This window comes from Enterobacter sp. BWH64 (assembly GCF_001037645.1).
GTDB lineage: Bacteria > Pseudomonadota > Gammaproteobacteria > Enterobacterales > Enterobacteriaceae > Enterobacter > Enterobacter hormaechei_C.
Map to the genome: position 1 here is coordinate 1,146,646 of NZ_KQ089922.1, position 56,363 is coordinate 1,203,008.

The following is a 56,363-nucleotide window of genomic DNA, read 5'->3' on the forward strand; positions in this document are numbered from 1 at the left end:
CGGATTGTGCGTTTTGCCGGGTGGCGGCTGCGCCTGACCCGGCCTACGGATTGTGCGTTTTGCCGGGTGGCGGCTGCGCCTGACCCGGCCTACGGATTGTGCGTTTCGCCGGGTGGCGGCTACGCCTGACCCGGCCTACGGATTGTGCGTTTCGCCGGGTGGCGGCTGCGGAATTGGGTTTTGTAGGCCCGGTAAGCGCAGCGCCACCGGGCGATCTTACAGAGGCAGGCGCATGGCGCAGCGGGAACCATACGCTAAACCGTGCGCCGTCTCTTCCTCGCGTTTCTGGCGCAGTTCTGGCGTCAGCGTCGTCATCATTTCAAACCCTAATCGCCTGTAGAAGGGCGCATTCCACGGGACATCACGAAACGTCGTTAACGTCAGCGAGTTCAGCCCCAGACTGCGGGCATGCGCGGCGGCACGGGCGATTAACTGGCGTCCAAGACCTCGTCCCTGCCAGTCCAGGTGAACCGACAGTTCCACAATAAACAGCGACGATGGATGAGCTTCGGCGAGAATAAAACCCACGGGCCTGTCGTCAGCCAGCGCCAGCCAGCTTAATCCGCGTCCGGCGTAACCGAGGTGATCTTCAACAGAAATAACCTCATTGTCTGCCAGCCAGGCCAGCTCAGGAACGTCGCGAAACCGCTGCCCCGCCGCGCGTTCAATGGCGGGCAGGGCAGCGACGTTGTCGAGGCGCGTCGGGCGAAGAGTGAACGCCGTCATCAGCCAGCGCTGCTCACAATTTTAATCTCCACCATGCCGATCCCCAGCTTGCGCGGAGCGTGACCGAGAATATTCCCTTCGTTAGTGGACTGCGGATCGGGTGGCACAATGACCAGCGTATTGCTGCGCGTTGGGTTATCGAAGTGCAGCGTGCTGGTGGTGACGTCATTGCTCAGCGTCAGCGTCTGTTCTTCATCACCGACGCGCACCGGTATAGGACGGTTTGCGTTGGGACCAAATGCCCTGGCGGTGATCACCAGATCGAATTTCTCCGGTAGAGGATGGGTATACTCAATTTTCACCTCATCGCCCAACTGCGCGTTAGACCAGCGCCCCCAGGATTCCGGCCGTGAAATACCGCTGAACTGCTTCACCTCTTCCGGCGCGCCGGCAACATTAAAGATGAAGCTGTCTGCTTTATAACGAATGTCGTTGTCGACGATTTTCAGCAGGTCTACGTTGCGCTGATAGCGTGCGGTATCAATAACCGTATCTTTAAACTCGGTTTTTCCCTGCCACTGCGGTTTGTCAACGTGTTGCACGGTCTGCTCGCCGCCGAGTTGCCCCTGAGAGACGCACCAGTCGGTGGACAGCGACAGCTGTTGCGACCAGAGCTGGCCCATTTTGTAGCATTTGTCGACCCAGACGAAATTATCGCGCGGGGCAAATTCCGCCAGCTGGAAGCGCAGTGGCGCGGAGTATTCGCTTTCCGGCAGCGGCTCGACGCGGTTATCCGACACGCGCAGCAGCAGCGGCAGGCGGAAATGGCTGCCGGAGAACGCGATCATTTTTTTATCCTGATCGATGGTGAAGTCTTTCATCTCTTTCGGGAAGTTCCACAGACGAATGATATCCGGCTTCCAGGCGAGGATTTTTTCCTTCATGTTGAGGAAGATTTCCGACAGGGACTGGCCCGACAGCGTACTGCGGCCCAGGCCAATGAAGTTATCGCCACCCAGAATATCCAGCACGGTAGCGCCGTTATCCATCGAGTTACGTTTAGCGGCAATGATCTCCTGCTGCGGTTTATCGCCGCGCAGCACAAAGAACAGGTTGCTGCGATCCAGCTTATTCAGTTCATCCCAGGCGCTGTTTTTCATCGCCAGATGGTCAGATGAGACGACGATGACCGTATTTTTGAAATACGGCGACGCTTTGATTTTCTCGATTAACGCCGCGATATGCTCCTGGCTACAGGTCACGGCGCTGAACGACTTGTTGTTTTTACCGTCAATGTCATAGCCCTGACGTTTACAGGTGCGTGAGACGAAACCATCCGGATGATGCGTGTCAACGGTCAACGCAAACAGCGAGAAGCGTTTACCGGCGCGGGAAAGCTCCTCGAATTTCTTCCAGGTTTCATCAAGAACGGTATCGTCGTAAAAGCCCCAGTCGTTGCGGTAGGCCGGATCGGCCACCGTGGTTTTCAGCTCTTCGGAACCATACAAGTGATCGAAACCGTGGGATTTCAGGAACACATCTTTCCCGGCAAAGCGCAGGTTAGCGCCCTGCATAAAGTAGTTTTCATAGCCCGAGTTTTTCAGGATATCGCCGAGGCAAATGTTCTGCGGGAAGAAGCTCGACATCGAGGCGGAGGCGTTGCCTTCAAACGGGGCAAACAGCGGAATGCCGCACTGGGAGGCCACCATCCCTGCGATGGTGTAATCCGTGCCAGGGAGCTGCATGGTGTGGCTGAAGTCGAGGCCCTGGTTTTTCAGTGCGCCAAGCTCTGGCGTCAGGTTCGGGAAAGCATCGTTATCAAAATAGGTGCGTTCCAGACTTTCGCCGTAGATATAGACCAGGTTGAGTCTGGGATTGTCGATCTTCTTCGAGGGTTCTTTGTAATAGGCCGCAAAGTCCGGATCGCCATCGCGCGACTGGGATTTTACCAGCTCGGTAATTTGATGGAATGCCGGGCTGGCATCCACGGAGGCCAGCGCCAGGCACAGCGCCAGCAGGCTGTAGCCATGATGATGCGGACGGTGACGGCGACGGCGCAGAACCCAGGCCAGCGCGGCGAAGATGCCCACCAGGGCGACCACCAGCCCCAGACCCGGAAGGATGTACTTACCCACACCAGCGCCGGTCAGGCTGTTGGTCAACGTGTAGAGCACCGCGTCGTTAATACCGTCGCCGGTAAAGTAATCGCTGGCATATAACGTAATGTTTAAAACAATAAAAATGCCGAGCACCACCAGGGTGGCCACAAACCACCAGGTGTGACGACCGGCTTTCCAGGCATAAACGCCGATGGAAGCCAGGAAAAGGACAAGGGACATTAACTCTGACAACAGCAGATCCTCATCATGCCGGACGATTAGCCGGCTAATTGCTTATTTTTTGGGTAATACAATGTAATTGCGATGTCGCTTAGCTGCAATTTTAGTGTCACGAAAGTGTGCTGTTGTTAGGATTTGGTTTATAAAATCGGATTTTTGAATACAGTCGCATCGTGGCACACGGAGGCTGAGGTGGTGGCAGGGGGTAAAAAAACGCACTTCACGCCGCGGTGTAAGACTAACGTAATAAACCCGGCGTGTTGTGGCAGAAAATGGGAGGCGATCAGGAGAGGAAATTAACGCCTTGTTTCAGCACCAGATCGCAGGCTTTCGTTTTCACCTGTTTCGCCAGAGATGAATTTCCAAGGGTGCTGAGGTTCAGCTGCTGGCCATTTTGCGCGTTCAGCAGACCCTGAATACCGTCCATATAGTTGGTGTCCGCTTTCTGCTCCTGGGTGTCCAGACCCAGTTTACCAAGCACCTGGTTTTTGATGTTTTCGGTATCGGTAACGGAAGCCAGTTTCTGCTTCGCGCAGTATTCCAGAATGCCCGCCGCGTTGTTCATCGTTCCGGCGCTCAGGCTTTGGGAGCTGTTACTCAGCAGGCCGGTGAGGGACGAGGCTGACAGCCCGCCCTGGGAAGTGCCGCTCTCTTTGGTTAACTCACTTGCTGCGCTGGAGAGCGACTCCTGCCATGATGCGGCCTGCGCTGCGCCAGTCACCAGCAGGGCGCCAGTAAGGATGCTGATAAGAAACTGTTTTTTCATAATGATTTACTCAACAAGGTCCGTTTTGGGCCAAAAGTGGGTTCAGTATATACCTCTGCTCTTCCGGTGCTCCCTGGAAATATCTTAATACTCTTTGCCGGTGACGCGGCTGCGATAGCTGTCCCAGTCGAAGATGACGTACAGGCTGTTACCCAGCTTCATGCGATCCATCACCCGCTCGCCAAGAAGTCGGGTCATCTCGTCGATATTGTGGTTCGTCAGCATACCGGTCGGGCGTTTTGACGACGAACGGCGATCGACAATCTGATTGATGATCACTTTTTCGTAGCGGGACTCCGTCTGGACGCCGATCTCGTCGATGACCAGCAAATCCACGTTACTCAAATCATTCAGCAGCTGTTCTTCGCTGGTTTCGCGGTTACTGAAGGTGTCCTTCATGGCGGACATAATATCGGCCACGGTGATAATCAGCACTGACTTCCCGCGCAGCAGCAGCTCGTTGCAGATAGCGGCCGCAAGGTGATTTTTCCCCGTGCCGGGTTTTCCGCTAAAGATGAAGCTGGCAATGTTGCCGTCAAATTCATCCACGTACTGGCGCGCCTGGTTGAGGGCGTTCATCTGCCCCTGTGACTCGACCTTATAATTCTCGAAGGAACAGTTCTGGTGCAGAGGGCGAATGCCCGAGCGGTTAAAGGTGCGCTGCATTTTCATCGCGCGGTTTTCGCGGGCGAGGGCAGCCGCGCGAATTTTACCTTGCTCTTTTTGCCATCCCAGCAGCTCTTCACCGGTGGTGAAGGCGGGCTTCACGTTGGCGGGCATCATCTTCTGCAAACGTTTCATCAGGTCGCCGACGTTTTTCATTTCGCACCTCGGAATCCATCAGGGATTTTTTTGTCCGGTTCTGAAAAGGCATTGATATCACGTTTTGGCTGGCCATTGTTGCTGGCGCGGTTGATTTGCAGACTGCGCGCGAACTTTTGCTGCCACTGAACATGGTGGAAGACTTTTCCTTCAGCCTGCCAGTAAGCGGTAAAGGCCGCCAGCTCTTCTGGCGTCGCGGGCTGCGCGAGGGCTATTCCCCATAAGGCCGCCTGCCGCTGAAAATCGGCGTCCGGCTGCCAACCGGCGTACATGGGAAATTTCCCCATTGGAACGGCCACCGGGGCGCTGGCGGGTTCGTCAAAAAACTGATTATCCAGCATGACATCGCTCGCCGGACGCGACAGCTTCGCTTCAATTTCCAGAAGCTGCGCCAGACGTTCCGGCGTGACCGCATAAAACGCCGGGGCGTTGTCGGCAAATACCGCGAGCGTGCCGCCTTCGGCGTGCGTCAACACACCGCGAGGATCGCGCATAAAGGCATCAATGCCAGCAATGCTGGTAGTCAGGATTCTGGAGGACATAACACTTTCTCAACTGATTACTACGGACGTGATTGAGGGTTATGGTAGCACAGAGAGAGGGGGAGGAAAGGAGAGGATTTCCCCGGCGGCGTTACGCTTACCGGGGCTAAAATCACAGGCGGCAGTTTACGCGATGATGTTCAGCGTCACGTCGATATTGCCGCGCGTCGCGTTAGAGTACGGACAGACGATATGCGCTGCATCCACCAGTTTTTTGGCTTCCGCTGCGTCCATCCCTTCAACGTGGATGTTCAGCTTCGCTTCGATACCAAAACCGGTTGGCAGCGGGCCAATCCCCACTTCGCCTTCAATAAAGGCGTCTTTTGGCAGAGCGAATTTGTCGCGTGCCGCAACGAACTTCATTGCGCCCAGGAAGCAGGCGGAGTAGCCCGCAGCGAACAGCTGTTCAGGGTTGGTTACTTCACCCCCCATGCCGCCCATCTCTTTTGGCACACCCAGTTTGACATCCAGAACGCCATCGGAAGACGTTGCGCGGCCATCACGGCCTCCGGTTGCTTTGGCTTTGGCAGTGTAGACAACTTTTTCTAAAGACATGGCAGGTTCCTCATCTTACGTTTATATGCACTATTAAATAGCGCGCGATGTATTAAGTTAGAATCAGACGCGTAAAGTATAGCCTTACGCGCGATGAAGCTGTTGGCGCAAAAGTTCGAGCTGTTGCTTGAGCGCCAGCATGGTGTCGGTATCACACTGCGCTGCACAGCCCACGGCGTGGGGTATCGTCACGGCCTGCTGTTGCAGCGCCCGACCCGCGTCGCTCAGGGTGACGGCGACCTGACGCTCATCCTGACGGGAACGCTGGCGGAAGATTAATCCTGCGCTTTCCAGGCGTTTCAGCAGGGGAGTCAGCGTGGCGGAATCCAGGAACAGCCGCTCGCCAATGTCTGACACCGTGATATCATCCTGCTCCCACAGCACCAGCATCACAAGGTATTGCGGGTAGGTCAGGTTAAGCGGCGCCAGCAGTTGCCGGTACAGCTTGTTAAGCGCCAGATTTGCCGAATAGAGGGCAAAACAGAGCTGGTTATCCAGCAGAAGCGCGTTGGTGGTGTCGTTCGTTTTTGCGTCCATGAAATGAATATAGATAGCGCACGATACAATTGCAAGCGATTTTATTATACGCGTGGACGTTTGCGGTAAAGCCATAATCCGGGGATCGACAGGCCGATGGAGAGCGCGCCCACAATCGACGAGGCTTTAAGGAAATTGCTCAGAAGCAGGATCATCTGCGGTTCGCTGTAGCCAAAGTGGCTGATTTTGACGGCGGAGATCATCGCCGTATAGGCTGAAATGCCCGGGAACATAGGAATGACTGCCGCCACGGTGAACACTTTCGGGTGCGCCAGATACCAGCGGGACCACTGAATACCGATGCTGCCGACCAGCATGGAGGCGATAAACGTCGACCATTCGATATTAAAGCCCGAGGTCATCATGATCATACGTGAGCCGTGGCCAATGGCACCCAGCAGCGCACACCAGGGTAATGCACGCTGTGGGACGTTAAACACCATCGCAAAGCCAACGGCGGGAAGGGCTGCCAGGAGCATGTCCTGCGCCAGTGCGAGCAGAAAATCCATCACGCCCATCCGCGTAACCCCCAGAGTGTCATGGCCATTACCACCCCGATACAGGTCGCCAGCGTCAGCAGGCTGGCTATCGCCCAGCGCGCCAGACCGGTGTTGATGTGGCCTTTGAACATATCAGCGACGGCGTTGATTAAGGGAAAACCCGGCACCAGCAGCAATACGCTGGCGGCCATCGCAACAGTAGGCGTGCTGGCGAAGTAAGGCTGGCGCAAAAGCAGGCCGGATACGGTTGTCGCCACGAACGCCGTGATGCAGAAGTTAATTTGCGGATGCAGTTGCCTGTGCGTCAACAACTGGCGGACATACATCGCGATGCTGCTGGCAAAGAAGGTCACGACAGCGCCGTCCCAGCCGCCCGCGTTGAGCTTGCAGAAGCAGGCGCAGGAGAGTCCCACCATCAGCACAACCAGCCAGCGTGGATACCGGAGAGGTTTGATCTGGTTGAAGCGTTTCTCTATCTCCCTCAGATCGAGCAGCTTGTGTTCAGCAAGGATCACGATGTGCTGCACTTCCGTCACGACGTGCATGTTAATGCCGCGGTCATGATTTTTACGGGTGGAGGTCAGGCACTGTCCGTCTTTAATGGTGGTCAGCACAATGGCATTTGACGAGATGGAGCTCTCAACGCTGTCCATCCCCAGCGCCAGCCCAAGGCGTGTGGAAAGTTCTTCCACGAGGGCGCTTTCTGCCCCGTGTTGTAAGAGAAAAAGCCCGCACTGAATACATAGCCGCGTGGTAGCACGTTGCGTAGACCGATCTGCCTGCATGAAACGCCCTGAAGAGAAGAGAGATTGCTTACTTTTAACACAAAGGGCAGGGCCCTTTGCGCTGGGCCAGATCAACATTTGTGCAATCAGTCGCGTGAGCAGGGAGAGAAAACCGCACTTTCTATTTATTTAATGAATATAAAAATAGAGATTTATAAAGACAATATATTAAGTATTTCTAATTTCATATTTTCAATCTTTTCACGCAATCTTAATTAAAGTTTTGTGGTCTTTATGCGATATTAAGCCAGTATTGGGCGTTTCTTAACCCATGTGACATTTCTTCTGATTTGCGAGTATTAAGCCGTTTTGTACTGAGGGATGCAAGCGTGTTTAAACTTGTAGGGTTAGTTCGTTCTTAAATAATGAATTCATGACAGGGAGGGTCTATGTTGCCATTGAATGGTAAACACGGAGTGGTGATTAGTAGAGTGCCGGTTATGCAAAATGGGCTAGGTGGCGTCATGACGCGTCATTTTCCTGATATTGAAATAACGTACTGCCGTTCGATGCAGGAGTTGACGCTACTACAATTGCGTCGCGCTGGGGTCGTTATTGCCGATATTTCAGGTGAGTATCGTAATCCTCGCGGCACGCTTGAGCAGTATTATGGATTAATGAATCAGTATCGGGACATTCACTGGATATTCCTTGTCTCGCGTCCCCTTTATCCACTTGCAGTAGAGCTTCTTATGCGTCCGGAAAGCACGCTGCTTTCGGATATGGAACCGATCGAAGGCGTTATTAACGCTATTCGCGCGGGCAGTGAACGTGCCGAGCGAATAAGCCAGACGTTGTTAATACCGGAAACGTCCGATATTGAAGAAGAGAGTGAGCAAATGATTGCGCTCACCCACTCTGAACGCAAGGTGTTGCGTTTATTAGGTAAAGGTTGGGGAATCAACCAAATAGCCACGCTGCTGAATAAAAGTAATAAAACGATCAGTGCACAGAAAAACAGTGCAATGCGCCGCTTATCACTTCGCAGTAATGCCGATATGTACGCGTGGATAAGCAGTACCCAGGGAATGCGAGAACTCAGTTTAATGTCGGCTTATGGAGAGTTTGAGGAATGGAAAAGACCACTGCAACAAGACATATCGCCGTCATCGAAAGCTGCTCAATGAGCGCTGTAGGGCTGAAGCATCTCTTTGCGATGCCCGCCCTGAGCCATTACCAGGTGCACCTGTTTAGCAGATTCGCCAGCTTTAAAGCGGCGCTCTCGGATATCTCATTCTATGCGGTTATCTATTCACTGTCCGATGAGCGTAAAGAGCGGAGAAACTGTCTGGCCTGTTTACGGGATCTCACCTTCACCCACAGCGAAGTCCAGCGTATCGTGCTCGCCTCTGACGAAATGGAGGCGAGGCTGGTCAGCCATCTTTCGCCTTCTCGCTTGCATGGGATAATCAGTAAATCGGTTCCGCTAAAGCAGCTAATGGAGGGGCTGGAGACATTACTCAGCGAAACGCATCAGGTGAATGACAACATGTACAATCACTGGTGTGTGAGCCAGAATCGTATGTTAAGCCCAACCGAAAGGGCAATACTGCGTTATATGTCATCGGGATTTTCAATCCCTGAAATTGCGGCGCAGCTTGAACGCAATATTAAAACCATCCGGGCGCATAAGTTTAACGCAATGGTAAAGCTGGGCGTCAATTCTGACGTGGGATTACTGGATGCGGCGGATATCCTGGCGCATCTCCCTGCCCGGGAAGTGCGTCGTTCAGCTCTCACCGTTCCTTCATTCTCTCAGCGTTAAGTGGTGCGCCAGAGTTCTTCTGGCGCAACGTTTAAATGCAGACATCGACCCATTTTGCTGCGGTCAGCTCCGCCATTCTGTCGGGCGATATACGCACCGCACTGTGGATGGCACCCGCTGCGGGTAACACTTCCGCGTACTGTTTTAATGTGATGTCACAGTAAACAGAGAGCGGATTTTCCAGTCCGAAAGGGCAGACGCCGCCAACAGGATGACCCGTCAGGGTGACTACCTCATCGCTGCTGAGCATGCGGGCTTTTGCGCCGAATGTCTCTTTAAGCTTTTTGTTATCCAGACGCGCATCACCTTTTGCAACCACCAGAATCACGTCATTTTTAATTTTCAGTGACAGCGTTTTGGCAATTTGGCCGGGTTCAACGTTGTGCGCGGCAGCAGCAAGGGCAACAGTCGCTGTGCTTTGGTTAAGCTCAATGATCTCTATATCCGGAGCGTGTTCGGCAAAAAACTGTTGTACAGACTGCAAACTCATTGATTCCTCCTGACAAATATCCTGCGTAATCTGTCATAAGAATTTAGTCGCTGTAAATATCCCTTAAGTAACAAATATCCGTCAGGGGCGATTTCTGGATCGCCTTCACATTCACAGAAACCGGTTACAGTAACCGGTTGCAGAGCGTGATGCAGAGATTAATACTAAGTGTGTAACTTCCCCTGTATCTAATAATAAGAGCTAATTATGAAACCATTCCGTTTGAGCAGTACCGCAGGTACACGATCCGGCAAGGTTGTGACGCTGATGTATGGAACAACGTGTGACGTGAGAGCGTCCAAAACGAACGTCTGACAGGAGATCTGCTATGTCTGCCAACCACGCTGCATTTAATCTGATTTTCCGCTTCGTTGAAAATTATGTCAGCCCTATTGCCGGGCGCATCTCTTCCCAGCGTCACGTTATGGCTATTCGTGACGGGTTTATCTCAGCGATGCCGTTTATGATTGTAGGCTCGTTTTTATTAGTGTTCGCTTACCCGCCTTTTTCGCCTGATACCACCTGGGGTTTTGCTCGCGCCTGGCTGGATATGGCGAAGCAGTTTGAAGGTCAAATTCTGACGCCGTTTGATATGACAATGGGGGTGATGTCCCTTTATATCTGTGCGGCTATTGCCTACAACCTGGGCAAACATTACGTTAAAACCCATCAGCTGGATCCGTTCATGTGCGCGATGCTGTCGCTGATGGCGTTCCTGCTGGTCGCCTCCCCTAAAACCAAAGGCGCTTTACCGGTGGATAGCCTGGGAGGGACCGGTATTTTCACCGCGATTCTGGTGGCGATCTATTGCGTTGAGATGATGCGTTTCCTGAAAGCACACAATATCGGGATCCGCCTTCCAGACCAGGTTCCACCGATGATCAAAAACTCGTTTGACCTGCTGATCCCGGTGCTGGTAGTGGTGCTCACGCTATACCCGCTGAGCCTGCTGATCCAGTCGCAGTTCGGTATGCTGATCCCACAGGCCATCATGTCGATATTCAAACCGCTGGTCTCTGCGGCTGACTCGCTGCCTGCGATCCTGCTGGCGGTGCTGATTGGCCACCTGCTGTGGTTTGCCGGGATCCACGGCGCGGCGATTGTCTCCGGGATGCTGCAAATGTTCTGGCTGACAAACCTGGGGGCGAACCAGACCGCGCTGGCGGCGAGCCAGCCTTTGCCACACATCTTTATGGAAGCCTTCTGGACGTTCTTTATCGTTATCGGCGGATCGGGGGCGACGATGGGGCTGGTGTTCTGCTATCTGCGTAGCCGCTCCGCGCACCTGCGCTCCATTGGACGTCTGAGCGTGGTACCAAGCATTTTCAATATCAATGAACCGGTGATTTTCGGTACGCCGATTGTGATGAACCCGGTGTTCTTTATTCCTTTCCTGCTGGCGCCGATGGTTAATGCCGTGCTGGCATGGGCAGCGATGAAGTTTGATCTGATTGGCCGCGTGATTTCCGTTGTGCCGTGGACGGCACCGGCTCCGGTTGGTGCCGCCTGGGCGCTGGGCTGGGATTTCCGTGCAGCCATTCTGGTGCTGGTTTTGGCCTGCGTTTCCGCCATTATCTATTTCCCGTTCTTCAAGGTGTACGAGAAACAGTTGCTTCAGCAGGAAGCGGAAGAAGCACAGCGTAATGGAGAAGAGGAAAATCAGCAGGTCGCTTAGGTAAAAGCAAAACGGCAACGCAGGTTGCCGTTTTTAGTGTTTGTTCCCTCTCTCTGCGGGTTTCAGGCCGGGCCAGACTACTTAAGCGTGCAATCGCCACACTGCTGGACGTCCGGCAAACGGTAGCGCTGACAGCAGGTACGACGTACCAGAAGTCCCTCACGCGGAACCACGGTGCGGTAAAGAGGGTTATCCCGTCCATCCGACAGCTGTCTGGCAAAGAAACAGCTCTGACGCAGTGCATCCACTTTCTCGTCGCCGAGCAGCGGCTTCATCTCCGTTAAATACCAGTGGATAAGATACCCGGTATTACTCCAGATCAGTTTGCCGTTAATCTCTCCCGTCGCTTCCAGCGCATCAATGACCGGAACCAGCGCTCTTGTAATCAGCCGTTCCATACGCGCCTGCGCTGACAGGTGTCTCGCGCTCGGATCTTCATGTACATCAATCCAGAAACAGGCAGCACGCCCGGTTTCATGAAACTCAACATGGAAATGTTCCGACGAGAGATCGAGCATCGTTTCCTGGGTCAACAGGGCCAGCATGACAGGCGGCACCATCAGCCCGATATACCACTGTGCCCAGAGGGATAACAGCGGTTTGTTTTCCCGCGTCAGGGTAGGTTGGTTACGATAAATATGGTCGGAATAGGTTGCCAGCAGTGACCGCAGCTCCGCAGGGCGTTGCCACTCAGTCAGCGTCAGAGCATGATGCGGCGGTGCTTCATCCAGTTTGATGAAATCCAGCAGATGGGCGCGCGTTACGGCAATTTTTTCCCGAATGGCATCCGCAAGCGTCGTTTCCCCGGCGGAGAGTGGAGCTCGCCAGAGCAGGGGCTCAACGATGTGTGCGGTACGAGTCGCCATAGTGTGGATTACAAATCTAAATGATAATGATTGCCAATCCTAACTATAGATAAAACCGAGCGCAAGCGTTTTATCCTGGCGCTGTGAAGGCGGTTTCAGGCGGTATGAAGCTCTTCGCTCAGCAGAATGCTGTTACGTCCCATATGCTTGGCTTCATAGAGGGCTTTATCGGCTTTCGCCAGCGCGCCCTCAACGTCGTCACCTTCGAACATGGCGATGCCGATGCTGATGGTCACGTTAGTGGCGACGCTTTCGTTAAACATATGGGGGATTTTAAGATCGTAAACCTTCTGACGTATGCGTTCAGCCGTCTGTCGCGCTTGCTCCAGCGGGATGTTACTCAACAGCACCATAAATTCTTCCCCGCCAAACCGGGCGACAACATCGCGTGAGCGCACGGCGTCGCGTATCGCAGCCGAGAGACCCTGATCAAGGCCTGATCGCCCATCATATGGCCATAATGGTCGTTGTAGGCTTTGAAGTGGTCGATATCCATTAGCAGCACGAAGTGCTCGCCAGCGTCAGGCTTGGGAAGATTCTCCAGCCGGCTTTGCAGCCCGCGACGGTTATATAGGCCGGTGAGCGGGTCCATCATGCTGAGATCGGTCAGGGTTTCGCGCTCCTCCAGCAGTTCGGAAAGCAGCTCCTGGGCGAAACGGTCATTGCGCCGCTGAAGAACATGATGGATACCAATAGCGACCACCGGCAGCGCGAAAAAATAGGCCATTCTCAGCCAGTTTTCGGACGGACTAAGCCACAGGCAGGATATAAAAGCGGGAAATGAATGTAACGTAAAGGCTTTAATATTACTCGCGAACGCCAGAGACCCTATAAAAAGCACTGTTAATAGCGCCATCATTAAATAGGTCGCGTGATCGTGCGTGATTAACAGAAATTTAGAGACGATCTGCCAGGCCCATAAAAGACCAAAAATAGCTGAAACAACAGGGATATTTATTTTTCGCGTGCTGTTTTTCCAGTGCCAGATAAGTAAGCCTGTGCTGATAGTCATTACGGCAAAGAGCGGGACTGATAACACACGCACGGAATAGAGAGGGTTTGTTACCGAGAACAATGCTGATGCGGCGTTCAGAAATAAAAACAAACGTAAAGATAGCTGATATTTCTTGTTGACTAAAGACAGCCAGGATTGTGATGTCATATGCGTGCGTTTTTATCAAAACTCAATTAAAACAATGAGCAAGGTGTTGTTGTGTAATATTGGGCGCTACAAAAATGAATTTTTATTATCAGAAAAACTTTATCGGAAGTTAACAGGTGGGCAATTTATCACCTTACACATTCTCTGTCATTATGGGAAAGCAATTGCTGGCGCAATTTCTACGTCGCATGCTGACAAGTGATAATTACTATCATATGACACTGGTTATCATTATCAGTGCGAGAGGTGAAACCATGTTGAGCAAAGCGCTGGGAAGTGGGTGGGGAATATTACTGCCTGGTTCCATTATCGGTGGGCTAATGTTTGCCGATCTCCCCATTGATGTCTGGAAAGCAATGATTGTTTCAGGCTTGCTGGTGACATCCGCGATGATCTGGCACAAACAGTTACGGCATTACGTGCTGCTGCCATCATGCGTTGCGCTAATCAGTGGACTGCTGGTGATTCTGATGAGTTTGAAATAAAAGGGAAAAACAGGAGGCACTGCTGAGGGGATGTAAGATAATTGGTGCGAGGGGGGGGACTTGAACCCCCACGTCCGTAAGGACACTAACACCTGAAGCTAGCGCGTCTACCAATTCCGCCACCTTCGCACAGTCATCTTACTGGTTTGATATCGCCTCGTTGGTGCGAGGGGGGGGACTCGAACCCCCACATCCTAAGGACACTAACACCTGAAGCTAGCGCGTCTACCAATTCCGCCACCTTCGCCCAGTGCGAGCAATATCAACGTGATTTATGGTGCGAGGGGGGGGACTTGAACCCCCACGTCCGTAAGGACACTAACACCTGAAGCTAGCGCGTCTACCAATTCCGCCACCTTCGCATACCATCGACACTGTAAAAGTATCGTAACCACGGAGGCGCATTCTAGATGTTTTCAGCTTTACGTCAACAGAAAATTGCGCACGTTGTTTTGATTGCTGCAAAAATGGGCGATGGCAGCGTCGGCCATCGCCGGACCGGGGGTTTACTTTTTCGCCTGGCGCGTCATCACGGTGCGATAGACCTTAAAGCGGCCCGTCTGGGCGATCACTTCGTGGAAGCCAAAGGTTTCATCCAGCACTTTCGGGTACGCGAGGAAGGCGTTCGCTACGATACGCAGCTCACCGCCGCTGTTGAGGTGACGGGTTGCGCCACGGATCAGCGTTTGCGCCGCTTCAAGGCTGGTCTCCATTCCGTCGTGGAACGGCGGGTTAGAGATGATCATGTCAAAGCGACCGGTCACGTCGGAGAAAACGTTGCTGGCAAACACGTCACCTTCTATGCCATTCGCAGCAAGCGTGGCGCGGCTGGCTTCTACTGCCGGGGCGCTCACGTCACACAGGGTTAAACGCACTTTTGGTGAGTGGCTGGCGAGAACCGTTGACAGCACGCCCGCGCCACAGCCGACGTCCAGCACCTTGCCCTTGGTGTGAGGCGTCAGGGTGGACAGCAGCAGCTTGCTGCCCGTATCGAGCGCATCACGACTGAACACGCCCGGCAGGGTTTTAATGGTCAGGCCGTCAAGCTGGTACTCGTCCCAGAAGGCGTCGGCATCGAAGGTGGTCTGTTTTTCCAGACGACCATGGTACAGTCCGCAGCGACGGGCGCTGTCGATTTTCGTCAGCGGCGCCCAGGCTTCGAGCATCTGCTCTGCGCTACGCACCCCGCTGCGGTTCTCACCGACAACAAAAATATCGCAGCCGACCGGCAGCAGAGAAAGCAGGTTCATCAGCTGGAACTGGGCTTCCGGCTTGTTTTTCGGCCAGTAGTAAATGAGCGTATCGCAGTCAGCAATATCGCTCTGCTCCGCCGCCAGGCTAAAGCGCGCGCGCTCGCCCATCTGGCGGCTCAGCACCTGCCAGTGGTGATAGTACTGGGTGTGGGCACGGCTTTCAGCACAGTCGAAACGCGCGGGCAGGTCATCCTGCATATCTCCGGCAAACAGAATACGGCTTTCTTCGAAATCATCACTGTGACGCAGCAAGACTTCACTTGCCGGGGTAAATGCAGACATGAATTGTTCCTCAATAAACTCAGGCGGGGATTATAGTAGGTAGATGGCGCAGTTTCGACACATTTGCTATATTTGCGCGCCTGAGAGACAGGAGTTTTCGCTATGATATCCCGACGAGACTGGCAGTTGCAGCAGCTGGGCATTACCCAGTGGGCTTTGCGTCGCCCGACGGCGTTGCGGGGCGAAATAGCCATCTCCATACCTGCGCATGTCCGCCTGGTGATGGTGGCAGAAGCGCCGCCTGCCCTGAACGAGCCCCTGATTGAGGATGTCCTTCGCACCCTGAAGGTGACCCGCGATCAGGTATTACAGCTGGCGCCTGAAAGCGTCGCGATGCTTCCCCCTGACAGCCGCTGTAACAGCTGGCGAATCGGGGCGGTGGACGAGCTACCTCTTGAAGGAAGCCAGATCAGTTCGCCAGCGCTGGACGAACTGAAAGCCAACCCAAAAGCGCGTAGCGCGCTATGGCAACAAATTTGCGAATATGAACACGATTTCTTCCCTCACGACGGCTGACCTGACCACCGCGTTCGCGATTGAAACCCGCGCCCATGCCTTTCCGTGGAGCGAAAAGACGTTTGCCAGCAATCAGGGCGAACGCTATTTAAATCTCCGCCTGGACGTTGACGGTGCGATGGCTGCGTTCGCCATCACGCAGGTCGTTCTGGACGAGGCGACGCTGTTTAATATTGCGGTCGATCCCGCTTACCAGCGCCGCGGGCTGGGCAGGGAACTGCTTGAGCACCTCATTCGTGAGCTGGAAACCCGTGACGTTTTCACCCTGTGGCTGGAGGTGCGCGCGTCCAATGTCGCCGCCATCGCGCTCTATGAAAGCTTAGGCTTCAACGAGGCGACTATCCGCCGTAACTACTACCCCACCGCAGAGGGACGTGAAGACGCCATTATCATGGCTCTGCCGATTGGATAACGAAAATAAGGTTGTAACGATGAAATGGGACTGGATTTTCTTTGATGCCGACGAAACGCTGTTTACGTTTGACTCGTTCGGCGGCCTACAGCGGATGTTTCTCGACTATAGCGTGACGTTCACCGCGGAAGATTTTCAGGACTATCAGGCGGTGAACAAACCGCTGTGGGTGGATTACCAGAACGGAGCCATCACCGCGTTACAGCTTCAGCATCAGCGTTTTGACGTGTGGGCTGAACGGTTAAACGTCAGTCCTGGGGCGCTGAACGAGGCCTTCCTGAATGCGATGGCGGATATCTGCGCGCCGCTGCCCGGCGCCGTTTCTCTGCTGGATTCGCTGAAAGGGAAGGTGAAGCTTGGGATCATTACCAACGGCTTTACCGCGCTTCAGCAGATCCGCCTTGAACGCACCGGCCTGCGCGATCATTTCGACGCGCTGGTGATCTCCGAAGAGGTGGGCGTACCGAAGCCGGATCCGCGTATTTTCGATTATGCGCTGGCGCAAGCGGGCAATCCTGACCGCGATCGCGTGCTGATGGTGGGGGATACGGCAGAATCTGATATTCTGGGAGGTATGAGATCGGGCCTGTCGACCGTCTGGCTGAATGCGCATGGTCGCACGCTGCCGGAAGGCATCGAGCCGACCTGGACCGTTACGTCATTGAACGAACTGGAGCAGCTCCTGTGTAAACAATGATTGCCTGCCCCCTGTTGATGGGTAAAATAGCCGCATTTTTCGTATTCCATGATGCGCGGCCTGCTGCCGCGCTTACCTAAGAAGAATTGATTATGACGTTGTCTCCTTATCTGCAAGAGGTGGCCAAACGCCGCACTTTTGCCATTATCTCGCACCCGGATGCCGGTAAAACGACCATCACCGAGAAGGTGTTGCTGTTCGGACAGGCGATCCAGACCGCGGGTACCGTTAAAGGCCGTGGCTCCAGCCAGCATGCTAAATCCGACTGGATGGAGATGGAAAAGCAGCGTGGTATTTCGATTACCACCTCCGTGATGCAGTTCCCGTATCACGACTGCCTGGTGAACCTGCTGGACACCCCGGGGCACGAAGACTTCTCCGAAGATACCTACCGTACGCTGACGGCGGTGGACTGCTGCCTGATGGTGATCGACGCCGCGAAAGGTGTTGAAGATCGTACCCGCAAGCTGATGGAAGTCACCCGTCTGCGCGATACGCCGATCCTCACCTTTATGAACAAACTCGACCGTGACATCCGTGATCCGATGGAGCTGATGGATGAAGTGGAAAACGAGCTGAAGATTGCCTGCGCGCCAATCACCTGGCCGATTGGCTGCGGCAAGCTGTTCAAAGGGGTTTACCACCTCTATAAAGACGAAACCTACCTGTACCAGACCGGTAAGGGCCACACCATTCAGGAAGTCCGCATTGTGAAAGGTCTGGACAACCCGGAGCTGGACGCCGCTGTCGGTGAAGAGCTGGCCGCCCAGCTGCGCGATGAGCTGGAGCTGGTTAAAGGCGCGTCGCATGAGTTCGACAGAGAGCTGTTCCTGAGCGGTGAAATTACCCCGGTCTTCTTCGGTACCGCACTCGGCAACTTCGGCGTTGACCATATGCTCGACGGTCTGGTTGAGTGGGCCCCGCAGCCGATGCCGCGTAAAACCGACACCCGCGAAGTAGAAGCGAAGGAAGAGAAGTTCTCCGGCTTCGTCTTTAAAATTCAGGCCAACATGGACCCGAAACACCGCGACCGCGTCGCCTTTATGCGCGTGGTTTCCGGTAAGTACGAAAAGGGCATGAAGCTGCGTCAGGTCCGTATCGGTAAAGACGTAGTGATATCCGACGCGCTGACCTTCATGGCGGGTGACCGTTCGCATGTAGAAGAAGCCTATCCGGGTGACATCATTGGTTTACACAACCACGGTACCATTCAGATTGGCGATACCTTCACGCAAGGCGAAATGATGAAGTTCACCGGTATCCCTAACTTCGCGCCAGAACTGTTCCGCCGCATTCGCCTGCGCGATCCGCTGAAGCAGAAGCAGCTGCTGAAAGGCCTGGTCCAGCTTTCCGAAGAGGGCGCGGTACAGGTGTTCCGCCCAATCGCCAACAACGATCTGATCGTGGGCGCGGTGGGTGTGCTCCAGTTCGACGTGGTGGTTGCCCGTCTTAAGAGCGAGTACAACGTGGAAGCGATTTACGAATCGGTGAACGTGGCGACGGCGCGCTGGGTTGAGTGTTCTGACGTGAAGAAATTCGAAGAATTTAAACGTAAGAACGAAGTTCAGCTGGCGCTGGACGGTGGCGATAACCTGACCTATATCGCCCCAACCATGGTAAACCTGAACCTGACGCAGGAACGTTATCCTGATGTTCAGTTCCGCAAAACGCGCGAGCATTAATTTCCTTTCAGAGCACGGCAGCCGCCGTGCTCTTCTTTAATTCCTGTGATATTAAACCCTTGCGGAATGTTCTTAATTCACCGCAATTTTTCGCTATTCGTTCGTTTTTTCCCCAATTCTGAATGCACCCCTCTGATTGTGATCTATATTTAACTCAGTGTTTAGCACCGGGCGTGGATGAATTAACTGTTCAATGCATGTCCATTGGTTCTCCATTTTGCCCCGGTGTTAATTCGCAATATATAAAACCAAGATTAGGGAAGTATGTCGCCCAAATAATGGGCAAAACACAGGAATAAATCGATGAATATGACAAGACTGAAGATTTCTAAAACTCTGCTGGCTGTAACATTGGGTAGTGTCCTGGTAAGCGGTTCTGCTCTGGCGGAAACCAGCACCATGGATAAAGCGCAAAATTCCGCCAATACCGCAGGGGAAAAAATCGATAGCTCTATGAATAAAGTCGGTAATTTCATGGATGACAGCTCAATCACAGCAAAAGTGAAAGCCGCACTGGTGGATCACGAATCCATCAAGAGCACCGATATTTCTGTTAAAACCGACAACAAGGTTGTCACCCTGAGCGGTTTCGTTGAAAGCCAGACCCAGGCCGAAGAAGCCGTTAAAGTGGCGAAAGGCGTTGAGGGCGTAAGCTCCGTCAGCGACAAATTGCACGTACGTGACAGCAAAGAATCGTCGGTGAAGGGCTATGCCGGAGATGCAGCAACTACCAGCGAAATCAAAGCTAAACTGTTAGCTGACGACATCGTGCCATCCCGTATGGTGAAAGTTGAAACCACCGATGGTGTGGTCCAGCTGTCCGGTACGGTTGAGAATCAGGCACAAAGCGATCGTGCCGAGTCAATTGCGAAAGCTATTGATGGTGTGAAAAGCGTCAAAAACGATCTGAAAACGAAGTAAAGCAGTACCATTCGCCCGTCAGGCTGAAAACCGCGGGCGAAATAAAAACGATTCTGGAAAAGCCGGTGAGTGACCTGAGCGCTCACGTTTAGCGGCCGACATTAACTATGGTAAAGGAGAGGCTTATGTTTCGTTGGGGCATTATATTTCTGGTTATCGCGTTAATTGCCGCCGCATTGGGCTTTGGTGGACTGGCGGGTACCGCGGCATGGGCAGCGAAAATTGTCTTCGTCGTCGGTATTATTCTGTTCCTGGTCAGCCTGTTTACGGGTCGACGTCGCCCGTAGCAAACGCAATATTTACTAAACAAACTCAAGCCAGTCCTCGTGACTGGCTTTTTCTCGTTTGAGAACCACCGGGGAAGTGCGTTACTGTGTCTTATCAAAATAATGAAAACAGGAAGGCAGAGGTGGGGCAACGAATTCCCGTTACGCTCGGCAATATTGCGCCGCTGACGTTAAAACCGTTTCATGCAGGCCAGCTTGCGCTGGTCTGTGAAGGGGGAGGGCAGCGCGGTATTTTCACTGCTGGCGTGCTCGACGAATTTATGCGCGCGCAATTCAACCCGTTCGATCTCTATTTCGGCACCTCTGCCGGGGCGCAGAACCTCTCCGCCTATGTCTGCAACCAGCCCGGCTATGCGCGCAAAGTGATTATGCGCTACACCACCTCCAAAGAATTCTTCAATCCGGTACGCTTCGTACGCGGCGGGAACCTGATCGATCTCGACTGGTTACTGGATGCTACCTCCAGCCAGATGCCGCTGGCCATGGATACCGCGTCACGTCTATTCGATACCGGCAAAGAGTTCTGGATGTGCGCCAGTCGTGGCGATGACTATTCACCGGGTTACTTTTCGCCACAGAAAGAGAACTGGCTGGATATCATCCGCGCATCCAGCGCGATCCCGGGATTCTACCGCACCGGCACTCTGCTGGAGGGAATAAGCTATCTTGACGGCGGTATCAGCGACGCGGTGCCGGTACAGGAGGCGGCGCGGCGCGGGGCAAAAACCATTGTGGTGATCCGCACGGTGCCTTCGCAGATGTATTACACCCCACAGTGGTTTAAGCGGATGGAACGCTGGCTGGGCGACAGCAGCCTGCAACCGCTGGTGAATATCGCGAAGCAGCATGAAACCACCTACGGCGCGATGCAGCGTTTTATTGAAAAACCACCGGGCAAGCTGCGCATCTTTGAAATTTATCCGCCTAAGCCGCTGTTGAGCATGGCGCTGGGCAGTCGGCTGCCTGCGTTGCGTATGGATTACAAAACGGGGCGGCTGTGCGGGCGTTACTTCCTGGCGACCGTCGGGAAAATGCTGGCGGAGCAACCGCCTCTTCATCGGCATAAAAGCATCATTTTGCCGCCTGCCGTTGTGGCCAATGACGCGGTGGCGATGCCGCTGGTGGACGCGCCGCAGGCCAACGATGGCTTACTCGATAACGAGGATCTGGCGTGACGCACTGCTTTATCGATACCCATTGCCACTTTGATTTCCCGCCGTTTAGCGGGGAGGAAACATCAAGTATTGCGCGCGCGGCTGAGGCCGGTGTGAGAGCCATTATTGTGCCCGCTATTGAAGCGGCGAGATTCGACAAAGTTCTGGCGCTTGCCCGGGAGCACGATGCGCTGTATGCCGCGCTGGGTCTGCATCCGATCGTTATTGAGCACCATCTTGATGACCATCTCGACAGGCTGGATGCCACGCTGCAAAATGCGGATACGAAGCTGGTTGCCATCGGAGAGATCGGCCTCGATCTCTATCGTGAAGATCCGCAGTTTGAGCGCCAGCAGACGATCCTGGATGCGCAGCTCCGGCTGGCAAAGCGCCACGATCTGCCGGTGATCCTCCACTCCAGACGTACCCATGACAAACTGGCGATGCACCTGAAGCGTATCGACGTGCCGCGCAGGGGCGTGGTCCATGGTTTCGCTGGAAGCCTTCAGCAGGCGCAGCGTTTTATTGAGCTGGGCTATAAGATTGGCGTCGGTGGCACCATTACCTATCCGCGTGCCAGCAAAACCCGTGATGTGATGGCGCAGCTCCCGCTGACCTCGCTCCTGCTGGAAACGGATGCGCCTGACATGCCGCTGAATGGTTTTCAGGGCCAGCCCAACCGCCCGGAGCAGGCGGCGCGCGTTTTTGATGTGCTGTGTGAGCTGCGTCAGGAGCCTGAAGATGTGATTGCCAGCGCGCTGCTGGAAAACACCCGCGCGGTCTTCGGCATCACGCTATAAATAAAGAGCCGGGCGGATCACCGTGATTTGCTGCCGTTCCAGGGCCTGCGCCAGCGGCTCGATGTCCTCCGGCGTGGCGCTCCGCCATCGCGCCGCCTCCCCGTAAACCCCATGAGCATGAAACGCGTTGATCCGCACAGGAACGTTCCCCAACGCGTGGATAAAAGCGGTCAGCGATGGCAGATGGTGCAGATAATCACACCGAGCGGGGATCACCAGCAGGCGCAGCTCCGTCAGGCGATGACGATCGGCCAGCCAGCGGATGCTCTGCTTGATCTGCGTGTTTTCGCGCCCGGTCAGAAAACGGTGATGTTCATTGCCCCAGGCTTTCAGATCCACCATCGCGCCGTCAAACACCGGTAACAGCTTTTGCCAGCCGGTTTCGCTTAACAGGCCGTTGCTGTCCACCAGGCACGTCAGATGGCGCAGGGACGGATCGGCTTTGATCGCGGTGAACAGCGCAACCAAAAACGGCAGCTGCGTGGTGGCCTCACCCCCGCTGACGGTCACGCCCTCAATAAACGGCGCGGACGTGCGAACCCGGGAGAGGATCTCCTCGACGCTATAGCGCTGCGCCATCGGCGTCGCCTGCTGCTGACACAGGTGCAGACAGGTGTCGCACTGCTGACAGTGACTCTCCTGCCACCAGACGCGCCCGGCCTGAATTGCCAGCGCATCATGAGGACAGTGGGGAACACAGTCGCCGCAGTCGTTGCAGCGCCCTATCGTCCACGGGTTGTGGCAGGTTTTGCAGCGCAGGTTACAGCCCTGGAGGAACAACGCCAGGCGGCTGCCCGGCCCGTCCACGCAGGAGAAGGGTATGACCTGACTAACTAAAGCGCATCTGCTGTTCATGACTTATCACGCGCGGCTGACGTTCCAGAATACGGGTATTGCGCGCGGCCTCCTCGCCGAGCCAGGTGGTGTTGGTGCGCGAGCCGGCCTCCCGGTATTTCTCCAGATCGGAGAGCCGCACCATATACCCGGTGACGCGCACCAGGTCGTTTCCGGCTACATTCGCGGTGAACTCACGCATACCGGCGTTGAACGCCCCCAGGCACAGCTGCACCACAGCCTGAGGATTGCGTTTAACCGTTTCCTCCAGGGTGAGAATATCGCTGATCCCCGAATGATAGTGTTTATGGTGCGGCGCCACGGCCAGCAGGTGGCTGACTGGGTCCGGTTCGTCGCCGTACGGCAGACGCGCGCCCGGCGTGGTGCCAGAATCGGAACTGATCCCAGACTGGGCATGCAGCATCGCGCGGTGCTGCCAGCCGTGTTTCACCGGCGTGTTTTCAACAAATGCCGCAAGCTGTTCACTGATGCGGTAGCCCAGCGCATTGGCCTGTTCGTTCTTACCGTAACGTCCCGTAATGCCTGCTTTCTCGCACAGCACATTCACCGCTTCGGCCAGACCGTACATGCCAAACATCGGCACAAAGCGATCGGCATCAATCAGCCCCTCTTTCACCAGGAAGCTATTCTCAAAGAAACCGGATTGTTCATATAGAAAATCGCAGCGCGCATTGATGATCGCGATTTGTTGTTGGCAGTAGTGGGGAAGGGTACGGGTGAAAAAGTCTTCCGGTGAGCGGCTGTGTTCCGCGATCGCTTTCAGGTTAAGGCGCACCAGCGTGCTGCCGCCGCCCGCCAGCGGCAGGGAGTTGTAACAGCTCACCACGCCATAGCGACCTTTTGTGAAAATTTTATCATTCACCGGGCCATTAGAAATATGCGGTTTACTACATTCACAAATGTTTTCCGCCACGCTCAGCAGCAGATCGCCGGGGGTTACATCCGGGTCGTAGATAAAGGTCAGGTTCGGCGCAACCTGCTTCAGTTCGGCATCCGCGCGAAGGATGGCTCGGGTGACAGGCGTATCCGCCGGGCCGATATTGGCATGCATAAACGCATCGGGCAGGGTTCTGTCCAGGTAACGCCAGAAACGTTTTATTCGGCTATCGATTTCATCCTGTGTTATAATTTTAACATAGGGGCTGAGTATCTCATCGAGCTGGCCCAGATAGACCGGCATCGATGTGACGGACGGAACGTGGTGATAAAGGATAGTGAGCAGCGAGAGGGCATCATCCAGGTCTTTCGCCCCTTCCAGCTCCAGCCATTCTGAGCCGTTAGCCAGAAATTTAGCGTAGTCCGGCAGCACGTAGCGCGGTTTGTAAGGCGCATGGCCTTCGAACATGTCGCAGATGAACCCCTCGTCCAGCGCGGCGCGGGCCGCCTCTGGCAGGGCGGGATAGGGCAGATTGTTCTCCGCTTCCAGCGCCAGAAAATGACGTTTTTGTTCCGGGGTTAACACCGGGCTGGTCACAATGTGCTGGCAACGTTGTTGCAGGGCGTCGGGCATGTTCACTTCCTTGGTTGTTCTGCGGATGGTGAACGAATTGTAGGAAGCCAGCCTGGTGGCGCTTTTGATCAGAACGGGGATATCGCCGATTTAGTCAGCAATTAACGCACTAAAATTTGAAGAAGATCTCATTACAGTAATGCAAATTTGCACACAGTTTTCATTAACTGTGATGAATGTCGAAGTGTGGATGCGGGTGAATGTTAGAATACTCACAGACCCGCAAGGTAAAATTTATACGGCACTGCCGTTGGAGAATGTTATGACCGATTTAACTGCAAGCAGCCTGCGCGCGTTGAAACTGATGGACCTGACCACCCTGAACGATGACGACACCAATGAAAAAGTCATCGCCCTGTGCCATCAGGCGAAAACGCCAGTGGGTAACACCGCCGCCGTCTGTATCTATCCGCGCTTTATCCCGATTGCCCGCAAAACGCTGAAAGAGCAGGGCACGCCGGATGTGCGCATTGCCACCGTAACTAACTTCCCGCACGGCAATGACGATATCGAGATCGCGCTGGCAGAAACCCGCGCGGCGATTGCGTACGGCGCAGACGAAGTTGACGTGGTATTCCCGTACCGCGCGCTGATCGCCGGCAACGAGCAGGTCGGTTTTGACCTGGTGAAAGCCTGTAAAGACGCGTGTGCGGCGGCAAACGTGCTGCTTAAAGTGATCATCGAAACCGGCGAGCTGAAAGAAGAGGCGCTGATTCGTAAGGCGTCTGAAATCTCCATCAAAGCGGGCGCGGACTTCATTAAAACTTCTACCGGTAAAGTGCCGGTCAACGCTACTCCGGAAAGCGCACGCATCATGATGGAAGTCATCCGTGATATGGGCGTGTCCAAAACCGTTGGCTTCAAACCGGCGGGCGGCGTGCGTACCGCGGAAGACGCGCAGCAGTTCCTGGCGATTGCCGACGAGCTGTTCGGCGCCGACTGGGCTGATTCCCGCCACTACCGCTTCGGCGCGTCCAGCCTGCTGGCCAGCTTGCTGAAAGCGCTGGGTCACGGTGACGGTAAGAGCGCAAGCAGCTACTAAGTTGAATTGCCGGGTGACGCTACGCTAACCCGGCCTACAGGATCGTAGGGCGGGTCAACATATCCGCCGCCATTCACCCGATTCCGCATGGAGGTTACCGTGTTTCTCGCACAAGAAATTATTCGTAAAAAACGTGATGGTCATGCATTAAGCGACGAAGAAATCCGCTTTTTTATCAATGGCATTCGTGATAACGCCATCTCTGAAGGGCAGATTGCGGCTCTGGCGATGACCATTTTCTTCCACGATATGTCGATGCCTGAGCGCGTGTCGCTGACCATGGCGATGCGAGATTCAGGAACCGTTCTGGACTGGAAAAGCCTCAACCTTAACGGCCCGATTGTGGACAAACACTCCACCGGCGGCGTGGGCGACGTGACGTCTCTGATGCTCGGCCCAATGGTGGCGGCCTGTGGCGGTTACATCCCGATGATTTCCGGGCGCGGCCTGGGTCATACCGGCGGTACGCTCGACAAACTGGAAGCCATTCCGGGCTTCGATATCTTCCCGGATGACAACCGCTTCCGCGACATTATTAAAGACGTTGGCGTGGCGATTATCGGCCAGACCAGCTCTCTTGCTCCGGCTGACAAGCGTTTCTACGCGACGCGTGACATTACCGCGACCGTAGACTCCATCCCGCTGATCACCGCCTCTATCCTTGCCAAAAAACTGGCGGAAGGTCTGGATGCGCTGGTGATGGATGTGAAAGTGGGCAGCGGCGCGTTTATGCCAACCTATGAACTCTCTGAGGCGCTGGCCGAAGCGATCGTTGGCGTCTCCAACGGCGCGGGCGTGCGCACCACTGCACTGCTGACGGACATGAACCAGGTGCTGGCCTCCAGCGCCGGTAACGCGGTTGAAGTCCGTGAGGCCGTGCAGTTCCTCACAGGCGAATACCGTAACCCGCGCCTGTTCGATGTCACCATGGCGCTGTGCGTTGAGATGTTAATCTCCGGCAAGCTGGCCAAAGACGACGCGGAAGCCCGCGCGAAGCTTCAGGCGGTGCTGGACAACGGCAAAGCGGCGGAGATCTTTGGTCGGATGGTGGCGGCGCAGAAAGGCCCGACCGACTTCGTGGAAAACTACGCGAAATACCTGCCCACCGCGATGCTCAGCAAAGCGGTCTATGCGGACAGCGAAGGCTTTGTCTCGGCTATGGATACCCGCGCGCTCGGCATGGCTGTTGTGTCTATGGGCGGCGGTCGTCGTCAGGCATCGGACACCATTGATTACAGCGTCGGCTTTACCGATATGGCCCGTCTGGGCGACAGCGTTGACGGCCAACGTCCGCTGGCGGTGATCCACGCGAAAGATGAAGCCAGCTGGCAGGACGCGGCGAAAGCGGTGAAGGCGGCAATATCTCTTGACGATAAAGCACCGGAAACCACACCGACGGTCTATCGTCGTATCACTGAATAGCGGTATACTGATCTGATCGCATTTTTATGAAGCACTAAGTACGGAGAACAATTATGAAACGTGCATTTATTATGGTGCTGGACTCATTCGGCATCGGCGCAACCGAAGATGCAGAACGATTTGGTGACGTGGGTTCCGATACCCTGGGTCACATCGCGGAAGCCTGTGCAAAAGGCGAAGCGGACAACGGTCGTAAAGGCCCTCTGAACCTGCCAAACCTGACCCGTCTGGGGCTGGTAAAAGCGCATGAAGGCTCTACCGGTAAGATCGCAGCCGGTATGGACGGTAACGCGGAAGTGGTGGGCGCCTACGCGTGGGCGCACGAGCTCTCTTCCGGGAAAGATACTCCGTCCGGCCACTGGGAAATCGCCGGCGTGCCGGTGCTGTTTGACTGGGGCTACTTCTCCGATCACGAGAACAGCTTCCCGCAGGAGCTGCTCGATAAGCTGGTGAAGCGCGCCAACCTGCCGGGCTACCTCGGCAACTGCCACTCTTCCGGTACCGTGATTCTGGATCAGCTCGGCGAAGAGCATATGAAAACCGGCAAGCCGATTTTCTATACCTCTGCTGACTCCGTGTTCCAGATCGCCTGCCATGAAGAGACGTTTGGCCTGGATAAACTGTACGAGCTGTGCGAGATCGCCCGTGAAGAGCTGACCGAAGGCGGCTACAACATTGGCCGCGTTATCGCGCGTCCGTTTATCGGCGACAAAGCGGGTAACTTCCAGCGTACCGGCAACCGTCACGATCTGGCCGTGGAGCCACCGGCGCCGACCGTGCTGCAAAAACTCGTCGACGAGAAAGACGGCCACGTGGTTTCCGTGGGTAAAATCGCGGACATTTACGCCAACTGCGGCATTACCAAAAAGGTCAAAGCGACCGGTCTGGATGCGCTGTTCGACGCCACCATCAAAGAGATGAAAGAAGCGGGCGATAAGACCATTGTCTTCACCAACTTCGTGGACTTCGACTCCTCCTGGGGCCACCGTCGCGATGTCGCCGGGTATGCTGCGGGTCTGGAGCTGTTTGACCGCCGTCTGCCAGAGCTGATGGAGCTGGTGGGGGAAGATGACATTCTGATCCTGACCGCTGACCATGGCTGTGACCCGACCTGGACCGGTACCGACCACACCCGTGAGCACATTCCGGTGCTGGTGTACGGCCCGAAAGTCAAACCGGGCTCGCTGGGGCACCGTGAAACCTTCGCGGACATCGGCCAGACGATTGCGAAATACTTTGGTACGTCTGACATGGAATATGGCAAGGCTATGTTCTAAACGGATTGGGTGCGGCCTGATGCCCTCACCCCGGCCCTCTCCCACCGGGAGAGGGAGAAACAGAATGTAGGCCGGGTAAGGCGTAGCCGCCACCCGGCAAAAACAACAATGTAAAAGGAACTGAAGATGGCAACTCCTCACATTAATGCAGAAATGGGTGATTTCGCTGACGTCGTATTGATGCCGGGCGACCCGCTGCGCGCGAAGCACATTGCAGAAACCTTCCTCGAAGACGTGCGTGAAGTGAACAACGTGCGCGGCATGCTGGGCTTCACCGGCACCTATAAAGGCCGCAAAATCTCCGTGATGGGTCACGGCATGGGTATCCCATCCTGCTCCATCTACACCAAAGAGCTGATCACCGATTTCGGCGTGAAGAAAATCATCCGTGTCGGCTCCTGCGGCGCAGTGCGCATGGACGTTAAGCTGCGTGACGTGGTGATCGGCATGGGCGCGTGCACCGACTCTAAAGTCAACCGCATTCGCTTTAAAGATCATGACTTTGCGGCCATCGCTGACTTTGACATGGTGCGTAACGCGGTTGACGCGGCAAAAGCGCTGGGCGTTGACGCGCGCGTGGGCAACCTGTTCTCTGCCGATCTGTTCTACTCGCCAGAAGGTGACATGTTCGACGTGATGGAAAAATACGGCATTCTGGGCGTGGAAATGGAAGCGGCCGGTATCTACGGCGTGGCGGCTGAATTCGGTGCGAAAGCGCTGACCATCTGCACCGTGTCTGACCACATCCGTACCCACGAGCAGACTACCGCTGCCGAGCGTCAGACCACCTTCAACGACATGATCAAAATCGCGCTGGAATCCGTTCTGCTCGGCGATAAAGAGTAATACCTGTTGTGCCGGGTGGCGGCTTCGCCTGACCCGGCCAGCGGTTTTCCAGGCCCGCTAAGCAGAGCGCCAGCGGGCTTTTTTATTAGCGTACTGCCTGCGCAATCCACGCCGATAACTCCCGCAACTCTTGTTCCTGTTCCGGAAAATCAACACGTAACGCGTCACACTCCTGTTGCAGCATATCTGCCCGATAGAGACAGCCCTGCAAACGTGCAGCCAGCGCTTCTAACGGTGCCGGATTAAGACTATCCGTAAATACCTGGGTACGAGAGATATGGCCTTTCTCGACGTCAAAGTGCAGCTCAACGCCGCCCCAGGAAAATCGCTCATCCAGCAGGTGTGAAAACGCCGGTGCCTGACCGAAATTCCACTCCCAGCTGCTCTGGCGGGCGAAGGTTTCCGCGAAGTTTGGCAGATCCGGGGTTTTATCCGGAGAAATCACCTCGGCTTCTACGCGTTCACCGTAATGCCTGAAAAAGGCCTCGCGGATCGCATCGCAAATGCGTTCATGGGTAATCCCCGGCAGGAGCTCCACCAGATTCGCCACGCGACCGCGCACGGAGGTAATTCCCTTAGCCTGGAGCTTTTTCTTGTCCGGGTTCAGATAGTTTGCCAGACGGCTCAGATCGGCATTCAGCAATAATGTGCCGTGGTGAAATCCGCGATCCATCGTTTCGCGGTAGGCTGAGCCTGACACTTTCCGGTCGCCTTCAGGCGTTTTCACGACCAGATCGTTACGTCCCGAGGCTTCAGCCGTCACGCCGAGTGAATTGAGCGCGTTAAGCACAATGGAGGTCGAGATGGTTTTGTCGTATTCCGGCTTGCCCGCCATAAAGGTAAAGCAGGTGTTGCCCAGATCGTGAAACACCGCACCGCCGCCGCTGCTGCGGCGCGCCAGGCGGACGTTGTCCTCTTCCATACGGCGGGTGTTACACTCTTTCCACGGATTTTGCGCGCGACCAATAACGACCGTATCGGCGTTGCGCCAGAGAAACAGGACGCGCTGGGTGGCAGGCATCTGGCGGAAGATGCACTCTTCCACCGCCAGGTTAAACCAGGGATCGTAAGAGTCAGAGATTAGCAGGCGTAACGTCGACATGGCAGAGTTCCTTTTCCGAATCATCCGCCTACTTTATCACTATTCTTTCTTCTCGCTCTCTTCCTCTTCGGGAACCGACTTGCTGGCGGTTAACAGGAACGGCGACTGCTGCCAGCGGGTGCGCTTGCCCTGGAGCAGCGTGCGCGCCAGTACCACGCCAATCGCCAGCGAGAGCAGCAGCATCAGGCGCAAAATATTGGTGGTGTTATCCACCTGTTTGGCTTCGGTTGGCAGGGTGTGGGTGTCGAGTGTCAGACGTAAATAGCCGAGCGGACCATTCTTTCCCTGAATGGGTTCGACGATTTGTTGGTTGAAATAACCACCGGCTTTTTTGCCATCCAGCGCCAGCCTGTCGCGCACGTCGACATGCTCACCCGCGCGGGCAATCAGGTCGCCCTGTTCATCGTACACACCTGCATCCAGAATGCGGCTGTTTTCCGTAAGCTGGCGCAATACCTGGGCTATTCGCTTATCATCCGGCGTTTCGGTGCGCATAGACGGCGCAACGTTGAGCGTCACCTGGCGCGCCAGCGTCCGGGCCAGTTCCTCAAACTGCGGGTTACGCTGTCGTTGGTGATTCTGGCTAAACCAGGATGCCCCCTGCATCAGCGCCACTAATAGTGCGAGACAGATCAGGACAATCACGGTGCGATGAAGCCGGAATTTCAGTTTTGCGCGAGCCATATTCCACCTGCTTAAAATTTACGGCTTAATGTTGCCAGAAGTGATGGTTACAGGGTAGCCTCATGCGTTATTTTCCCTCTGGAACCTTCCGGCGCGAACGAAATTACAGGAGCTTCAATGCCGAACATTACCTGGTGCGACCTGCCAACGGATGTCTCTTTATGGCCAGGATTGCCGCTCTCTTTAAGTGGCGATGAGGTGATGCCTCTCGATTACCACGCTGGCCGTAGCGGCTGGCTGCTGTACGGACGCGGCCTGGATAAGCAACGCCTCACCCAGTATCAAACCAAACTGGGCGCAGCGATGGTCATCGTTGCGGCCTGGTGCGTGGAAGATTATCAGGTTATTCGCCTGGCGGGTTCCCTGACGCAGCGCGCCACGCGTCTGGCGCACGACGCCGGGCTGGACGTTGCCCCCCTCGGCAAAATTCCGCACCTGAAAACGCCCGGCCTGCTGGTAATGGACATGGACTCCACCGCCATTCAGATCGAATGTATTGACGAGATTGCTAAACTGGCGGGCAGCGGCGAGCTGGTGGCGGAAGTCACCGAGCGCGCGATGCGCGGCGAGCTGGATTTCACCGCCAGCCTGAGACAGCGCGTGGCGACCCTGAAGGGGGCCGATGCTAACATTTTGCGTCAGGTGCGCGATGAACTGCCCCTGATGCCTGGGCTGACGCAGCTGGTGCTCAAGCTGGAGACGCTCGGCTGGAAAGTGGCGATTGCCTCCGGCGGGTTCACCTTCTTTGCCGACTACCTGCGTGACAAGCTGCGTCTGACCACCGTGGTGGCAAACGAGCTGGAGATCATGGACGGCAAACTCACCGGACAGGTCATCGGCGACATCGTGGACGCGCAGTACAAAGCCAATACGCTGACGCGTCTGGCGGAGAAATATGCCATTCCGGTCGAGCAGACCGTCGCCATCGGCGATGGCGCGAACGATCTGCCGATGATCAAAGTTGCCGGGCTGGGTATTGCCTACCATGCCAAGCCGAAAGTGAATGAAAAGACGGAAGTCACTATCCGTCATGCTGATCTGATGGGGGTGTTCTGCATTCTCTCCGGCAGCATTAATCAAAAATAGCGGCCTGCTTTTGTAGGCCGGGTAAGCGTCAGCGCCACCCGGCGCGCAGACCGCACAGAAATAACGAGGTAAACCGTGGCGAAAGCTCCAAAACGCGCATTTGTCTGTAATGAATGTGGTGCGGATTATCCGCGCTGGCAGGGGCAATGCAGCGCCTGCCATGCCTGGAACACCATCACCGAAGTGCGTGGTGTGGCGGCTTCGCCGAGCGTGGCCCGCAATGAACGGCTGAGCGGCTATGCGGGCAATGCAGGCGTGTCGAAGGTACAAAAACTTTCGGATATCAGCCTGGAAGCGCTGCCGCGCTTTTCCACCGGATTCAAAGAATTTGACCGCGTGCTCGGCGGTGGCGTAGTGCCGGGCAGCGCCATTCTGATCGGCGGTAACCCGGGCGCGGGTAAATCGACCCTGCTGCTGCAAACGCTCTGCAAGCTAGCCGAACAGATGAAAACCCTGTACGTCACGGGCGAAGAATCACTCCAGCAGGTGGCGATGCGCGCGCACCGCCTCGGCCTGCCGACCGGCAATCTGAATATGCTTTCGGAAACCAGCATCGAGCAGATCTGCATGATCGCCGAAGAAGAGCAGCCGAAGCTGATGGTGATTGACTCCATTCAGGTGATGCATATGGCTGACATTCAGTCGTCACCGGGAAGCGTGGCGCAGGTGCGTGAAACCGCGGCCTACCTGACGCGCTTTGCCAAAACGCGCGGCGTGGCGATTGTGATGGTTGGTCATGTGACCAAAGACGGCTCGCTGGCGGGACCGAAAGTGCTTGAACATTGTATCGACTGCTCGGTGATGCTCGATGGCGATGCGGATTCCCGTTTTCGTACCCTGCGCAGCCATAAAAACCGCTTTGGCGCGGTGAATGAGCTGGGCGTGTTTGCCATGACCGAGCAGGGGCTTCGCGAAGTCAGCAACCCGTCGGCCATCTTCCTGAGCCGTGGCGACGAGATCACGTCCGGTAGTTCGGTGATGGTGCTGTGGGAGGGGACGCGTCCGCTGCTGGTTGAAATTCAGGCGCTGGTGGATCAATCGATGATGGGCAACCCGCGGCGCGTGGCGGTCGGTCTGGAACAGAACCGCCTGGCGATCCTGCTGGCGGTGCTGCACCGTCACGGCGGTCTGCAAATGGCGGATCAGGATGTGTTCGTCAACGTGGTTGGTGGGGTGAAGGTTACGGAAACCAGCGCGGACCTGGCGCTGCTGCTGGCAATGGTCTCCAGCCTGCGCGACAGACCGTTGCCGCAGGATCTGGTGGTATTTGGTGAGGTAGGGTTGGCCGGCGAGATCCGCCCGGTGCCGAGCGGTCAGGAGCGTATCTCCGAAGCGGCAAAACATGGCTTCCGCCGCGCGATTGTTCCGGCCGCCAACGTGCCGAAAAAAATTCCGGAAGGGATGCAGGTTTTTGGCGTTAAAAAACTTGCAGATGCGTTAAATGTCTTTGACGACTTATAATTACGTATTCGATTTTGCAGGAGGCACCGTAATTTATGTCATCATTTGACTACATCAAGACCGCTATCCGCCAGAAGGGCTGCACGTTGCAGCAGGTGGCGGACGCCAGCGGCATGACCAAGGGCTACCTGAGCCAACTGCTGAACGCCAAAATCAAAAGCCCCAGCGCGCAGAAGCTGGAAGCGCTGCACCGTTTTCTGGGGCTTGAATTTCCGCGGATGCAAAAGAACATTGGCGTGGTGTTCGGTAAGTTCTACCCGCTGCATACCGGGCATATCTATCTGATCCAGCGCGCCTGTAGCCAGGTCGACGAACTGCATATCATCATGGGTTATGATGAAACCCGCGATCGCCAGCTGTTTGAAGACAGCGCCATGTCGCAGCAGCCCACCGTGCCGGACCGCCTGCGCTGGCTGCTTCAGACCTTTAAATATCAGAAAAATATTCGTATTCATGCCTTTAACGAAGAGGGCATGGAGCCGTATCCGCACGGCTGGGACGTGTGGAGCAACGGCGTCAAAGCGTTTATGGAAGAGAAGGGCATTGCGCCTAACTGGATCTACACCTCTGAAGAGTCCGACGCGCCGCAGTTCCGCGAGCATCTGGGCATCGAGACGGTGCTGATCGATCCTAAACGCACCTTCATGAACATCAGTGGGGCGCAGATCCGCGAGAACCCGTTCCGTTACTGGGACTACATCCCGACCGAGGTGAAGCCGTTCTTCGTGCGTACGGTGGCGATCCTCGGCGGCGAGTCGAGCGGGAAATCGACGCTGGTAAATAAGCTGGCGAACATCTTCAATACCACCAGTGCGTGGGAGTATGGTCGCGATTACGTCTTCTCACACCTTGGCGGCGACGAGATGGCGTTGCAGTATTCCGACTACGATAAAATCGCGCTCGGTCATGCCCAGTACATTGATTTTGCGGTGAAATACGCCAATAAAGTCGCCTTTATTGATACCGATTTCGTCACCACGCAGGCGTTCTGCAAAAAGTACGAAGGGCGCGAGCACCCGTTTGTGCAGGCGCTGATTGACGAATACCGCTTTGACCTGGTGATCCTGCTGGAAAACAATACCCCGTGGGTGGCCGACGGCATGCGCAGCCTGGGCAGCTCGGTGGACAGGCGGGAGTTCCAGACCATGCTGGTAGAGATGCTTAACGAGAACAACGTTGAGTTTGTACATGTGGAAGAGTCGGACTACGACTCCCGCTTCCTGCGCTGCGTCGAGCTGGTGAAGGAGATGATGGGGGAGCAGGGTTAATAACTTCCCCTCTCCCACCAGGAGAGGGGACTTTAATCTCCCTCTCCCTTTGGGAGAGGGCCGGGGTGAGGGAATCAGTCCACTCAATACTCAACCACCACCTTCCCACGCATATGCCCCTCCAGCACCCTGCGGTGCGCTTCGGTAATGCTTTCCACGCTTAGCCCGTGCAGCGTTTCGCTGAGCGAGCTTTCCACCACGCCGTTATCCACCAGCTTCGCCACCTCATCTAAAATCTCACCCTGACGCGCCATATCCGTGGTCTGGTACATGCTACGGGTGTACATAAATTCCCAGTGCAGGGCGGCAGATTTGGACTTCAGCTTGTCCTGGTTCAGCGGATGCGCGTTTTCAACGATGGAACAAATGTCTCCCTGAGGGGCAATCAGATCGCTGACCGCATCCCAGTGCCCGTCGGTATCGTTGAGGATAAAAATGTAATCCACAAAGGTGAGCCCCTGTTTCGCCAGTTCTCCCTTCAGGTCGTGGTAATTTACAACAATGTCAGCCCCGCGATCGCGACACCACCTGGCGGAATCTTCTCGTGAAGCGGTTGCGACGATCTTCACCTTGCTGTTGTGCTTCGCAAACGGGATCGCCAGCGATCCGACTCCACCCGCGCCGCCAATTATCAGCAGCGTTTTATCTGCGTCGGCATCCTGAATCTTCAGCCGTTCAAACAGGCCTTCCCACGCGGTGAGCGCCGTCAGCGGCAGTGCTGCCGAGGCGGCCCAGTCAAGGCTTGCAGGCTTGTGCCCGACAATGCGCGCATCGATCAGCTGGTGCGTGGTATTACTGCCCGGACGGGTGATATCCCCCGCGTACCACACTTCGTCACCCGGTTTGAATCCGGTGACGCCAGCCCCAACGGCTTGTACGATACCGCTGGCATCCCACCCGAGAATGCGCGGCTCCTTCAGTCCGCTTTTGGTAATGCCTGCATGTACCTTGGTGTCCACCGGGTTTACGGAGACGGCTTTTACCTCCACCAGCAGATCGTGTTCACCGGGCTGCGGCATCGGCGGAGTGATTTCAACGAAGGTGGAGGGATTTTCCGGGTTAACGGCAATGGCTTTCACTGACATGGTGTGCTCCTCAATGGCATGCGTTTTGTTGAGGCTAGTCTATTAAGTGGTCAGCTGCATGATAAGATGGACAATCCAGAACTCAGCGTTCGTACAGAGTGAACAATCATGTTTAAACAGCTTCAGGATATGGCGCTGTTTGCGCTGGTGGCCGAGATGGGCAGCTTTACCGCGGCGGCGCAGAAGGCGGAACTGCCGAAATCCAGCGTCAGCCAGCGGATTAGCCAGCTGGAGCAACAGGTGGGGATCCGTCTGTTGAATCGCACCACGCGCAGAATAAGCCTGACGTTTGCGGGCGAACACTATCTGGTGCACTGTCGTGAAATGCTGGCGGCCAGCGAGCGCGCGGAGTATGCCATTCAGCGGCTGCGCGAAAACCCCAGCGGGCGGCTGCGGATCACCTGTCCGGCGGGAATTGGCGCGACGCTGCTGGCGCATATGAATGCCGAGTTCCAGCTTCGCTATCCGGACGTGTCGCTGGATGTGTCGATCTCAGACGACGTGGTGGATCTGGTCGAGTCTGGCTTTGACGTGGCGCTGCGCACCGGCAAACCGCAGGATTCTTCCCTGATTGGCCGCATGATTGGGCACTGTCCGCGCTACATGCTGGCCTCGCCCCACTACCTGGCGCGTCGGGCGCCGTTAATCCATCCCCGACAGCTGGTGGAGCACCGCTGCATTACGCACCGGGCATGGTCGGAGTGGCTTCTGCGAAGCGAGAGTGAGGATTACCGCTACCTGCCGGATAACGCCCACATGACGGATAACCTGGTGTACGCCCGGGAATGCGCCATTGCCGGGGCGGGGATCACGCTGTTACCCGCATTCCTGCTGGAAGATAAGATCGAAAAGGGCGCGCTGGTGAAGGTGCTGCCGGCGTGGAGCGTTGAGGGAAACGATCTCTGGCTGGCCTACCCGAGCCGTAAGCTCAATTCGCCTGCGCTGATGAGCTATATCGACTTTGCGATGCAGTTTGATGAGGTGAAGCGGTATTACGTGGGCAAATAAAAAAGCCGGGTGGCGGCTTCGCCTTACCCGGCCTACACACTGTGCGGCCTGATGCCCTCACCCTGGCCCTCTCCCACGGGGAGAGGTTACAAACATAAAAAACGGCAACCGAAGTTGCCGTTTTGCTTTTATTTCGCAATACGCTTGTACTTAATACGCTTCGGCTCCAGCGCGTCTGCGCCCAGCGTGCGTTTCTTGTACTCTTCGTATTCGGTGAAGTTACCTTCGAAGAACTCCACCTTACCTTCGTCCTGGTAGTCCAGGATGTGGGTTGCGATGCGGTCCAGGAACCAGCGGTCGTGCGAGATAACCATCGCGCAGCCCGGGAACTCCAGCAGGGCGTTTTCCAGCGCGCGCAGGGTTTCGATGTCCAGGTCGTTGGTAGGTTCATCAAGCAGCAGAACGTTGCCGCCAACCTGGAGCAGCTTCGCCAGGTGCAGACGACCGCGCTCACCGCCGGACAGCTCGCCCACGCGTTTGCCCTGGTCAGTGCCCTTAAAGTTAAAGCGGCCAACGTAAGCGCGGCTTGGCATCTCGGTGTTGCCGATACGCATGATATCCAGACCGCCGGAAACCTCTTCCCACACGGTTTTGCTGTTATCCATTGCGTCGCGGAACTGGTCCACGGAAGCCAGCTTCACGGTTTCACCCAGGGTGATAGAGCCGCTGTCAGGCTGTTCCTGACCGGACATCATGCGGAACAGGGTCGATTTACCTGCGCCGTTCGGACCGATGATGCCAACGATAGCGCCTTTCGGTACGGAGAAGCTCAGGTCGTCGATCAGCAGGCGGTCGCCGTAGGACTTGCGCAGGTTGCTGACTTCAACCACTTTATCCCCCAGACGTGCGCCAGGCGGAATAAACAGTTCGTTGGTTTCGTTACGTTTCTGGTATTCGGTGTTGTTCAGCTCTTCGAAGCGTGCCAGACGGGCTTTGCCCTTAGACTGACGGCCTTTCGCGCCCTGACGCACCCACTCCAGCTCTTTCTCAATAGACTTGCGGCGGGCCGCTTCCTGAGAGGCTTCCTGCGCCAGGCGCTGATCTTTCTGCTCCAGCCAGGAGGAGTAGTTGCCTTCCCACGGAATACCTTCGCCGCGGTCCAGCTCCAGGATCCAGCCTGCAACGTTGTCGAGGAAGTAACGGTCGTGGGTAATCGCCACCACGGTGCCTTCGAAGTCGTGCAGGAAGCGCTCCAGCCACGCCACGGATTCCGCATCCAGGTGGTTGGTAGGTTCGTCGAGCAGCAGCATGTCTGGTTTTTCCAGCAGCAGGCGGCACAGCGCCACGCGGCGGCGTTCACCACCGGACAGGTTAGCGATTTTCGCATCCCAGTCTGGCAGACGCAGGGCATCAGCCGCGCGCTCCAGCTGCACGTTCAGGTTGTGACCGTCGTGCGCCTGGATAATCTCTTCATATTTGCCCTGCTGAGCGGCCAGTTTGTCGAAGTCCGCATCCGGCTCGGCGTATTTGGCATACACTTCATCCAGACCTTTCAGGGCGTTAACCACCTCGGATACCGCTTCTTCAACGGATTCACGCACGGTGTGTTCCGGGTTCAGCTGAGGTTCCTGCGGCAGGTAGCCGATCTTAATGCCAGGCTGCGGACGGGCTTCACCTTCGATGTCTGTATCGATGCCGGCCATGATGCGCAGCAGGGTGGACTTACCGGCACCGTTGAGACCCAGAACACCGATTTTTGCGCCCGGGAAGAAGCTCAGCGAGATATTTTTAAGAATATGACGTTTCGGCGGGACAACTTTGCCGACACGATGCATGGTATAAACGAATTGAGCCACGTTGGACTTCGCCTCTTTTATCGTGATGAGAATGAATTTCAGCCTCGAAGTGTAGCCTTTTTCACGCCCTAATCCCAGCCAGGAACGTCGGGAGTGTTAAAACGCGCAAGAAAGGTAAAAAAGTGTCCATGACGTGGCGCGTTGTGGGATGCCTGGTTAGCATAAGTTGATGTAACTTTGACGTGGCAAGACGCTGCAACTGACGAAAAACAATGAGGAAGAGCTTGTGGAAAAAGCCAAACGGGTGGTCTGGCGTCTGCTGGCTGCCAGCGTATGCGTAATGGCGGTAAGCCAGGCGGTGCATGCCGATTCACTGGATGAACAACGTAACCGCTATGCCCAGATTAAACAGGCATGGGACAACAAGCAGATGGATACCGTGCAGGCGCTGATGCCGACGCTGAAGGATTATCCGCTGTATCCGTATCTTGAGTATCGTCAGATCACGGACGATCTCATGAATCAACCGACCGTCACCGTGAATAACTTCATTCAGGCGAACCCGACCCTACCGCCTGCGCGCACCCTGAAGTCCCGGTTTGTGAACGAGCTGGCCCGTCGCGAAGACTGGCGCGGCCTGCTGGCTTTCAGCCCGGATAAACCGGGCGCGACGGAAGCGCAGTGTAATTACTATTATGCGAAATGGGCGACCGGTCAGCAGGAGGAAGCCTGGACCGGCGCGAAAGAGCTGTGGCTGACGGGCAAAAGCCAGCCAAACGCCTGTGACCCGCTGTTCAGCGCCTGGCGCGCCTCGGGCAAGCAGGATCCGCTCTCTTACCTGGAACGTATTCGCCTTGCGATGAAGGCCGGAAACACCCGGCTGGTCACCGTGCTGGCGGGCCAGATGCCCGCAGATTATCAGACCATTGCGTCTGCCGTTATCAGTCTGGCAAACGATCCCAATACCGTGCTGACGTTTGCGCGTACTACCGGCGCGACCGATTTTACCCGCCAGATGGCGGCGGTGGCCTTTGCCAGCGTGGCGCGTGATGATGTGGAAAACGCCCGGCTGATGATCCCGCAGCTGGTGCAGGCCCAGCAGCTTAATGACGATCAAACTCAGGAGCTGCGCGATATCGTGGCATGGCGACTGATGGGAACAGATGTCACCGACGAACAGGCGCGCTGGCGTGATGATGCGGTGATGCGTTCAAACTCTGTCTCGCTGGTGGAGCGTCGCGTGCGCATGGCGCTGGGAACGGGCGATCGTCGTGGCCTCAATACCTGGCTGGCGCGTCTGCCGATGGATGCCAAAGAGAAAGATGAATGGCGTTACTGGCAGGCGGACATGCTGCTGGAACGTGGTCGTGAAGATGAAGCCAAAGAGATCCTCCACTCCCTGATGCAGCAGCGCGGATTCTACCCGATGGCGGCGGCGCAGCGTCTGGGCGAGGAGTACACCCTGAAGATCGACAAAGCGCCAGCCAACGCGAACCCGGCGCTGACGCAGGGGCCGGAAATGGCGCGCGTGCGCGAGCTGATGTACTGGAATCTGGATAATACCGCGCGCAGCGAATGGGCGAATCTGGTCACCAGCCGTACCACCGATGAGAAAGCGCAGCTTGCCCGCTATGCATTTGATAATCGCTGGTGGGATCTGAGCGTGCAAGCGACGATCGCCGGCAAACTGTGGGATCATCTCGAAGAGCGTTTCCCGCTGGCTTATAAGGATCTGTTCGATCGCTACACCAGCGGCAAAGATATTCCGCAAAGCTACGCGATGGCCATTGCCCGTCAGGAGAGCGCCTGGAACCCGAAAGTGCGTTCTCCGGTGGGTGCCAGCGGCCTGATGCAGATTATGCCGGGTACCGCGACGCACACGGTGAAGATGTTTAATATTCCAGGCTACAGCAGCCCGTCCCAGCTGCTGGATCCGGAGACTAACATCAACATCGGTACCAGCTACTTGCAGTACGTCTATCAGCAGTTCGGTAATAACCGTATCTTCGCGTCAGCGGCGTACAACGCCGGGCCTGGCCGCGTGCGGACATGGCTTGGCAACAGCGCAGGGCGCATCGACGCCGTGGCGTTTGTCGAGAGCATTCCGTTCTCGGAAACGCGCGGCTATGTGAAGAATGTGCTGGCTTATGACGCCTACTATCGCTACTTCATGGGGCAGAAAGATACCCTGATGAGCGATGCCGAGTGGCAGAGACGTTACTGATCGGCGCGGGTTGTGTTATGCTGTACTCGCTAATGAGTACAAGAGGCAGCATAACATGACCCAGCATTCCCCGTATTCCTCGGCCATGGCCGAACAGCGTCATCAGGAGTGGCTTCGTTTTGTGGAGTTGCTCCGCCAGTCTTACGACAAAGATCTGCATTTACCGTTGCTACAGCTGATGCTGACGCCCGATGAACGCGAAGCGCTGGGCACGCGGGTACGCATTATTGAGGAACTGCTGCGCGGCGAAATGAGCCAGCGCGAGCTGAAAAACGAGCTGGGCGCGGGTATTGCGACCATCACCCGTGGTTCAAACAGCCTGAAGTCGGCGCCGGTTGAACTGCGTCAGTGGCTGGAAGCGGTATTGCTGAAAAACGCCGGATGACGGCTTCGCCTTATCCGGCCTGCAAATTTAACGATAAATCGCGTTATGGAACGGACTTAACGCCAGAATAACGGCCTGGTGGTAAACACCTGAACGCGTAAGCTTGCCACCCGTAAAGACGCCAATCGCCCCCTCTTTACGACCAATTTCATCAATGCCGGTGTAGTGCGACATTACCGGCCCCAGCGCCTCACCCGCGCGGACTTTCTCCAGTATGACTTCCGGCAGCGGCAGCGTGGCAGAACGCGCTTCGCCGCGCTGCTCACGGCTTTCGATGACAACCCAGCTGAAGGTCGCCCCTTCGTCGATGCCTGCTTCAATCGCGACCCAGAAGTCAGCGTCTGGCGCGGCGGCTTTTGCATTCGCCACGCGATTTCGTGCGCCAGCGCGTGTTTCCTCGCTGCCAAACGGCTGTTCCGGCACACCGCTCTCGACGCCGACGGCGTCAATATGGCAGGATCCTTCGCCGAAGATCTCTTCAAATGCCCTTAGAATTGCCTGAATTTTGGCAGGATTGGTGGTAGCAGAGACAACATGGTGCATAATTAAGCTCGATTTAAAAAATTCATCGCAGTATAACGGAAAAAAAGCATGTTACAGGTATACCTTGTTCGCCACGGTGAAACGCAGTGGAACGCCGAGCGACGTATTCAAGGCCAGTCAGATAGTCCTCTCACCGACAAAGGTGTGCAGCAAGCATGGCAGGTGGCGGAGCGCGCCAGAACGCTGGGTATCACTCACGTCATCTCCAGTGATTTAGGCCGCACGCAGCAGACGGCACGCATCATCGCCGATGCCTGTGGCTGCGACGTGACCCTCGAACCGCGTCTGCGCGAGCTGGATATGGGCGTGCTGGAAAAACGTCCTATCGATACGCTGACGGAAACCGAAGAAGGCTGGCGCCGCACGCTGGTGAACGGCACTGAAGATGGTCGCATCCCTGAAGGGGAATCCATGCAGGAGCTGAGCGTGCGCATGCATGCCGCGCTGGCCGAGTGCCTGAAACTCCCGGCAGGTAGCCGACCGCTGCTGGTAAGCCACGGTATCGCGCTGGGTTGCCTGGTGAGCACCATTCTGGGACTGCCGGCTTACGCCGAACGCCGTTTGCGTCTGCGCAACTGTTCCATTTCCCGTATCGACTATCAGGAAAGTGCCTGGCTGGCATCGGGGTGGGTAGTTGAGATGGCAGGGGACATTTCGCATCTTGATGCCCCTGCTCTGGACGAATTGCAGCGTTAACGACGTACCGGAATCAGGAATTCCATACGCAGATTGATAGGGCCTTCTTCCGGTTTAGCATCTTGCGCCGGATAGTAGCGCTCAATGTCCTGACCTTTACGGCGATTCAGATTCAGCATCGGCATGCAGGTCCCGTAAACGGTCAGGATGAACTCCTGAACGCCCGTTCCTAAACCTTCGTATGAGAACATCACATACTCGCCGCCTTCCACCACGACAGGCTTCGAGCCATGAATGTAACCGTTCGCCATGTCAGGCGTCAGCGCCGTGGTATAGAACACCTCCTGCTCGTCGTCTTTTTCCTGGCTGGGATGCGTTTCGTTCAGGCCATACAGAATCGGCGGGATCGCCGGAGCATGGCTTAAAAATTCGCGCCAGAACTGAACGCGCATCTGATGGCGGAACTCGGAGATCTGCTCCAGGGAACAGGAGTAGCTCTGCGTGGTGCCGACCAGGTGCGTTTCCGGCAGGGTGATAATTTCATATTTTGGCATCGCAAACTCGCCCAGACGCAGCGGCGGACGCATACCAAAGGAGCTCCAGTCCGGCGAGCGGCGATAAAGTGCTGGCGTTAACGAGAACTGTTTTTTAAAGGCGCGGGTGAAGGTTTGCTGTGAATCGAAGCGATATTGCAGGGCAATATCCAGGATTGGTCGCGCGGTCAGGCGCAACGCGACAGCAGACTTTGATAAACGACGTGCGCGAATATAGGCACCGATAGCATGACCGGTGACATCCTTGAACATCCTTTGCAGATGCCACTTGGAATAGCCTGCTTTTGCCGCCACATTATCCAGTGACAAAGGCTGGTCGAGATGACCTTCCAGCCAGGTGAGCAGGTCGCGAATAATTCCAGCCTGATCCATATACTATCCTCATCCTTAAAACTGCCGCAGGTGCCTGTTTACAGGTTAGCGGATAATAGCATTTTTTGACGTTTTAGCATTCAGTGTTTTTTTTGCGCATAAATGCTTTTTGTAGTGATTTATGTGCGGATATATTCTAATCCTGTGATCTTGCTACATTTTTATCTAACCTGTTGAATAATCGCTCAGCGTAATTTTTATGAATGGTAACAATATGAAATACAAGGTTTTAGTCTTTGCAGCACTGGCGCTGATGGCAGGGCGCGTGGCACAGGCGGAGCAAATTGGCTCCGTGGATACTGTGTTTAAAATGTTTGGGCCGGACCACAAAATTGTGGTGGAAGCCTTTGACGATCCGGACGTTAAAAACGTCACCTGCTATGTCAGCCGGGCAAAGACCGGCGGGATTAAAGGCGGCCTGGGGCTGGCTGAAGACACGTCTGACGCGGCCATCTCCTGCCAGCAGGTTGGCCCGGTGGAATTGAGTGACAAAATCAAAAACGGCAAAGCGCAGGGCGACGTCGTATTCCAGAAACGGACCTCGCTGGTGTTCAAAAAGCTACAGGTGGTCCGTTTTTATGACGCGAAGCGTAACACCCTGGCTTATCTGGCTTATTCCGACAAAGTCGTGGACGGCTCACCGAAAAACGCGATAAGCGCGGTACCGATTATGCCGTGGCATTGATAAAAAAAACGGCGCAAATGCGCCGTTTTTTACTGCGTGACGGGAGAATTACTCCTGGAGGTCACCGCAGAAACGATAGCCTTCACCATGGATCGTGGCGATGATTTCCGGCGTATCCGGCGTAGATTCGAAGTGCTTACGAATACGACGGATGGTTACGTCAACGGTACGATCGTGTGGCTTCAACTCACGACCGGTCATTTTCTTCAGCAGTTCTGCACGGGACTGAATCTTGCCCGGGTTCTCGCAGAAGTGCAGCATCGCGCGGAATTCACTGCGCGGCAGTTTGTACTGCTCACCGTTCGGGCTAATCAGCGAACGGCTATTGATATCAAGTTCCCAGCCGTTGAATTTGTAGCTGTCGACGCTACGACGCTCTTCACTTACCGTACCCAGATTCATGGTGCGGGACAGCAGGTTGCGTGCACGAATGGTTAACTCGCGAGGGTTGAACGGCTTGGTGATGTAGTCATCCGCGCCGATTTCCAGACCAAGAATTTTATCAACCTCGTTGTCACGGCCCGTCAGGAACATCAACGCGACGTTCGCCTGTTCACGCAGTTCGCGCGCCAGAAGAAGCCCGTTTTTGCCCGGCAGGTTGATATCCATAATCACCAGGTTGATATCATTTTCAGAAAGGATCTGATGCATCTCTGCGCCATCGGTCGCTTCAAAGACATCGTAGCCTTCTGCTTCGAAAATGCTCTTTAACGTGTTGCGTGTTACCAACTCGTCTTCAACGATAAGAATGTGCGGGGTCTGCATGTTTGCTACCTAAATTGCCAACTAAATCGAAACAGGAAGTACAAAAGTCCCTGACCTGCCTGATGCATGTCGCAAATTAACATGATCGGCTTAACGTGACTAAAGTACGTAATTGCGTTCTTGATGCACTTTCCATCAACGTCAACAACATCATTAGCTTGGTCGTGGGTACTTTCCCTTTGGACCCGACAGTGTCAAAAACGGCTGTCATCCTAACCATTTTAACAGCAACATAACAGGCTAAGTGACACCGGACACCCAATAAAACTACGCTTCGTTGACATATATCAAGTTCAATTGTAGCACGTTAACAGTTTGATGAAATCATCGTAGCTGAATGCTAGCCTTTGTCACAATTTTTCAATAAACCAACTAGTTGCGGACACTGATTGATAAACGGTACGAATCCAATCAGAAAAGAGTATTCATATGGTCATTATCATTACAAAACATAAGGATAATGGACTTCTGTTAACATTCTAACTGATTGTTCAGCCACAAAATAGTTTAGCTTTTTTTAATTGTTATGAAACGCTATTTCGGTGATTTGTGTTGCAAAATTGTAAATTCGTGCTGCGTAATATGTTGAACTGAATCACATTTTTACCTGCTAACTGATTAAAAAGAGAGCGTAAATGCATCTGTCGATTGTGCTGGTGGCACCAGCAAGAGCTGAAAATATTGGCGCTGCGGCGCGTGCCATGAAGACTATGGGGTTTACCGATTTGCGTATTGTGGACAGCACGGCGCATCTGGAGCCTGCTGCGCGCTGGGTGGCGCACGGTTCGGGTGATATTCTCGATAATATAACCACTTACGCTACGCTCGCCGACGCACTCCACGATATTTCGTTTACCGTCGCGACGACCGCGCGCAGCCGGGCGAAGTTTCACTATTACGCCACGCCTGCTGAACTGGTGCCGATGCTGGAAGAGAAAAGCCAGTGGCTGGAGAAAGCCGCGCTGGTGTTTGGGCGAGAAGATTCCGGGCTGACTAACGAAGAGCTGGAGCTGGCTGACGTGCTGACGGGCGCGCCGATGGTGGCGGATTATCCGTCACTCAATCTGGGGCAGGCGGTGATGGTCTATTGCTATCAATTAGCATCCTTAATACAAATTTCTCAGCCACCGGTGACAGTTTCGGATGAAAACCAGCTGGCGGCACTGCGTGTTCGTGCAAATAACCTTCTTGAGCAGTTGGGCGTCGCTGACGATCAGAAAATGGTGGACTGGTTACAGCAGCGCCTGGGGCGTCTTGAGCAGCGCGATACGGCAATGCTGCACCGATTGCTTCATGATATTGAAAAAAAATTAGCCGAGTAAAATAGTGTCATAGGTTTTTATTATGGCCGATCCTGCTGATGTCTGGGGTTGCATCTGGGTTATTCCGATGAAAATAAATCTGCCCGCAGCGGGACGTGAGAATGTCCCGAATTGTGATCGAATTAAAAATTCATTGACTTAAGGGGCTCGATCCTTTAACCCTAAAAGAATAGAGCACAGACAGATAATAATGACAGAGTACACAACATCCATGAAACGCATCAGCATCACCACCATTACTACAACCATCATCATTACCACAGGTAACGATGCGGGCTGACGCGTACAGGAAAAACAGAAAAAAGCCCGCACCTGAACAGTGCGGGCTTTTTTTTCGGCTAAAGGAAATGAGGTAGAACCATGCGAGTGTTGAAGTTCGGCGGTACGTCAGTGGCAAATGCAGAACGTTTTCTGCGTGTTGCCGATATCCTGGAAAGCAACGCCAGGCAGGGGCAGGTTGCCACCGTGCTCTCTGCCCCGGCCAAAATCACGAACCACCTGGTGGCGATGATTGAAAAAACCATCGGTGGTCAGGATGCACTACCGAACATCAGCGACGCCGAGCGTATCTTTGCCGATCTGCTTCAGGGGCTGGCCGACGCCCAGCCTGGTTTCCCGCTGGCGCAGCTGAAAAGCACCGTTGAACTTGAATTTGCCCAGATTAAACACGTTCTTCACGGTATCAGCCTGCTTGGTCAGTGCCCGGACAGCATCAACGCGGCGCTGATTTGCCGGGGTGAAAAACTCTCTATCGCCATCATGGCAGGCGTGCTGGAAGCGCGCGGTCACCACGTGACGGTCATCGATCCGGTTGAAAAACTGCTGGCTGTGGGCCACTACCTTGAATCCACCGTCGACATTGCCGAGTCGACACGCCGTATTGCGGCGAGCAAAATCCCGTCTGACCATATGATCCTGATGGCAGGCTTTACCGCCGGTAACGAGAAGGGCGAACTGGTGGTGCTGGGGCGTAACGGCTCTGACTACTCCGCCGCCGTGCTGGCGGCCTGCTTACGCGCGGACTGCTGTGAGATCTGGACTGACGTCGACGGCGTTTATACCTGCGATCCGCGCCAGGTACCGGACGCCAGGCTGCTGAAGTCGATGTCGTACCAGGAAGCGATGGAGCTTTCCTACTTCGGCGCTAAAGTTCTTCACCCGCGTACCATCTCCCCGATTGCCCAGTTCCAAATCCCTTGCCTGATTAAGAATACCGGTAACCCTCAGGCGCCGGGCACGCTGATTGGCGCCAGCGCGGATGAAGATGACCTGCCGGTGAAAGGCATTTCTAACCTCAATAACATGGCGATGTTCAGCGTCTCCGGCCCGGGGATGAAGGGCATGGTCGGCATGGCGGCACGCGTTTTTGCCGCTATGTCCCGCAACGGGATCTCCGTGGTGCTGATCACGCAGTCTTCTTCCGAATACAGCATCAGCTTCTGCGTTCCGCAGGGTGATTGCCTGCGTGCCCGTCGCGCGCTGGAAGAAGAGTTCTATCTGGAGCTGAAAGAAGAGCTGCTGGAGCCGCTCTCGATTCAGGAACGTCTGGCGATTATCTCTGTGGTCGGCGACGGCATGCGCACCCTGCGCGGTATCTCCGCCAAATTCTTTGCCGCGCTGGCGCGGGCCAATATCAATATCGTGGCGATTGCCCAGGGCTCATCAGAGCGTTCCATTTCCGTTGTCGTGGATAACGATGACGCCACTACCGGCGTGCGCGTGGTGCATCAGATGCTGTTCAACACCGACCAGGTGATTGAGCTGTTCCTGGTGGGCGTCGGTGGTGTCGGTGGCGCGCTGCTGGAGCAGGTGAAGCGCCAGCAGGAGTGGCTTAAGAAGAAACATATCGATTTGCGCGTTTGCGGCATTGCGAACTCGAAAGCGTTGCTGACTAACGTCCACGGTCTGAATCTGGAAAACTGGCAGGCGGAGCTGGAAGAGGCGAAAGAGCCATTTAACCTGGGCCGCCTGATCCGCCTGGTGAAAGAATATCACCTGCTTAACCCGGTGATTGTTGACTGTACCTCCAGCCAGGCGGTGGCCGATCAGTACGCCGACTTCCTGCGCGAAGGTTTCCACGTGGTGACGCCAAACAAAAAGGCCAACACCTCGTCGATGGATTACTATCACCAGCTGCGGCTGGCGGCGAGTAAGTCGCGCCGTAAGTTTCTGTATGACACCAACGTGGGCGCGGGCCTGCCGGTCATCGAGAACCTGCAAAACCTGCTCAACGCGGGCGACGAACTACAGCGTTTCTCCGGCATCCTCTCCGGCTCCCTGTCGTTTATCTTCGGCAAGCTGGACGAAGGGATGAGCTTGTCGGAAGCCACCCGCGCCGCGCGCGAGCTGGGCTACACCGAGCCGGATCCGCGCGACGACCTCTCCGGCATGGACGTGGCGCGTAAGCTGCTGATCCTGGCGCGCGAAACTGGCCGCGAGCTGGAGCTTTCGGATATCGTGATTGAGCCGGTGCTGCCAGCAGAATTTGATGACAGCGGTGACGTCAGCGCCTTTATGGCCAGGTTGCCGCAGCTTGACGACGCCTTTGCCGCACGCGTTGCGAAAGCCCGTGATGAAGGTAAGGTATTGCGCTATGTTGGCAACATTGAAGAAGACGGCGTCTGCCGGGTGAAGATTGCCGAAGTGGATGGCAACGATCCGCTGTACAAGGTGAAAAACGGCGAGAACGCCCTGGCGTTCTACAGCCATTATTATCAGCCACTGCCGCTGGTGCTTCGCGGCTATGGCGCAGGGAATGATGTGACGGCGGCAGGCGTGTTTGCCGATCTGCTGCGTACCCTGTCATGGAAGTTAGGAGTTTAAGATGGTTAAAGTATATGCCCCGGCTTCCAGCGCCAATATGAGCGTCGGATTTGACGTGCTGGGCGCGGCGGTCACGCCGGTGGACGGTTCGCTGCTGGGCGATACGGTTACGGTTGAGGCGGCAGAGCGCTTCAGTCTGAATAACATCGGCCGCTTCGCCAGTAAGCTGCCGTCTGAACCGCGCGAGAATATCGTTTATCAGTGCTGGGAACGCTTCTGTCAGGAGATCGGCAAAAACGTGCCGGTCGCCATGACGCTGGAAAAGAGCATGCCGATTGGTTCGGGGCTGGGCTCGAGCGCCTGCTCGGTGGTCGCCGCGCTGGTGGCGATGAATGAGCATTGCGGCAAGCCGCTGAACAACAGCCGTCTGCTGGCGCTGATGGGCGAGCTGGAAGGGCGCATCTCCGGCAGCATTCATTATGATAACGTGGCGCCGTGCTTCCTTGGCGGCATGCAGCTGATGATTGAAGAAAATGGCATCATCAGCCAGCAGGTGCCAGGGTTTGATGAGTGGCTGTGGGTGCTGGCCTATCCGGGCATTAAAGTGTCTACCGCCGAAGCGCGTGCGATCCTGCCGGCGCAGTATCGTCGTCAGGACTGTATCGCCCACGGGCGTCATCTGGCGGGCTTTATTCACGCCTGCTACACCCGTCAGCCGCAGCTGGCGGCGAAACTGATGAAAGACGTCATTGCCGAGCCGTATCGCACGAAGCTGCTGCCGGGCTTTAACGAAGCGCGACAGGCATCCATGGATATCGGCGCACAGGCGTGCGGCATCTCCGGCTCCGGCCCGACGCTGTTCGCCTTATGCGACAAGCCAGACACCGCGCAGCGCGTGGCGGACTGGCTCTCTAAACACTACCTGCAAAATCAGGAAGGCTTTGTTCATATTTGCCGTCTGGACACGGCTGGCGCACGAGTACTGGGATAACGAATGAAACTCTACAACCTTAAAGATCATAACGAGCAGGTCAGCTTCGCGCAGGCGGTAACGCAGGGGCTTGGCAAAAATCAGGGGCTGTTCTTCCCCCACGACCTGCCGGAATTTCAGCTGACCGAAATCGATGAGCTGCTGAAGCAGGACTTTGTCACCCGCAGCACCAAAATTCTGTCTGCCTTTATCGGCGACGAAATCCCGCAGGAGCTGCTCGAAGAGCGCGTGCGTGCGGCGTTTGCTTTCCCGGCGCCGGTGAAGCAGGTGGAGCCTGACGTTGGTTGTCTGGAGCTGTTCCACGGCCCGACGCTGGCGTTCAAAGATTTCGGCGGTCGCTTTATGGCGCAGATGCTGACCCACATTAGCGGCGACAAACCGGTGACCATTCTTACCGCGACTTCAGGCGATACCGGAGCGGCGGTGGCCCATGCGTTCTACGGCCTGAAAAACGTCCGCGTGGTGATCCTCTATCCGAAAGGCAAAATCAGCCCGCTTCAGGAAAAACTGTTCTGCACCCTTGGGGGCAACATTGAAACCGTGGCGATCGACGGCGATTTCGATGCCTGTCAGGCGCTAGTGAAGCAGGCCTTCGATGACGAAGAGCTGAAGGCGGCGCTGGGGCTGAACTCTGCCAACTCCATCAACATCAGCCGTCTGCTGGCGCAGATCTGCTACTACTTCGAAGCGGTGGCGCAGCTGCCGCAGGACGCGCGCAATCAGCTGGTGGTTTCCGTGCCAAGTGGGAACTTCGGCGACCTGACGGCAGGCCTGCTGGCGAAATCACTCGGCCTGCCGGTGAAGCGCTTTATCGCCGCCACCAACGCCAACGACACCGTGCCGCGTTTCCTGAAGGACGGAAAATGGGCGCCGAACGCGACTCAGGCCACGCTCTCCAATGCGATGGATGTGTCACAGCCTAACAACTGGCCGCGTGTGGAAGAGCTGTTCCGCCGTAAGGTCTGGCGTCTGGGCGATCTGGGTTACGCAGCGGTGACGGACGAAACCACTAAAGCCACCATGCGCGAGCTGAAAGCGGTGGGCTATACCTCTGAGCCGCACGCGGCGATTGCCTATCGTGCCCTGCGCGATCAGCTTCAACCGGGTGAGTATGGCCTGTTCCTCGGCACCGCCCATCCGGCCAAGTTCAAAGAGAGCGTGGAAGCGATCCTGGGGGAAACGCTGCCGCTGCCAAAAGAGCTGGCCGATCGCGCCGACCTGCCGCTGCTGTCTCATGAGCTGCCCGCAGACTTTGCCGCGCTGCGTAAGCTGATGATGACCCGAGCGTGATTGTGCTGCCCGGTGGCGGCTTCGCCTTACCGGGCCTACAACGGCGAACTCATCGTAGGCCGGGTAAGCGCAGCGCCACCCGGCTTTTTTGTGAAGAAATTAAGGAGAAAAACAGCAGGAAAAAAGCAGAAATTCCCAATAAATGCGGTCACTTAGCGTTTAGGATTGCAGAGAATAACATCCCCCGTCCCCATCACGTACTCTCCTTACATCGGCCCACGTTGGGCAAGAAGAATAAGGAGTCACCTATGTCTACACTGAAACCTGCACTTATCGCGCTTTCACTGATGCTGGTCGCTCCCATGGCGGTGCAGGCAGCTGAGATCACCCTCGTGCCAGCGGTAAAACTGCAAATTGGCGATCGGGATAATAACGGGCACTACTGGGATGGCGGCCGCTGGCGCGACCATGACTGGTGGAAAGCTCACTATGACTGGCGCGATAACCACTGGCGTCCGCACGATGAACATCGCGATCGTGACGATCACCACCGTCATGACGATCGTCGCCCGGGCCCGGACCGGAAGCACCATTAACACAAACCCCGCCAGCTGGCGGGGTTGTCTTTTTATTGCTCGTGACGCTTAAACACCAGCTCGTTTTTTCCTGACGATGCCTCGTCGAAAAAATACCCTTCACTGTTAAAGCCAGTGAGCTGCTCTGGCTTCGTCAGACGGTTTTGAATGATGAAGCGGCTCATCAGACCGCGCGCTTTTTTGGCGTAGAAGCTGATCACTTTAAATTTGCCGTTTTTCTCGTCGAGGAATACCGGCTTGATAATGTCCGCATCCAGCTTCTTCGGCTTCACCGATTTGAAGTACTCATCGGAGGCCAGGTTGATCACCACGTTGTCCCCCTGGGCTTGCAGCGCCGCGTTAAGCTTGTCGGTAATGACATCGCCCCAGAACTGGTACAGATCTTTACCTTTAGCGTTTTCCAGGCGGATACCCATCTCCAGACGATACGGCTGCATCAGATCCAGCGGTCGCAGCACCCCGTACAGGCCGGATAACATGCGCAGATGCAGCTGGGCAAAATCGAAATCGGCTTCGCTAAACGTTTCTGCTTGCAGGCCAGTGTAGACGTCACCTTTGAAGGCCAACAGCGCCTGGCGGGCGTTGGCGGGCGTGAAGTCAGGCTGCCACTCATGAAAACGGGTGGCATTCAGGTCGGCGAGTTTATCGCTGATGCTCATCAGCGAAGCGATTTGCGGAGCCGAAAGCTTACGCGCCTCGTGGATCAGCTGTTGCGAGTAGTCCAGCAATTCCGGCTGGGTATAACGCTCAGTGGCGAGCGGGCTCTGGTAGTCGAGCGTTTTGGCAGGTGAAATCAGAATCAGCATATCCAGTCCTTGCAGGAAATTTAGAGCGACTTTAACAAAAAATCGCCCTGAATTGATCGATAGCTGTTATTGCCGCGGCAAATCATCCCAGGTGCCAGGGGCAATTTGTGACTCGATTTCGGGATAGCGTGAGGCGTCAAAGACGGGCTGTACGCCGAGCTTGCGCTGACGCAGATAATCGCGCGCGATCAGCGCCACAACCGGTGAAAGCAGCAAAATGGCCGTCAGGTTCGTGATGGCCATCAGCGCCATAATGACGTCCGCTATTTGCCAGATCATCGGCATGCTGAGCAGGCAACCTACAAACACCATCGCCAGCACGCCCGCGCGAAGGATGTTGCGGGCCAGACGCGAGTCAACTTTCAGGAAGATAAGGTTGTTTTCGGCATAGATATAGTTCACCGCAATGGAACTAAAGGCAAAAAGTCCCACGACAAGTGCGACAAGGCCCGCGCCCCAGCCGCCGACGAGGGAGACCAGCGCCTGTTGTACCCAATGAATGCCTGCCGTACTACCGGACGGTTGTTCAGCGGCACCGGCCAGTAGCATTATCATCGCGCTGGCGGAGCAGATAACAATGGTGTCTGTGAAGACGCCAATCATCTGTACAATGCCCTGCGCGGCGGGATGCGGAGGCCAGGATGCGGCCGCTGCGGCGGCATTCGGCGTGGAGCCCATTCCCGCTTCGTTGGAGAACATACCCCGCTGAAAACCCGCCGTGAGTGCCTGGCTAAGGGTGTAACCCAGCGCGCCGGAAGCCGCTTCGCGCCAGCCGAACGCGCTTTGGAAAATGGTGACGATGACGTTCGGCACCTCGTCGATATGTATCGCGCATACCATCAGGCTGGTGGACACCCACAGCAGCGCCATCAGCGGAACCAGCCACTGCATCAGGCGGGCAACCCCTTTGAGCCCGGTCACAATGGTCAGCAGGGTGAGAAGGGCAAGCGCGCCGCCCGTCAGCCACTCCGGACAATTGAAGGCAAAGCGCAGCGCGTGGGCGACGGAATTTGCCTGAACGGTATTGAAAATAAGGCCATAGGCAATCAGCAAAAAGATCGAGAACAGAACGCCCATCCAGCGCATTCCCAGCCCGCGAGCCATATACCAGGCGGGACCGCCGCGAAACTGACCTTTGCCGTCTTTTTCTTTGTAGAGTTGCGCAAGCGAGCATTCAGCAAAGGAGGTGGCCATACCGATAATCGCCGTCACCCACATCCAGAATACCGCGCCCGGACCACCCGCGCCGATCGCCAGCGCGACACCGGCCAGGTTACCGCTGCCGACGCGCGCGGCCAGGCTGGTACAGAGCGCCTGAAACGAGGTCAGGCCGCCCGGCTGTGGGGTGACGCTGTTTTTCAGACTTCTGCCAAATTTGCGGATATAGCGAAACTGAATCAGACCGCTGCGCCACGTAAACCAGATACCTGCTCCTGAAAGCAGGTATATCATGATCGAACCCCAGAGGACTTCGTTGATAAAGAAAAAGAAATCAGGCACTAACGTCCCTCTTGTTGATGCCAAAGTGAATATGTAAGCGCTACCACTGATTGTGCATGCTGTTACTTAGCAGCCTGTTAATATTCTGAGTTTATCATACTCTGCCTAAGCGCACTGTCTGCGGTTGCGCTGCCTCTCACTCGTGTTATCATCAGGGCAGACCGGTTACATCCCCCTAACAAGTAAACCTGTCATTTTTCCGCTGCTGGCAAGCTGTCGGTAGTGTGAATTATCCAGGGCACGTTAAAAGAGAAACACTATCATGACGGATAAATTGACCTCCCTTCGTCAGTTCACCACTGTCGTCGCTGACACCGGAGATATCGCGGCAATGAAGCTGTACCAGCCGCAGGATGCCACAACCAACCCTTCTCTGATCCTTAACGCCGCGCAGATCCCTGAGTATCGCAAACTGATCGACGAGGCGGTGACCTGGGCAAAAGCACAGAGCAATGACCGCGCGCAGCAGGTTGTGGATGCTACTGACAAACTGGCAGTGAACATCGGTCTGGAAATCCTGAAGCTCGTTCCTGGCCGTATCTCTACCGAAGTTGATGCTCGCCTGTCCTACGACACCGAAGCGTCTATCGCAAAAGCAAAACGCCTGATCAAACTGTACAACGATGCGGGCATCAGCAATGACCGTATCCTGATCAAACTGGCGTCTACCTGGCAGGGCATCCGCGCTGCTGAGCAGCTGGAAAAAGAAGGCATCAACTGTAACCTGACTCTGCTGTTCTCCTTCGCGCAGGCGCGTGCATGTGCCGAAGCTGGCGTATACCTGATTTCTCCGTTCGTGGGCCGTATTCTGGACTGGTACAAAGCCAACACCGACAAGAAAGAGTACGCGGCGTCTGAAGATCCAGGCGTGATTTCAGTGACTGAAATCTACGAATACTACAAACAGCACGGCTATGAGACCGTTGTTATGGGCGCAAGCTTCCGTAACGTCGGCGAAATCATCGAGCTGGCTGGCTGTGACCGCCTGACCATCGCTCCTGCGCTGCTGAAAGAGCTGGCAGAAAGCGAAGGTGCTATCGAGCGTAAACTGTCCTACACCGGCGAAGTGAAAGCACGCCCTGAGCGCATCACCGAGTCCGAGTTCCTGTGGCAGCACAACCAGGATCCAATGGCCGTAGATAAACTGGCGGACGGTATCCGTAAGTTTGCTATCGACCAGGAAAAACTGGAAAAAATGATCGGCGACCTGCTGTAATCATTCTGCGTGACCGGGTTCCCGGTCACGCGTCTTTCCCCCGCCTCTGTCTGAATTTTCTCTCTGCGTGTATCATTCCCTTTAATCAGTACTTTTTGAATGGAATGGATATGAATACCTTACGCATCGGCTTAGTGTCGATTTCTGACCGCGCCTCCAGCGGTGTTTATCAGGATAAAGGCATCCCTGCTCTGGAAGAGTGGCTGGGCAGCGCGCTCACTACCCCGTTTGAGATCCAGACTCGCCTGATCCCGGACGAGCAGCCGATCATCGAGCAAACCCTGTGTGAACTGGTGGATGAGATGAGCTGCCACCTGGTGCTGACGACGGGCGGAACCGGCCCCGCGCGCCGCGATGTAACGCCGGACGCGACGCTGGCTATCGCCGATCGTGAAATGCCGGGCTTCGGTGAGCAGATGCGCCAGATCAGTCTACACTTTGTCCCGACGGCCATTCTTTCCCGTCAGGTCGGGGTGATCCGCAAACAGGCGCTGATCCTGAACCTGCCGGGGCAGCCGAAGTCGATAAAAGAAACGCTGGAAGGGGTGAAAGCCGAGGACGGCAGCGTTATCGTCCACGGTATCTTTGCAAGTGTACCGTATTGTATACAACTGCTTGACGGTCCGTACGTGGAAACTGACGGCAATGTGGTAGCAGCATTTCGCCCTAAAAGCGCTCGCCGCGAAACAATCTCCTGAAATTCTTTAAAATGTGACATTAGCGCCAGCCGCTGTAGCGTGTAAATGGATTTACGATATAGTAATTTTTTCTTTACGATTACTGTAAAAAATAATCCACAATACATGCACAATGGTTCGCTATGTCACATAACACCCGACCTCTGAATCGACAGGACTACAAAACCCTCACGCTCGCTGCTCTGGGCGGAGCGCTGGAGTTTTACGACTTCATCATCTTTGTCTTCTTCGCCGCCGTTGTGGGGGCGCTGTTTTTCCCGGCGGATATTCCGGAATGGCTGCGTCAGGTACAAACCTTCGGCATTTTCGCTGCCGGCTATCTGGCGCGTCCGCTGGGCGGCATTGTCATGGCGCACTTTGGCGATCTGGTCGGGCGCAAGAAGATGTTTACCCTCAGCATCCTGCTTATGGCCGTGCCGACGCTGGCGATTGGCCTTTTGCCTACCTATGAGTCGATGGGCATTATCGCCCCGTTATTGCTGCTGCTGATGCGTATTCTCCAGGGCGCGGCCATCGGCGGGGAAGTACCGGGCGCCTGGGTGTTTGTCGCTGAACACGTCCCGGTGCGCCGCATCGGCATTGCGTGCGGAACGCTGACCGCAGGGCTGACGATCGGGATCCTGCTTGGCTCCGTGGTTGCAACCATCATCAATACCAGCATGACGCAACAGGCCGTTCACGATTGGGGCTGGCGTATACCGTTCCTGCTGGGCGGGGCGTTTGGGCTGGTGGCAAT

At 55.6% G+C, this 56,363-nt stretch carries 57 protein-coding genes, 3 tRNA genes, 1 pseudogene and 1 other annotated feature (1 of these 62 running past the window's edge); of the genes and pseudogenes, 34 read left to right on the top strand and 27 right to left on the bottom strand.

Going from position 1 to position 56,363, the window contains the following annotated elements:
* Positions 1–216: 216 nt before the first annotated feature.
* The 9 genes from SK50_RS05470 to SK50_RS05510 form a co-directional block, all read right to left on the bottom strand.
* Positions 217–726: a GNAT family N-acetyltransferase gene (locus tag SK50_RS05470; RefSeq protein WP_015572601.1), complete on the bottom strand. Its 510-nt coding sequence runs from the start codon at positions 724–726 to the stop codon at positions 217–219.
* Positions 726–3,017, bottom strand: coding sequence for a phosphatidylglycerol--membrane-oligosaccharide glycerophosphotransferase (gene opgB / locus SK50_RS05475; protein ID WP_048229168.1), 2,292 nt, complete (start codon positions 3,015–3,017; stop codon positions 726–728). The genes SK50_RS05470 and opgB overlap by 1 nt, the downstream gene beginning before the upstream one ends.
* A 271-nt stretch (positions 3,018–3,288) precedes the next feature.
* Positions 3,289–3,771, bottom strand: coding sequence for a YjjA family protein (locus SK50_RS05480; RefSeq protein ID WP_015572603.1), 483 nt, complete (start codon positions 3,769–3,771; stop codon positions 3,289–3,291).
* Positions 3,772–3,855: 84 nt separating this feature from the next.
* On the bottom strand, positions 3,856–4,593 hold the full coding sequence (gene dnaC / locus SK50_RS05485; protein ID WP_048229170.1) for a DNA replication protein DnaC: 738 nt from the start codon (positions 4,591–4,593) through the stop codon (positions 3,856–3,858).
* A complete protein-coding gene (dnaT, locus tag SK50_RS05490) occupies positions 4,590–5,135 on the bottom strand; it encodes a primosomal protein DnaT (RefSeq protein WP_003856579.1) in 546 nt (181 codons plus the stop codon). Before dnaT ends, dnaC begins: the two co-directional genes overlap by 4 nt.
* 126 nt (positions 5,136–5,261) lie before the next feature.
* Positions 5,262–5,690 (bottom strand): organic hydroperoxide resistance protein, encoded by a 429-nt coding sequence (locus SK50_RS05495; RefSeq protein ID WP_003856578.1) that lies wholly within the window; start codon positions 5,688–5,690, stop codon positions 5,262–5,264.
* Between the two features lie 84 nt (positions 5,691–5,774).
* Positions 5,775–6,227, bottom strand: a complete 453-nt coding sequence (locus SK50_RS05500) for a MarR family winged helix-turn-helix transcriptional regulator (protein ID WP_015572604.1) — start codon at positions 6,225–6,227, stop codon at positions 5,775–5,777.
* A gap of 44 nt (positions 6,228–6,271) precedes the next feature.
* Positions 6,272–6,745 carry a threonine/serine exporter gene (locus SK50_RS05505; RefSeq protein ID WP_015572605.1) on the bottom strand — a complete coding sequence of 158 codons (474 nt, stop codon included), beginning with the start codon at positions 6,743–6,745 and terminating at the stop codon, positions 6,272–6,274.
* The gene (locus SK50_RS05510) at positions 6,736–7,512 is read right to left on the bottom strand and encodes a threonine/serine exporter family protein (protein WP_017383842.1); all 777 of its coding nucleotides are present in this window, start codon (positions 7,510–7,512) and stop codon (positions 6,736–6,738) included. Before SK50_RS05510 ends, SK50_RS05505 begins: the two co-directional genes overlap by 10 nt.
* 389 nt (positions 7,513–7,901) lie before the next feature.
* On the opposite strand from SK50_RS05510, the gene SK50_RS05515 reads away from it, so the two are divergent.
* Together SK50_RS05515 and bglJ are read left to right on the top strand one after the other, a co-directional pair.
* The gene (locus SK50_RS05515; RefSeq protein WP_045344439.1) at positions 7,902–8,639 is read left to right on the top strand and encodes a helix-turn-helix transcriptional regulator; all 738 of its coding nucleotides are present in this window, start codon (positions 7,902–7,904) and stop codon (positions 8,637–8,639) included.
* Positions 8,636–9,277: a DNA-binding transcriptional activator BglJ gene (bglJ, locus tag SK50_RS05520; protein ID WP_048229174.1), complete on the top strand. Its 642-nt coding sequence runs from the start codon at positions 8,636–8,638 to the stop codon at positions 9,275–9,277. The genes SK50_RS05515 and bglJ overlap by 4 nt, the downstream gene beginning before the upstream one ends.
* A 31-nt stretch (positions 9,278–9,308) precedes the next feature.
* On the opposite strand, the gene SK50_RS05525 is transcribed toward bglJ, so the two are convergent.
* Positions 9,309–9,767, bottom strand: a complete 459-nt coding sequence (locus SK50_RS05525; RefSeq protein ID WP_003856572.1) for a YbaK/EbsC family protein — start codon at positions 9,765–9,767, stop codon at positions 9,309–9,311.
* 328 nt (positions 9,768–10,095) lie between these two features.
* On the opposite strand from SK50_RS05525, the gene SK50_RS05530 reads away from it, so the two are divergent.
* Positions 10,096–11,442: a PTS sugar transporter subunit IIC gene (locus SK50_RS05530; RefSeq protein WP_048229177.1), complete on the top strand. Its 1,347-nt coding sequence runs from the start codon at positions 10,096–10,098 to the stop codon at positions 11,440–11,442.
* 77 nt (positions 11,443–11,519) lie between these two features.
* On the opposite strand, the gene fhuF is transcribed toward SK50_RS05530, so the two are convergent.
* Positions 11,520–12,308 carry a siderophore-iron reductase FhuF gene (fhuF, locus tag SK50_RS05535; RefSeq protein ID WP_003856570.1) on the bottom strand — a complete coding sequence of 263 codons (789 nt, stop codon included), beginning with the start codon at positions 12,306–12,308 and terminating at the stop codon, positions 11,520–11,522.
* Positions 12,309–12,403: 95 nt separating this feature from the next.
* Positions 12,404–13,470 (bottom strand): annotated as a pseudogene (locus SK50_RS05540) (GGDEF domain-containing protein).
* 215 nt (positions 13,471–13,685) lie between these two features.
* Between SK50_RS05540 and SK50_RS05545 the strand changes: the two are divergent.
* Positions 13,686–13,955: a DUF1435 domain-containing protein gene (locus SK50_RS05545; protein ID WP_075553112.1), complete on the top strand. Its 270-nt coding sequence runs from the start codon at positions 13,686–13,688 to the stop codon at positions 13,953–13,955.
* 42 nt (positions 13,956–13,997) lie between these two features.
* Here the strand turns inward: SK50_RS05545 and SK50_RS05550 are convergent.
* From SK50_RS05550 to rsmC, 4 genes are all read right to left on the bottom strand, one after another.
* Positions 13,998–14,084: transfer RNA gene (locus tag SK50_RS05550), tRNA-Leu, on the bottom strand.
* A 32-nt stretch (positions 14,085–14,116) separates the two neighbouring features.
* Positions 14,117–14,202: transfer RNA gene (locus tag SK50_RS05555), tRNA-Leu, on the bottom strand.
* Positions 14,203–14,230: 28 nt separating this feature from the next.
* A tRNA-Leu gene (locus SK50_RS05560) sits at positions 14,231–14,317 on the bottom strand.
* A 144-nt stretch (positions 14,318–14,461) separates the two neighbouring features.
* Positions 14,462–15,490 carry a 16S rRNA (guanine(1207)-N(2))-methyltransferase RsmC gene (gene rsmC / locus SK50_RS05565; protein WP_015572609.1) on the bottom strand — a complete coding sequence of 343 codons (1,029 nt, stop codon included), beginning with the start codon at positions 15,488–15,490 and terminating at the stop codon, positions 14,462–14,464.
* 102 nt (positions 15,491–15,592) lie between these two features.
* Between rsmC and SK50_RS05570 the strand changes: the two genes are divergently transcribed.
* The 8 genes from SK50_RS05570 (at position 15,593) to SK50_RS05605 (ending at position 21,959) form a co-directional block, all read left to right on the top strand.
* The gene (locus SK50_RS05570; protein WP_017694553.1) at positions 15,593–16,006 is read left to right on the top strand and encodes a DNA polymerase III subunit psi; all 414 of its coding nucleotides are present in this window, start codon (positions 15,593–15,595) and stop codon (positions 16,004–16,006) included.
* Positions 15,975–16,418, top strand: a complete 444-nt coding sequence (gene rimI / locus SK50_RS05575; RefSeq protein ID WP_003856565.1) for a ribosomal protein S18-alanine N-acetyltransferase — start codon at positions 15,975–15,977, stop codon at positions 16,416–16,418. The genes SK50_RS05570 and rimI overlap by 32 nt, the downstream gene beginning before the upstream one ends.
* A 19-nt stretch (positions 16,419–16,437) precedes the next feature.
* Positions 16,438–17,115: a pyrimidine 5'-nucleotidase gene (gene yjjG / locus SK50_RS05580; RefSeq protein WP_017383835.1), complete on the top strand. Its 678-nt coding sequence runs from the start codon at positions 16,438–16,440 to the stop codon at positions 17,113–17,115.
* A gap of 92 nt (positions 17,116–17,207) precedes the next feature.
* Positions 17,208–18,797: a peptide chain release factor 3 gene (prfC, locus tag SK50_RS05585; RefSeq protein WP_006810210.1), complete on the top strand. Its 1,590-nt coding sequence runs from the start codon at positions 17,208–17,210 to the stop codon at positions 18,795–18,797.
* 303 nt (positions 18,798–19,100) lie between these two features.
* On the top strand, positions 19,101–19,718 hold the full coding sequence (gene osmY, locus SK50_RS05590) for a molecular chaperone OsmY (RefSeq protein ID WP_015572610.1): 618 nt from the start codon (positions 19,101–19,103) through the stop codon (positions 19,716–19,718).
* A gap of 125 nt (positions 19,719–19,843) precedes the next feature.
* Positions 19,844–20,005: a DUF1328 domain-containing protein gene (locus SK50_RS05595; RefSeq protein ID WP_003856556.1), complete on the top strand. Its 162-nt coding sequence runs from the start codon at positions 19,844–19,846 to the stop codon at positions 20,003–20,005.
* A gap of 122 nt (positions 20,006–20,127) precedes the next feature.
* Complete coding sequence (locus SK50_RS05600; RefSeq protein WP_048229179.1) at positions 20,128–21,180, top strand: patatin-like phospholipase family protein; 1,053 nt, start codon at positions 20,128–20,130, stop codon at positions 21,178–21,180.
* Positions 21,177–21,959, top strand: coding sequence for a TatD family hydrolase (locus tag SK50_RS05605; protein WP_032652508.1), 783 nt, complete (start codon positions 21,177–21,179; stop codon positions 21,957–21,959). The genes SK50_RS05600 and SK50_RS05605 overlap by 4 nt, the downstream gene beginning before the upstream one ends.
* Here SK50_RS05605 and SK50_RS05610 read toward each other — a convergent pair.
* Together SK50_RS05610 and SK50_RS05615 are read right to left on the bottom strand one after the other, a co-directional pair.
* Positions 21,954–22,814 carry a YjjW family glycine radical enzyme activase gene (locus SK50_RS05610; protein ID WP_017694551.1) on the bottom strand — a complete coding sequence of 287 codons (861 nt, stop codon included), beginning with the start codon at positions 22,812–22,814 and terminating at the stop codon, positions 21,954–21,956. The genes SK50_RS05605 and SK50_RS05610 overlap by 6 nt on opposite strands.
* The gene (locus SK50_RS05615) at positions 22,789–24,324 is read right to left on the bottom strand and encodes a YjjI family glycine radical enzyme (protein WP_045338417.1); all 1,536 of its coding nucleotides are present in this window, start codon (positions 24,322–24,324) and stop codon (positions 22,789–22,791) included. Before SK50_RS05615 ends, SK50_RS05610 begins: the two co-directional genes overlap by 26 nt.
* Before the next feature lie 262 nt (positions 24,325–24,586).
* Between SK50_RS05615 and deoC the strand changes: the two genes are divergently transcribed.
* From deoC to deoD, 4 genes are all read left to right on the top strand, one after another.
* The gene (deoC, locus tag SK50_RS05620) at positions 24,587–25,366 is read left to right on the top strand and encodes a deoxyribose-phosphate aldolase (protein ID WP_003856543.1); all 780 of its coding nucleotides are present in this window, start codon (positions 24,587–24,589) and stop codon (positions 25,364–25,366) included.
* A 99-nt stretch (positions 25,367–25,465) separates the two neighbouring features.
* Positions 25,466–26,788, top strand: a complete 1,323-nt coding sequence (deoA, locus tag SK50_RS05625) for a thymidine phosphorylase (RefSeq protein ID WP_032647172.1) — start codon at positions 25,466–25,468, stop codon at positions 26,786–26,788.
* A 53-nt stretch (positions 26,789–26,841) separates the two neighbouring features.
* Positions 26,842–28,065, top strand: coding sequence for a phosphopentomutase (gene deoB / locus SK50_RS05630; RefSeq protein ID WP_003856540.1), 1,224 nt, complete (start codon positions 26,842–26,844; stop codon positions 28,063–28,065).
* A gap of 126 nt (positions 28,066–28,191) precedes the next feature.
* Positions 28,192–28,911, top strand: a complete 720-nt coding sequence (gene deoD, locus SK50_RS05635; RefSeq protein ID WP_003856538.1) for a purine-nucleoside phosphorylase — start codon at positions 28,192–28,194, stop codon at positions 28,909–28,911.
* An 85-nt stretch (positions 28,912–28,996) separates the two neighbouring features.
* On the opposite strand, the gene lplA is transcribed toward deoD, so the two are convergent.
* Both lplA and SK50_RS05645 read right to left on the bottom strand, forming a co-directional pair.
* Positions 28,997–30,013, bottom strand: a complete 1,017-nt coding sequence (gene lplA, locus SK50_RS05640) for a lipoate--protein ligase LplA (protein ID WP_032670595.1) — start codon at positions 30,011–30,013, stop codon at positions 28,997–28,999.
* Between the two features lie 39 nt (positions 30,014–30,052).
* Positions 30,053–30,697: a YtjB family periplasmic protein gene (locus SK50_RS05645; RefSeq protein WP_045344443.1), complete on the bottom strand. Its 645-nt coding sequence runs from the start codon at positions 30,695–30,697 to the stop codon at positions 30,053–30,055.
* A 117-nt stretch (positions 30,698–30,814) separates the two neighbouring features.
* Here SK50_RS05645 and serB point away from each other — a divergent pair, with 117 nt between their 5' ends.
* The 3 genes from serB (at position 30,815) to nadR (ending at position 34,512) form a co-directional block, all read left to right on the top strand.
* On the top strand, positions 30,815–31,783 hold the full coding sequence (gene serB / locus SK50_RS05650; protein ID WP_003856524.1) for a phosphoserine phosphatase: 969 nt from the start codon (positions 30,815–30,817) through the stop codon (positions 31,781–31,783).
* 75 nt (positions 31,784–31,858) lie between these two features.
* Positions 31,859–33,244 (top strand): DNA repair protein RadA, encoded by a 1,386-nt coding sequence (gene radA, locus SK50_RS05655; RefSeq protein ID WP_017383829.1) that lies wholly within the window; start codon positions 31,859–31,861, stop codon positions 33,242–33,244.
* A 35-nt stretch (positions 33,245–33,279) separates the two neighbouring features.
* On the top strand, positions 33,280–34,512 hold the full coding sequence (gene nadR / locus SK50_RS05660; RefSeq protein WP_045344445.1) for a multifunctional transcriptional regulator/nicotinamide-nucleotide adenylyltransferase/ribosylnicotinamide kinase NadR: 1,233 nt from the start codon (positions 33,280–33,282) through the stop codon (positions 34,510–34,512).
* An 83-nt stretch (positions 34,513–34,595) separates the two neighbouring features.
* Here nadR and SK50_RS05665 read toward each other — a convergent pair whose 3' ends face one another.
* Complete coding sequence (locus SK50_RS05665; RefSeq protein WP_045344447.1) at positions 34,596–35,597, bottom strand: zinc-binding alcohol dehydrogenase family protein; 1,002 nt, start codon at positions 35,595–35,597, stop codon at positions 34,596–34,598.
* A gap of 108 nt (positions 35,598–35,705) precedes the next feature.
* On the opposite strand from SK50_RS05665, the gene SK50_RS05670 reads away from it, so the two are divergent.
* Positions 35,706–36,605: a LysR family transcriptional regulator gene (locus tag SK50_RS05670; protein WP_015572618.1), complete on the top strand. Its 900-nt coding sequence runs from the start codon at positions 35,706–35,708 to the stop codon at positions 36,603–36,605.
* A gap of 128 nt (positions 36,606–36,733) precedes the next feature.
* Here SK50_RS05670 and ettA read toward each other — a convergent pair whose 3' ends face one another.
* The gene (gene ettA, locus SK50_RS05675; protein WP_032660788.1) at positions 36,734–38,401 is read right to left on the bottom strand and encodes an energy-dependent translational throttle protein EttA; all 1,668 of its coding nucleotides are present in this window, start codon (positions 38,399–38,401) and stop codon (positions 36,734–36,736) included.
* 226 nt (positions 38,402–38,627) lie between these two features.
* On the opposite strand from ettA, the gene sltY reads away from it, so the two are divergent.
* Positions 38,628–40,565, top strand: a complete 1,938-nt coding sequence (gene sltY, locus SK50_RS05680; RefSeq protein ID WP_017694548.1) for a murein transglycosylase — start codon at positions 38,628–38,630, stop codon at positions 40,563–40,565.
* A 55-nt stretch (positions 40,566–40,620) separates the two neighbouring features.
* Positions 40,621–40,950, top strand: a complete 330-nt coding sequence (gene trpR, locus SK50_RS05685) for a trp operon repressor (RefSeq protein ID WP_003856511.1) — start codon at positions 40,621–40,623, stop codon at positions 40,948–40,950.
* Positions 40,951–40,977: 27 nt separating this feature from the next.
* Here the strand turns inward: trpR and yjjX are convergent, their stop codons facing one another.
* Positions 40,978–41,493: an inosine/xanthosine triphosphatase gene (yjjX, locus tag SK50_RS05690; protein WP_015572619.1), complete on the bottom strand. Its 516-nt coding sequence runs from the start codon at positions 41,491–41,493 to the stop codon at positions 40,978–40,980.
* Positions 41,494–41,541: 48 nt separating this feature from the next.
* Between yjjX and gpmB the strand changes: the two genes are divergently transcribed.
* Positions 41,542–42,189 carry a 2,3-diphosphoglycerate-dependent phosphoglycerate mutase GpmB gene (gene gpmB, locus SK50_RS05695; RefSeq protein WP_006810187.1) on the top strand — a complete coding sequence of 216 codons (648 nt, stop codon included), beginning with the start codon at positions 41,542–41,544 and terminating at the stop codon, positions 42,187–42,189.
* Here the strand turns inward: gpmB and robA are convergent.
* On the bottom strand, positions 42,186–43,055 hold the full coding sequence (gene robA / locus SK50_RS05700) for an MDR efflux pump AcrAB transcriptional activator RobA (protein WP_045344449.1): 870 nt from the start codon (positions 43,053–43,055) through the stop codon (positions 42,186–42,188). The genes gpmB and robA overlap by 4 nt on opposite strands.
* Before the next feature lie 214 nt (positions 43,056–43,269).
* On the opposite strand from robA, the gene creA reads away from it, so the two are divergent.
* Complete coding sequence (gene creA / locus SK50_RS05705) at positions 43,270–43,740, top strand: protein CreA (protein WP_017383825.1); 471 nt, start codon at positions 43,270–43,272, stop codon at positions 43,738–43,740.
* Positions 43,741–43,788: 48 nt separating this feature from the next.
* Here the strand turns inward: creA and arcA are convergent, their stop codons facing one another.
* On the bottom strand, positions 43,789–44,505 hold the full coding sequence (arcA, locus tag SK50_RS05710) for a two-component system response regulator ArcA (RefSeq protein ID WP_003856501.1): 717 nt from the start codon (positions 44,503–44,505) through the stop codon (positions 43,789–43,791).
* A gap of 95 nt (positions 44,506–44,600) precedes the next feature.
* Here arcA and yjjY point away from each other — a divergent pair, with 95 nt between their 5' ends.
* The 7 genes from yjjY (at position 44,601) to SK50_RS05735 (ending at position 51,407) form a co-directional block, all read left to right on the top strand.
* On the top strand, positions 44,601–44,741 hold the full coding sequence (gene yjjY, locus SK50_RS23790; protein WP_001541509.1) for a YjjY family protein: 141 nt from the start codon (positions 44,601–44,603) through the stop codon (positions 44,739–44,741).
* Between the two features lie 399 nt (positions 44,742–45,140).
* Entirely contained in the window at positions 45,141–45,827 is a 687-nt protein-coding gene (locus SK50_RS05715; protein WP_023295898.1) for a tRNA/rRNA methyltransferase, read from the top strand.
* A 211-nt stretch (positions 45,828–46,038) separates the two neighbouring features.
* Positions 46,039–46,107 carry a thr operon leader peptide gene (gene thrL / locus SK50_RS23075; protein ID WP_015572623.1) on the top strand — a complete coding sequence of 23 codons (69 nt, stop codon included), beginning with the start codon at positions 46,039–46,041 and terminating at the stop codon, positions 46,105–46,107.
* Positions 46,046–46,163 (top strand) — a sequence feature (Thr leader region). It overlaps the preceding gene by 62 nt.
* A 24-nt stretch (positions 46,164–46,187) precedes the next feature.
* Complete coding sequence (gene thrA, locus SK50_RS05720) at positions 46,188–48,650, top strand: bifunctional aspartate kinase/homoserine dehydrogenase I (protein WP_023295899.1); 2,463 nt, start codon at positions 46,188–46,190, stop codon at positions 48,648–48,650.
* A gap of 1 nt (position 48,651) precedes the next feature.
* Positions 48,652–49,581, top strand: a complete 930-nt coding sequence (thrB, locus tag SK50_RS05725) for a homoserine kinase (RefSeq protein ID WP_022650380.1) — start codon at positions 48,652–48,654, stop codon at positions 49,579–49,581.
* A 3-nt stretch (positions 49,582–49,584) separates the two neighbouring features.
* Positions 49,585–50,871, top strand: coding sequence for a threonine synthase (gene thrC, locus SK50_RS05730; RefSeq protein WP_015572626.1), 1,287 nt, complete (start codon positions 49,585–49,587; stop codon positions 50,869–50,871).
* A gap of 248 nt (positions 50,872–51,119) precedes the next feature.
* On the top strand, positions 51,120–51,407 hold the full coding sequence (locus SK50_RS05735) for a DUF2502 domain-containing protein (protein ID WP_015572627.1): 288 nt from the start codon (positions 51,120–51,122) through the stop codon (positions 51,405–51,407).
* A 32-nt stretch (positions 51,408–51,439) separates the two neighbouring features.
* Here SK50_RS05735 and yaaA read toward each other — a convergent pair whose 3' ends face one another.
* Together yaaA and SK50_RS05745 are read right to left on the bottom strand one after the other, a co-directional pair.
* Entirely contained in the window at positions 51,440–52,213 is a 774-nt protein-coding gene (gene yaaA / locus SK50_RS05740) for a peroxide stress protein YaaA (RefSeq protein ID WP_015572628.1), read from the bottom strand.
* 66 nt (positions 52,214–52,279) lie between these two features.
* Positions 52,280–53,713: an alanine/glycine:cation symporter family protein gene (locus SK50_RS05745; protein ID WP_017383821.1), complete on the bottom strand. Its 1,434-nt coding sequence runs from the start codon at positions 53,711–53,713 to the stop codon at positions 52,280–52,282.
* A gap of 262 nt (positions 53,714–53,975) precedes the next feature.
* Between SK50_RS05745 and tal the strand changes: the two genes are divergently transcribed.
* The 3 genes from tal to SK50_RS05760 all read left to right on the top strand — a co-directional run.
* On the top strand, positions 53,976–54,929 hold the full coding sequence (gene tal / locus SK50_RS05750) for a transaldolase (RefSeq protein ID WP_003856481.1): 954 nt from the start codon (positions 53,976–53,978) through the stop codon (positions 54,927–54,929).
* A 110-nt stretch (positions 54,930–55,039) separates the two neighbouring features.
* On the top strand, positions 55,040–55,627 hold the full coding sequence (gene mog, locus SK50_RS05755) for a molybdopterin adenylyltransferase (RefSeq protein WP_017383820.1): 588 nt from the start codon (positions 55,040–55,042) through the stop codon (positions 55,625–55,627).
* A 122-nt stretch (positions 55,628–55,749) separates the two neighbouring features.
* Positions 55,750–56,363, top strand: the beginning of a protein-coding gene (locus SK50_RS05760; protein ID WP_023295901.1) for an MFS transporter. It continues 709 nt past the right edge of the window; only the first 614 of its 1,323 coding nucleotides appear in the window; its start codon is at positions 55,750–55,752; its stop codon lies beyond the right edge, outside the window.

Excerpts from the sequence above, each read along its gene's own strand:
- deoC (WP_003856543.1), top strand. The coding sequence starts at position 24,587 with ATGACCGATTTAACTGCAAGCAGCCTGCGCGCGTTGAAACTGATGGAC.
- dnaC (WP_048229170.1), bottom strand. The coding sequence starts at position 4,593 with ATGAAAAACGTCGGCGACCTGATGAAACGTTTGCAGAAGATGATGCCC.
- osmY (WP_015572610.1), top strand. The coding sequence starts at position 19,101 with ATGAATATGACAAGACTGAAGATTTCTAAAACTCTGCTGGCTGTAACA.
- SK50_RS05545 (WP_075553112.1), top strand. The coding sequence starts at position 13,686 with ATGACACTGGTTATCATTATCAGTGCGAGAGGTGAAACCATGTTGAGC.
- fhuF (WP_003856570.1), bottom strand. The coding sequence starts at position 12,308 with ATGGCGACTCGTACCGCACACATCGTTGAGCCCCTGCTCTGGCGAGCT.
- SK50_RS05515 (WP_045344439.1), top strand. The coding sequence starts at position 7,902 with ATGTTGCCATTGAATGGTAAACACGGAGTGGTGATTAGTAGAGTGCCG.
- robA (WP_045344449.1), bottom strand. The coding sequence starts at position 43,055 with ATGGATCAGGCTGGAATTATTCGCGACCTGCTCACCTGGCTGGAAGGT.
- arcA (WP_003856501.1), bottom strand. The coding sequence starts at position 44,505 with ATGCAGACCCCGCACATTCTTATCGTTGAAGACGAGTTGGTAACACGC.
- SK50_RS05470 (WP_015572601.1), bottom strand. The coding sequence starts at position 726 with ATGACGGCGTTCACTCTTCGCCCGACGCGCCTCGACAACGTCGCTGCC.
- SK50_RS05500 (WP_015572604.1), bottom strand. The coding sequence starts at position 6,227 with ATGGACGCAAAAACGAACGACACCACCAACGCGCTTCTGCTGGATAAC.
- SK50_RS05615 (WP_045338417.1), bottom strand. The coding sequence starts at position 24,324 with ATGCCCGACGCCCTGCAACAACGTTGCCAGCACATTGTGACCAGCCCG.
- lplA (WP_032670595.1), bottom strand. The coding sequence starts at position 30,013 with ATGTCGACGTTACGCCTGCTAATCTCTGACTCTTACGATCCCTGGTTT.
- prfC (WP_006810210.1), top strand. The coding sequence starts at position 17,208 with ATGACGTTGTCTCCTTATCTGCAAGAGGTGGCCAAACGCCGCACTTTT.
- SK50_RS05595 (WP_003856556.1), top strand. The coding sequence starts at position 19,844 with ATGTTTCGTTGGGGCATTATATTTCTGGTTATCGCGTTAATTGCCGCC.
- rimI (WP_003856565.1), top strand. The coding sequence starts at position 15,975 with ATGAACACGATTTCTTCCCTCACGACGGCTGACCTGACCACCGCGTTC.
- SK50_RS05735 (WP_015572627.1), top strand. The coding sequence starts at position 51,120 with ATGTCTACACTGAAACCTGCACTTATCGCGCTTTCACTGATGCTGGTC.
- rsmC (WP_015572609.1), bottom strand. The coding sequence starts at position 15,490 with ATGTCTGCATTTACCCCGGCAAGTGAAGTCTTGCTGCGTCACAGTGAT.
- SK50_RS05670 (WP_015572618.1), top strand. The coding sequence starts at position 35,706 with ATGTTTAAACAGCTTCAGGATATGGCGCTGTTTGCGCTGGTGGCCGAG.
- SK50_RS05480 (WP_015572603.1), bottom strand. The coding sequence starts at position 3,771 with ATGAAAAAACAGTTTCTTATCAGCATCCTTACTGGCGCCCTGCTGGTG.
- SK50_RS05645 (WP_045344443.1), bottom strand. The coding sequence starts at position 30,697 with ATGGCTCGCGCAAAACTGAAATTCCGGCTTCATCGCACCGTGATTGTC.
- thrA (WP_023295899.1), top strand. The coding sequence starts at position 46,188 with ATGCGAGTGTTGAAGTTCGGCGGTACGTCAGTGGCAAATGCAGAACGT.
- SK50_RS05715 (WP_023295898.1), top strand. The coding sequence starts at position 45,141 with ATGCATCTGTCGATTGTGCTGGTGGCACCAGCAAGAGCTGAAAATATT.
- nadR (WP_045344445.1), top strand. The coding sequence starts at position 33,280 with ATGTCATCATTTGACTACATCAAGACCGCTATCCGCCAGAAGGGCTGC.
- SK50_RS05610 (WP_017694551.1), bottom strand. The coding sequence starts at position 22,814 with ATGAACAGCAGATGCGCTTTAGTTAGTCAGGTCATACCCTTCTCCTGC.
- thrB (WP_022650380.1), top strand. The coding sequence starts at position 48,652 with ATGGTTAAAGTATATGCCCCGGCTTCCAGCGCCAATATGAGCGTCGGA.
- SK50_RS05525 (WP_003856572.1), bottom strand. The coding sequence starts at position 9,767 with ATGAGTTTGCAGTCTGTACAACAGTTTTTTGCCGAACACGCTCCGGAT.
- deoB (WP_003856540.1), top strand. The coding sequence starts at position 26,842 with ATGAAACGTGCATTTATTATGGTGCTGGACTCATTCGGCATCGGCGCA.
- gpmB (WP_006810187.1), top strand. The coding sequence starts at position 41,542 with ATGTTACAGGTATACCTTGTTCGCCACGGTGAAACGCAGTGGAACGCC.
- dnaT (WP_003856579.1), bottom strand. The coding sequence starts at position 5,135 with ATGTCCTCCAGAATCCTGACTACCAGCATTGCTGGCATTGATGCCTTT.
- bglJ (WP_048229174.1), top strand. The coding sequence starts at position 8,636 with ATGAGCGCTGTAGGGCTGAAGCATCTCTTTGCGATGCCCGCCCTGAGC.
- tal (WP_003856481.1), top strand. The coding sequence starts at position 53,976 with ATGACGGATAAATTGACCTCCCTTCGTCAGTTCACCACTGTCGTCGCT.
- yjjX (WP_015572619.1), bottom strand. The coding sequence starts at position 41,493 with ATGCACCATGTTGTCTCTGCTACCACCAATCCTGCCAAAATTCAGGCA.
- deoD (WP_003856538.1), top strand. The coding sequence starts at position 28,192 with ATGGCAACTCCTCACATTAATGCAGAAATGGGTGATTTCGCTGACGTC.
- SK50_RS05510 (WP_017383842.1), bottom strand. The coding sequence starts at position 7,512 with ATGCAGGCAGATCGGTCTACGCAACGTGCTACCACGCGGCTATGTATT.
- trpR (WP_003856511.1), top strand. The coding sequence starts at position 40,621 with ATGACCCAGCATTCCCCGTATTCCTCGGCCATGGCCGAACAGCGTCAT.
- SK50_RS05665 (WP_045344447.1), bottom strand. The coding sequence starts at position 35,597 with ATGTCAGTGAAAGCCATTGCCGTTAACCCGGAAAATCCCTCCACCTTC.
- SK50_RS05530 (WP_048229177.1), top strand. The coding sequence starts at position 10,096 with ATGTCTGCCAACCACGCTGCATTTAATCTGATTTTCCGCTTCGTTGAA.
- thrC (WP_015572626.1), top strand. The coding sequence starts at position 49,585 with ATGAAACTCTACAACCTTAAAGATCATAACGAGCAGGTCAGCTTCGCG.
- serB (WP_003856524.1), top strand. The coding sequence starts at position 30,815 with ATGCCGAACATTACCTGGTGCGACCTGCCAACGGATGTCTCTTTATGG.
- SK50_RS05570 (WP_017694553.1), top strand. The coding sequence starts at position 15,593 with ATGATATCCCGACGAGACTGGCAGTTGCAGCAGCTGGGCATTACCCAG.
- creA (WP_017383825.1), top strand. The coding sequence starts at position 43,270 with ATGAAATACAAGGTTTTAGTCTTTGCAGCACTGGCGCTGATGGCAGGG.
- yjjG (WP_017383835.1), top strand. The coding sequence starts at position 16,438 with ATGAAATGGGACTGGATTTTCTTTGATGCCGACGAAACGCTGTTTACG.
- SK50_RS05495 (WP_003856578.1), bottom strand. The coding sequence starts at position 5,690 with ATGTCTTTAGAAAAAGTTGTCTACACTGCCAAAGCCAAAGCAACCGGA.
- yaaA (WP_015572628.1), bottom strand. The coding sequence starts at position 52,213 with ATGCTGATTCTGATTTCACCTGCCAAAACGCTCGACTACCAGAGCCCG.
- mog (WP_017383820.1), top strand. The coding sequence starts at position 55,040 with ATGAATACCTTACGCATCGGCTTAGTGTCGATTTCTGACCGCGCCTCC.
- SK50_RS05505 (WP_015572605.1), bottom strand. The coding sequence starts at position 6,745 with ATGGGCGTGATGGATTTTCTGCTCGCACTGGCGCAGGACATGCTCCTG.